This window comes from Bacillus sp. PS95, assembly GCF_037963565.1.
Taxonomy (GTDB): Bacteria; Bacillota; Bacilli; order Bacillales; family Bacillaceae; genus Bacillus; species Bacillus subtilis.
Genome location: NZ_CP150160.1, coordinates 395,687 through 453,357, shown reverse-complemented (window position 1 = coordinate 453,357; position 57,671 = coordinate 395,687). Strand labels below are relative to the sequence as shown.

Genomic DNA, 57,671 nt, shown 5'->3' with positions numbered 1-57,671 from the left:
AAAACGGCCGGCGGCATCACGCTCCCCGCCCGAACACCTCAAACGGATCATATGTGCAGCTATTGCTTGAAGCCCGTCAATCAAGCTCATTCGGTTCAGCTGATTACGGTAAACCAAGACATTGAACAGCTATGCTGCGCACATTGCGCGTTTTTGCGTTACGCGGATAAAACGGAAGAGGTTTCACACTTGATTTGCAGAGATTTTCTGTTACAGACAACCGTCAGTGCCGGTTCGGCTTATTTCGTCGTAAATGCTGAATTAAACCTGCACTGCTGCCAGCCGCAGGCCATTCCGTTTGCGGCACTTGACCATGCCGAACGATTTCAAAAAGGATTCGGCGGAGCCGTCCGCACTTTCGACCAAGCGCTGGAAGATATGCTTCAAGACAGAAAGAAACGCTGCACCTGCACCAAGAAATAACACAACACATACAGCGGAAGGTGGTGTCTGAGTGATGAAGCGAAACAGATGGTGGATCATCCTTCTGCTTTTTCTTGTTTTCCTGCCGAAAACAAGCTTTGCTCACGCCTATATTGTCAAATCTTCACCTGGGGAAAACAGCGAATTAAAAAGCGCCCCTGCGCAGGTGGAAATCGAATTTAATGAACCGGTTGAAGAAGGGTTTCATTACATTAAAGTCTATAATTCAAACGGCGACCGTGTGGATACGGACAAGACTGAAATCAAAAAAGATAATCATCACATCATGACAGTGAAGCTGAAGAAGAATCTGCCTAAAGATGTGTACAGAGCGGAATGGAATGCCGTATCCGCGGATGGACATCCTGTTTCCGGCGCCATTCCGTTCAGTATCGGGAAAGCGGATGGCGGATTCAGCAGCCAAAAAGCAGCCGATTCAGCTCTGAATCCGGGAACAGCAGCAGATCGCGCGATTCTGTATACAGCCTTATCTCTGTTTATCGGAACGGTTTTCTTCCATCTTTTCTGGTATAAAGGGAAATCAGAACAGCTCGTCAAACGGACGAGACGTATCCTGACCGGCTCGATCGCAGCATTGGGGCTGGCGCTTTTGCTTCAGCTTCCGATTCAGACAAAAGCGAACGCAGGCGGCGGCTGGGGCAGCGCATTCCAGCCGGGCTACATCAGAGAAACACTGTTTGAGACAGCAGGCGGCTCCATTTGGATCATACAGGCTGCGCTGTTCGTGCTGCTCGCACTGTCTGTCATCCCTGCGATACGGAAAAACCGCTTTTCATCCTTTGGCTATTGGACAGCGCCGCTCATTTTCTTTTTCGGTCTCCTGCTTGCCAAGGCGTTTACCGGGCATGCTGCTGTCGTTGAAGAAAAAACGGTCGGCATTTTGATGGATTTCCTTCATTTAACTTCCGCTTCCATCTGGGTCGGCGGAATAGCGGCACTCGTTTTGCTACTCTCAAAAGAATGGAGGCAGCCTGACAAAACGCTCGCGTGGGAGACGGTCAGACGGTTCTCCCCATGGGCGCTCACTGCAGTCGGTGTCATTTTGTTTTCAGGCTTGCTTAATGGATTTTTCATCATTCGTTCAATGGATTCTCTGTTCCATACAGCGTACGGCCAAGCTCTTTTAGTGAAAAGCGGGCTGTTTGTTTTCATGCTGGTCTTAGGCGCAATTCATTTTCTGCTTACCAGAAAGCAGCGCCGCACAGGAATCAGCCGAACGTTGAAAGCGGAGTGGGCAATCGGCATCGCTGTATTGATCACAGCGGCCGTGTTTACAAGCCTGCCAAGCCCGCCTGAGCCGGCGCCGGAACCGTTTTACCAAACCAAAGCGATTGAGAACGGACAAAGCGTTTCTCTCAGCATCAGCCCAAACCAGCCCGGAAAAAATGTTTTTGAGCTGCGTGTCACCGACCATAACGGAGATCCCGTGAAAAACATCCAGCAAATCACGTTAACCGTTTATAAAACAGGCCTGTCAGGCAGCGAAAACAAAAGCACCTTTACATTAAAAGAAAAAACAAAAGGCGTCTTCCAAGATCAAAACCTGTCGATTAATGAAAAAGGAAACTGGAAGATCAAAGTCCACGGCCTGACCGGCGACTTTAACGAAATCAATATCATGTTTACAAAGACCAATTAAGGAGTGTTTACGTTGTTGAAAAAAATCGCATTGACACTATCTCCGGCTATTGTCGGCTCCCTCTTATTCTTTACGGCCCCTGCCAGCGCGCACGTTTCTGTAAAACCGGCTGAGTCTGCTGCAGGCTCTTGGGAAACGTATACAATGAAGGTCCCTTCTGAGAAAAATCTGCCGACAACGAAGGTTGTCCTCAAAATGCCGAAGGATGTTGAATTCCAGCAATATGAGCCAATTCCGGGCTGGAAGGTTTCCACTCAAAAACATGATGACAAATCAGTGTCCGTGACGTGGGAAGCGACTGACGGAGGCATTCAGGAAGGCCAGTTCCAGCAGTTTACCTTTGTTGCCAAAAACCCTGACAAAGCGGAGGAAGCTGCTTGGGACGCATACCAATATTACAAAGACGGCAGCATTGTTGAGTGGACAGGTGACGAGGATGCCGATACACCTCATTCCATTACAAACATCACGTCTGCAAAACAAGTGACAGATGAGCACGGCGCCACGAAAACAGAAGACGATTCCGAAAACTCAGGTTCTTCAGCTCTAGACATTACAGCGATTGTGCTGTCTGCGGCTGCCATTATTTTATCTGTAGCAGCACTTGTTAAGAAAAAGCGTGCGTAATAAAAAAGCGATCCAGATGTGATGTCTGGGTCGCTTTTTTTGTTTAACCGCGTCCTGCCTGGAATGAAGGATATTGTGTCATACCGCCGTCCGCGAATAACGTGATGCCTGTGACGTAGCTGGCTTCCTTCGAAGCAAGCCAGGCTGCTACTGCGGCGATCTCCTCCGGTTCGCCGATATATCCCATTGGAATCATGCTTTCTACATCAGCTTTCTGTTTAGGGTCAGCGAATTTTTCAGCATTGATTGGCGTGTTGATCGCACCTGGCCCAATATTATTGACGCGAATGCCCTTCGGCGCGTATTCCAACGCTAATGTTTCTGTCATCAGCTTTATCCCGCCTTTACTTGCCGCATAGTGGACAAATAACGGCCAAGGAATCACTTCGTGCACACTGGACATGTTAATGACATTTCCCTTGATATCGTTTTCTACGAAATATTTTATCGCTTCACGGCTTCCTAAAAAGGCACCCGTTAAGTTCGTGCCGATGACTTTATCCCAATCCTTGAGCGGCATTTCGTGAGATGGTACAGGATTTTCAAGACCGGCATTATTAATCATAATATCGAGTGTGCCGAACTCCTTGATTGCCGTTTGCACGATATTTTTTACATCTTCCTCTTTCGTGACATCTCCTTGGACGACAACAGCTTCACCGCCCGCCTTGATGACCTCTTCTTTTACCTCGTTTGGATCTTGTTTATTACTATAATAGTTGATAACCACTTTTGCCTGCTCCTTGCCGAAGCGAATGGCCATCGCCTTTCCGAGCCCTGAAGCAGCTCCTGTAATAGCGACGACTTTTCCTTTTAAATCCGGATACATATACATCCTCCTCCATTTGTTATGAATTTGTTTTGGCGATTCCTAAGAATACGGCGGCGGCAATAATCAGGATAATCCCGATCGCAATTGCTATAAGCTGGCGTTTCGTTTTCTTTTCACGCAGGATGAAAATACCGCCGAGCGTAGAAATGACAATTCCCATTTGTGAAAGGGAAAAGCTCGTTGCAACGCCGACTCGCGGCTGAGAAATAAACAAAAACATATTTCCGCCTGCCCAGATTAACCCTGGGAGAATATTTCTGATCGCATACTTGTTAAAGGGTTTGTGTCTATAGGTTAAAACTAACCCCCCGACCACCATGCCAATTGCCTGTGGCAGCAGCGCGGACCAGCCGGACACATTGAATAATCTAGCCACGACTACATAAACCAAATAACCAAGAGTCGAAACAAGGAGAATCAAAATGCCCTTTTTCAAATTGCTTGGCTCGCCCTCTTTTTTATCATTCTTATCTTCCAAGGACGTGAGAATGATTCCCACAATGATAAAGATCAAAGCGAGAACGCCAAGCGTAATCGCAATCGGTGTTGACCATTCGCGGAACACGATCACACCGAACAGCGAGGTGGAAACGAGCTGCATTCCTGTGGAAATCGGCATTGTTTTCGACACGCCCATCAATTGAATGCTTTTCAGCTGGTTGGCCTGTCCAAGTGACCAAAATAAGCCGGATACGACTCCAACAATAAAAATGCGAAGGGACAGAACGGGCTGAACAAAAAAGTAAATAACGATAGAAACAATGAGTGCCCCGATCGTCGTTCCCAGTGTCTGGCTGTACGGCCCGCCGCCTAATTTCACATTGAAGAGAACAATGCTCCCCCAAAACAAAGCCGGGAGAAGAGCCAATAATAAATCCATTGTTGGGGAACCTTCTTTCAAAATGTATTTGCTGTTATTTTGGCTGGAATTGTTGTGATTATTCGCCGGAACACAAAAAGAGCTGCCGGAAAATCCGGCAGCTCTCAGGAGCGTGCATTCTTTTATAAACCGATGGACAAATATTTTGTTTCAAGGTACGGCTCGATACCTTCTGAACCGCCTTCACGGCCGATGCCGCTTTCTTTCATTCCGCCGAATGGCGCTTGAACCGCTGACGGTCCGCCGTCATTCCAGCCGATAATGCCATACTCTAGATTCTCGGAAATATAGATGCCGCGGCGGTAGTTTTCTGTGAAGAAGTAAGCAGCCAAGCCATACGGTGTATCGTTGGCAAGCTGAATCGCTTCATCAATATCAGAAAACGTGACGATCGGGGCGACCGGGCCGAATGTTTCCTCATGCATGATGTTCATGGACGTATCGACATCGGTGAGCACTGTCGGATTCACAAAGTAGCACCCTTTGTCATCGTTTCGGTCATATGTGCCCCCAGCAATAACTTTCGCGCCTTTTTCAACCGCATCATCTATTTGGCTGACGATTTTTTCGAAGCCTCGTTTGTTGATAATCGGGCCGACATTGACGCCTTCCTCAAGTCCATTTCCGACTTTCAGCTTAGACACTTGCTCGCTCAGTTTCGCAGCAAATTCATCCTTGATGGATTCATGAACGATCAGGCGGTTGGCACATACGCAGGTTTGGCCGGCGTTTCGGTATTTGGACGCCATCGCCTGTTCAACAGCAAGGTCAATGTCTGCATCTTCATCTACGATCAGCGGGGCGTGTCCGCCGAGTTCCATTGAGACGTGCTTCACGGTGTCCGCGCTGTTTTTCATAAGGATTTTCCCTACAGGTGTTGAGCCTGTGAACGTGATTTTGCGGATTTTCGGACTGCTTGTGAACACATTTCCGATTTCTTCTCCATCGCCGATCACAACCTGAAGAACATCCTTCGGAATGCCCGCTTCATATGCGAGGCGCGCTAGTTCATAAGCAGACAGCGGTGTGTCCGGCGCCGGCTTGATGATAAATGTACAGCCGGCGGCAAGAGCAGGCGCCGCTTTGCGCGTAATCATCGCATTCGGGAAATTCCAGGGCGTGATAGCAGCAACGGGGCCGACCGGCTGGCGTGTGACAACAATTCGTTTACCCGTTGTCGGGGCCGGGACCGTTCTTCCGTACACACGCTTCGCTTCCTCTGCGAACCATTCGATATAGCCTGCGCCGTAAAGTACCTCGCCGACTGCTTCCTGGTATGGTTTTCCGTTTTCCTTTGTAATTAAATCTGCAAGCTCTTCTTTATGTTCAACAATCAGCTCATACCATTTTTTCAAAAGAGACGCTCTTTCGTTCGCTGATGTTTTAGACCACGTTTTAAACGCTTGATGTGAACGTTCAATGGCTTCTTCTACTTCTTTGGCTGATTGCTGAGGAATCGTTTTGATCTCCTCGCCCGTAGCCGGGTTGTAGACCGTTAATTGATCTGGCATATTGAACATTCCTTTCTTTTCATGATTACTTAAAATGATAGCAGACCCAGCCGTTTTCTTTCCAATGATTAAGCTCGCAGGCCAGCCTCCAAGATGCTGAGCCCTTCATTTAAAAGGCTGTCTGAGATGACGAGCGGTGTCAAAAAGCGGATGATATTACCGTTAATTCCCGCTGTCAGCAAAAGTAATCCGTTTTGATTCGCATAGGCCGCGATCGCTGCTGCTTTTGCTTTATCAGGCTCACGCGTGTCTGGATCCTTGACGATTTCGATTGCGGCCATCGCTCCGAGTCTGCGGATGTCACCGATGAACGGGAATTCTTGTTTCCACTCATACGCCTTGTCTTCAATGATTTTGCCAATTTCTTCAGATCGCTCATTCAGTCCTTCTTCTTCGATAATATCCAAGACTGCCAAAGCCGCCGCGCAGCCGAGCGGGCTGCCGGCATACGTGCCGCCCAGCTCCCCTGGCGCTGCCGCATCAAGCATTTCCGCACGCCCGATCACACCGCTTAATGGCAGGCCTGCCGCAAGCGATTTAGAAACCGTGATCAGATCGGGCGCTACATCAAAGTGCTCAATTGCGCAATAAGTGCCAGTTCTGGCAAAGCCGGTTTGGATTTCATCAGCAACAAAAACAATGCCGTGTTCTTTGCAGAATGAAGCGACGTGCTGTACGAACCGTTTCGAAGGGATAATAAACCCGCCTTCTCCCTGCACTGGCTCCATCACGACACACGCCACCGTTTCAGGCGCCACTGAAGCGATAAAGAAATCATTGAATGCTTGAATGACCATATCGTCATAGCTTTCATCACTCATGCCGGCCGGCTTCTGATAATAATAAGGGAACGGCGCTTGATAAACCTCTGGCGCAAAAGGCCCGAAACCGAATTTATAAGGTTTTACCTTGCTTGTCATGCTCATCGTCATATTTGTGCGCCCGTGAAACCCGCGTGTAAACGAGACAACGCCTTGGCGCTTTGTATACTTTCTGGCGATTTTCACAGCGTTTTCGACCGCTTCTGCCCCTGAGTTAAGAAAAATCGCTTTTTTCTCATGGCTGCCCGGTGCAATGCCACACAGTTTTTCGGCTAACTCGATATAAGTCGGGTACATCATGACATTAAAGCCAGGATGAATCAGCTCCTCCGCCTGCCGCTTCACAGCCTCAACCACCTTCGGATGCGAGTGTCCGACATTTAACGTGCCGATGGCGCCTGCAAAATCAATAAATCTCCGGCCGTCCAGATCGTACAGCTCGGCCCCTTCTCCTTTGACCGCCAGACTGCGGTTGCCGTTGCTCACACCTTTTGACACAAATTGATCCCGTTTTTGCTGCCATTGTGCAGTTGTGATGCTTGCTGTTGTTTGACTCATGTGAATATCCCCCTGTCGGTATTTTCTTATCATTCTGACTTCTCTTTGGTATGATGAAAAGTACCAATTATAACTTTTTGATGGTATCAGAAGGAGAAAATACAAATGGATATCACGATTACACTCGATCGTTCAGAACAAGCCGATTATATCTATCAGCAAATTTATCAAAAGCTGAAAAAAGAAATCCTCAGCCGCAATCTGCTGCCGCGCTCGAAGGTTCCCTCCAAGCGGGAGCTGGCTGAAAATCTCAAGGTCAGCGTAAATTCAGTGAATTCAGCCTATCAGCAGCTGCTGGCTGAGGGGTATTTGTACGCCATTGAACGAAAGGGTTTCTTCGTGGAGGAACTAGACATGTTTTCCGAGGAGCACCCTCCATTTGCACTGCCGGATGACCTAAAAGAGATTCACATCGACCAGAGCGATTGGATATCGTTTTCACACATGAGTTCCGATACAGACCATTTTCCGATCAAAAGCTGGTTCCGCTGCGAGCAAAAAGCGGCCTCCCGCTCATACCGCACGCTCGGCGATATGTCACATCCGCAAGGGATATATGAAGTGAGAGCGGCCATTACGAGGCTCATTTCCCTGACGAGGGGTGTAAAATGCAGGCCGGAACAAATGATCATAGGGGCAGGCACACAGGTGCTCATGCAGCTGTTGACTGAGCTTTTACCCAAGGAAGCCGTGTATGCGATGGAGGAGCCTGGCTACAGGCGCATGTATCAGCTTTTGAAGAATGCCGGAAAACAAGTAAAGACGATCATGCTGGATGAAAAAGGCATGTCGATTGCTGAAATCACCAGACAGCAGCCAGATGTGCTGGTGACCACCCCGTCGCATCAGTTTCCGTCCGGAACGATTATGCCTGTATCCAGAAGAATTCAGCTGCTGAACTGGGCAGCCGAGGAGCCGCGCCGATATATCATTGAGGACGATTATGATAGTGAATTCACATATGATGTAGACAGTATTCCGGCGCTGCAAAGCCTCGACCGTTTTCAAAATGTCATCTATATGGGAACCTTTTCAAAGTCCCTTCTCCCCGGCTTGCGGATCAGCTATATGGTGTTGCCGCCTGAGCTGTTGAGGGCATACAAACAGCGGGGCTATGATCTGCAGACTTGCTCATCACTCACACAGCTCACCCTGCAGGAATTTATCGAGTCTGGTGAATATCAGAAGCATATAAAAAAAATGAAGCAGCATTATAAAGAAAAGAGAGAACGCCTGATCACCGCTTTAGAAGCAGAGTTCAGCGGAGAGGTTACCGTAAAAGGGGCAAATGCGGGGCTGCATTTTGTTACCGAATTTGATACCAGGCGCACCGAACAAGACATCCTGTCACATGCTGCCGGGCTGCAGCTTGAAATATTCGGAATGAGCCGATTTAACTTGAAGGAAAACAAGCGGCAAACGGGCAGGCCTGCTCTCATTATCGGCTTTGCACGGCTGAAGGAAGAAGATATTCAGGCGGGTGTGCAGCGGCTTTTCAAAGCGGTTTACGGACATAAAAAAATCCCCGTTACAGGGGATTGATTCACCAGCGGTCCTGGTCTACATTCAGCACGGCTTCAAGCAGGCCCGGAAATGCCTTTTCAAGGTCTTCAGCGCGAAGCGAATAATACCGGCGCTTTCCTTCTATCCGAACTTGAGCGATGCCCGATTCTCTCAAAACTTTAAAATGATGCGACAAAGTCGATTTGGCAACCTGCACATCTGCACAGGTGCTGCACGTTTTTTCTTTTGCTTCAGCTAATTGCTTGACGAGCTCTAAACGAAGCGGATCACTAAGTGCATGAAGAACCTTTGTCAGCTGCAATGTTTCTGTTTCTGGATGGTTTGGAATGTTCATGACACAAATGTATCACACAACAATTAGAATGACAATTTTACTATATAAGGGTTTTTCCTTTACCTCATTTAGAATACATGTTACATTTAGTTCGATGAAATTCGAACAATAAATTCGCATAACAACGGAGGAGATTTAAATGATCGTATTACAAGCTTACATCAAAGTAAAACCAGAAAAACGCGAGGAATTTTTGAGCGAGGCTCAATCACTTGTTCAGCATTCAAGAGCTGAGGAAGGCAACGCGCAATACGACCTATTCGAAAAAGTAGGCGAAGAAAATACATTTGTCATGCTTGAAAAATGGAAAGATGAAGCGGCAATGAAATTCCATAACGAAACTGCGCATTTCCAAGGGTTTGTCGCAAAAGGAAAAGAACTGCTGAGCGCCCCTCTTGATGTTGTCCGCACAGAGCTTAGCGAGTAAAGAAAGGGTGTCCCATATGAATGAAGTGATTAAATCTTTAAAAGACCACCGCTCGATTCGCAGCTACACAGATGAGCCTGTAGCTCAGGAGCAATTGGACCAAATCATTGAAGCGGTGCAATCAGCCCCTTCTTCTATCAACGGACAGCAAGTGACTGTGATCACAGTCCAGGATAAAGAGCGCAAAAAGAAAATCTCCGAGCTGGCAGGCGGCCAGCCATGGATCGATCAAGCTCCTGTTTTCCTGCTGTTCTGCGCAGATTTCAACCGGGCCAAAATTGCGCTTGAAGATCTGCATGATTTCAAAATGGAAATCACAAATGGATTGGAATCTGTTCTTGTCGGCGCAGTAGACGCTGGTATTGCCCTCGGCACAGCAACAGCAGCGGCTGAGTCACTCGGACTTGGCACAGTTCCGATCGGTGCAGTTCGCGGAAACCCTCAAGAGCTGATCGAACTGCTTGAGCTTCCAAAATACGTGTTCCCTTTATCCGGCCTTGTCATTGGGCATCCTGCCGACCGTTCAGCGAAAAAACCGCGCTTGCCGCAGGAAGCTGTCAATCATCAGGAAACTTATTTGAATCAGGATGAGCTGACGTCTCACATTCAGACTTACGACGAACAGATGTCTGAATACATGAATAAACGGACAAACGGAAAAGAAACAAGAAACTGGTCACAGAGCATCGCTTCCTACTATGAGCGCCTGTACTATCCGCACATCCGTGAAATGCTTGAAAAACAAGGATTTAAAGTTGAAAAATAAGCTCTTATTCGGCCTGTCGGATTTTCCGGCAGGCCTTTCATTTACCCGGTTAAAATCCATTGACTTCTATTTTGTTTATTTGGTAAAATTTTTTCATAGTTACTCATTGGTTTTCTGTGAACCAATGGGTTTTCTAATGTTCAAGAAAGAAGGAAGCCATGAGATGCTTGATAAAAAAACAGATATCTTGTTAGCCGCGCGAAAGCTTTTTTCGGAAAAGGATTTTACGTCGGTTTCCATGCAGGCGATCGCAGAAGAATGTAAGATGTCAAAAGCTTCGATATATAAGCTGTTCCAATCTAAAGAAGATCTGCTTTTGGAGCTGCTGTCATTTAACCAGAAGCAAATGGTGGCCGCAGCCTCAAGACTTCAGGAAAATACCGCACTTACACCGGAGGAGCGTTTGACGCAAAAGGTCAAAATGGAACTGGAGGGCTTCAGGCGGAATCAGCAGTTTTTCAATATGCTGACCTACGGAAACCCCAAGCTGCATAATGACCGGGTCAAACAGCATATCCATCAGACCAGATCGACGATTATCTGCTGGCACCGCGATTCGCTGATCCAGGCGTATGGAGAAACCATTCTCCCGTTTGTGTGGGATTTGGTTATCATTCTTCACGGCATGATGCGTGAGTTTTTAATGCTGATCAAAATCGAGGAAAAACCGCTTGAGCTTGACCCGATCGCAGAGTTTATCATCAGCACCCTCAATCAGATTATCAAAAACAGGGAAACCCGCCAGTCTCTTCTTCCGCCCGAAGCCATCGAGCTTTATATTCATTCAGCATCCTCCTACAAGCCAAAGGATAAATCAGTCCTATTATCGGAAAGCCTGAAGGAATTACATAAAGGCATCTCTTCCCTGTCCGCCGCGGACTATGACGTAGATGAACTGACATCCGCAGCCGCCATGCTGGAGGAAGAAGCGAAGAAGGAAGAACCCCGCGCTTTTTTACTCAAATCACTGATTGGCTATCTGGAACAAACCGGTGTTTTAACACAGTCCGTTTCCATGTTAAAAACACTGTTAATTACTTAGAGAAAAGAAGGGATATGTATTGAACACAAGTATTGAACAAAAACCTTTTAACCGTTCTGTCATTGTCGGCATTTTGTTAGCCGGAGCGTTTGTGGCGATTTTGAACCAGACATTGTTGATTACCGCACTTCCCCATATCATGAGGGATTTCAATGTCGATGCCAACCAAGCACAATGGCTGACCACATCATTTATGTTAACCAACGGGATTTTAATTCCGATTACCGCGTTTTTAATTGAGAAATTCACAAGCCGGGCGCTGCTCATCACAGCAATGAGCATTTTCACTGCCGGAACAGTCGTCGGAGCGTTCGCGCCGAACTTCCCGGTTCTGCTGACAGCGCGTATCATTCAAGCGGCTGGAGCCGGCATTATGATGCCGCTCATGCAGACTGTATTCCTGACAATCTTTCCGATTGAAAAGCGCGGCCAGGCTATGGGTATGGTCGGATTGGTCATCTCATTCGCGCCTGCGATCGGACCGACTCTTTCCGGATGGGCTGTCGAAGCTTTCTCTTGGAGATCATTGTTTTATATTATTCTTCCGTTTGCTGTGATTGATTTGATTCTTGCCAGCATCCTGATGAAAAACGTGACGACTTTAAGAAAAACACAGATTGATATTTTATCAGTCATCCTTTCAACATTTGGGTTCGGCGGCCTTCTGTACGGCTTCTCAAGCGTCGGCTCTTATGGCTGGTCCAGTTCAACCGTCTTAATTTCACTGCTGGTGGGTGTCATCGCGCTGCTCTTGTTTATCACAAGACAAATGAAGCTTGAAAAACCGATGCTGGAATTCCGCGTCTTCACGTTTGGCGTTTTCAGTTTAACAACACTGCTGGGAACCCTCGTCTTTGCATTATTGATCGGTACGGAAACCATCCTGCCGCTTTATACACAAAATGTCAGAGACGTCACAGCTTTTGATACAGGGCTTATGCTCCTTCCGGGAGCCGTTGTGATGGGCTTTATGTCGCCGATTATCGGCAGAATTTTTGACCGTGTCGGCGGAAGAGGGCTGGCGATTGCCGGTTTCTGCATCATCTTCCTGACATCTCTGCCGTTTATGCAGCTGACTGACCATACGTCACTCGCTTGGATTGTCGTTTTATACACCGTTCGTCTCTTAGGCACCGCCATGATCATGATGCCGGTGACAACAGCCGGAATCAATGCGCTGCCGCGCCACTTGATTCCGCACGGAACTGCGATGAACAACACGATTCGCCAAGTCGGCGGCTCGATCGGAACCGCACTATTGGTTTCCGTGATGAGCAACCAGGCGGCACATGCAGGCACGACAAATGTGAAGCACGCCGCCCTGCACGGCATGAACGCCGCTTTTATAGTGGCTGCCGTCATTGCACTTGTCGGCTTCCTTCTCTCATTCACATTAAAGAAACCTCAGCGCCCTGCCGAACAGCAGCCGGCACGCTGATTAACAAAAAAAGAGCCCCGCTATTTAGCGGAGGCTCTTTTTGGTTTTACTTTTCTAAACCGTCTTTCACTTCTTTAATCATTTGCGCCATAGACTCAAGTCCGCCTCCTGATAAATACCAAGTAGCAGAATCAAGGTAGATGACATGACCATTTTTCACTGCGTTTACGTTTTTCACATAATCGTTTTCCACGACTTGTTTTGTAGATGATGTTTCTCCGATTGCTGTACCGCGGTCAATAACAAACAAGTAATCAGGGTTTGTTTTTGAAATGTACTCGTAAGAAACGCTTTGTCCGTGAGTAGACGCTTTGATGTTTTTATCAGCCGGTGTCACGCCGAACACGTCATGGATCAGGCCGTATCTTGATTTAGGACCGAATGCGCTGATCTTCCCGTCGTTCGCCATGATGACGAGACCGTTTTTGTTAAGCTTTTCAGCCGTTTTCTTTACATCTGCGATTGAATGATCGATTTTTGAGAGTTCATCCTTCACTTCATCTTCTTTATCAAAGATTTTACCGATTGTTTCAGCGTCTGATTTAAATGATTCCATGTACTTCGCTGTATCTACACCAAGGTAAATCGTCGGCGCAATTTTAGAGAATTCTTTGTAAGACTCAGATTGTCTTGCTGAAATAATGATCAGATCAGGATCTAATTCTGCCACTTTGTCGAAGTCTGGCTCTTTTAAGCTGCCGACATCAGCGTATTTGTCATCCTTGAATTTGGACAGATATTTAGGAAGGACTTGTTTCGGCAGGCCCGCTACTATATCATCAAGTCCTAGTTTATCTAATGTATCTAAGCTTCCAAAGTCAAATACGACAACTTTTTTAGGGTTCTTCGGTACTTTTGTGCCGTTTTTGTCGAGCTGGTGTTTCACTGTGATTTGTTCTTTCTTTGTATCAGAACCTTTGCTGCTTGTGCTTTGGTTTCCGCATGCAGAAATGACAACGGCAGTGACCAAAGCGATGAATAGTAACGCGAACTTTTTCATGCTCCTCACCTCTTCTATATATTAAGAAAAATAAACACCTATTCTTTGATTATCAATCGTCTGAATCGGGATGGTCATATCGTAGATTTCCTCAAGCACTGATGTTTCTATCATTTCTTCAGGCGGTCCTTCTTTAACGATTCGGCCGTTTTTCAAAGCGACGATATAGTCAGAATAGACTGAAGCAAAATTGATATCGTGAATGACGATCACGATCGTTTTTCCAAGCTCCTCTACCAGCCGTTTCAGCAGTTTCATAATTTCAACTGAGTGTTTCATATCCAGATTGTTCAGCGGTTCATCCAGAAAGATATAATCTGTGTCCTGGGCAATGACCATGGCGATAAATGCCCTTTGGCACTGTCCGCCGCTCAGCTGATCCAAGTATTTGTCTTGAATGTCTTCCAGCTTCATATAGCTAAGCGCCTGGTTGATATGAACCCAGTCTTCCTCTGTCAGCCGGCCCTGTGAGTACGGAAACCTGCCAAAACTGACGAGGTCTTTGATCGTGAGCCTGATATTGATTTGGTTCGCCTGCTTCAAAATGCTCATTTTCTTGGCAAGCTCTTTGCTGTCACATGCTCCAATCTCTTGTCCGTCTATGTAAATCTCGCCGGAATCCTTTTTGATCAGGCGGCTCATGATAGACAGCAGCGTACTTTTGCCGGCGCCGTTAGGACCGATAAACGAGGTGATTTTGCCCTTTTGAATCGTGACTGACGTCTCTTCAAGAACAACTTTCCCGCCATATTGTTTGCTTACATTTCTGACCTCTACCATGATTTATTCTCCTTTAACAGCAAGTAGATAAAATAAATCCCGCCGGCAAAATTAATAATGACGCTCAGCGTCGTTGAGAAGGTAAACACTTTCTCAACCACAAACTGCCCTCCGACCAGCGCAATGATGCTGATGAAAACGGAGCCTGCGATTAAGTATGAATGCTTATATGTTTTCAGGAATTCTCTCGCCAGGTTGACGACCAGAAGGCCTAAAAACATAATCGGCCCGACTAGCGCTGTTGAAACAGAAACCAAAATTGCAACCACGATCAGCATCTGCTTCACCACTTTGTCGTAGTCAATGCCCAAATTCACGGCGTGCTCGCGTCCGAGCGACAGCACATCGAAAAATTTTGTAAAACGCCAGACATAAACGCCTGTCAGCAGGAAGATGATGAACGCGAGCCATAACAAATCCGTATTGATATTGTTAAAGCTGGCAAACATCTTGTCCTGCACAACTTGGAACTCGTTCGGATCAATCAGCATCTGCATAAAAGAAGACAGGCTGCTGAACAGCGTGCCAAACACGATTCCGATAAGCAGAAGGAAAAAGATATTTCTCCCCTCACCCTTGAACATGATCTGATACAAAACAAGAGAAAACAGTATCATCAGCAGAACAGAGATGATAAAGTTGATGTTTTTATTCATGATGACCATATTCGCAGAACCGAACAAAAAGATAATGCCAGTCTGAATCAGCATGTAGAGAGAATCAAGGCCCAAAATGCTCGGCGTCAGGATGCGGTTGTTCGTAATCGTTTGAAAGATCATGGTCGAAAACGCAATCGCTCCCCCAGTCAGCACAATGGCAGCGACTTTTTTGATTCGTCTCGGCAGGGTGTAATCCCAATTGCCTAAGTCATAAAACAAAAACAAGCCAATACATACAATGGCTAAACCAACGAGCAAAGCTATTTTCATCTGGTTACGCATAGGCTTTTCTCCTTAACAGCATAAACAGGAAAATGCCGCTGCCGATGATTCCGACCATCAGGCCAATCGAGATTTCATAAGGGAAGATAATGATTCTGCCCAGTATATCGCAAAACAGCACAAACACCGCTCCCAACAGCGCAGTATGCGGCAGGCTGCTCTTCAGATTGTCTCCTCTGTAAATCGATACAATATTCGGGATGATTAAACCGAGAAACGGCAGCATACCGACAGTCAAAATGACAAGGGACGTGATCAGGGACACGATAATGAGCCCGATGTTCACAACCCGTTTGTACTTGAGGCCGAGGTTGACAGAAAAGCTTTCACCCATACCGGCCAATGTGAATTTATCCGCATACACATAGGCAATGATGACGAGCGGAATACTCAGATAAAGAAGCTCGTATCTTCCTTTCACAACTAAAGAGAAGTCTCCCTGCAGCCATGATGACACATTCTGGATCAAGTCATATTTATATGCGATAAATGTCGCGATTGAACTGACGATATTCCCGAGCATTAAACCGACAAGCGGAATAAAGATGGTGTCGTTAAACTTGATTCTTTCAAGGATTTTCATAAACAGAAAATTTCCTGCAAGGGCAAAGACAAACGCGACCAGCATTTTGATTAAAGGACTGGCGGATGTAAACAGCAGCAAGGAAATTAAAATGCCGAGCCTCGCCCAATCCATCGTGCCCGCCGTCGTCGGTGACACGAATTTATTTCTGCTGATCTGCTGCATAATCAAACCGCAGATGCTCATGCTTAATCCCGCAATGACAATGCTGATCAATCGCGGCAAACGGCTTGCAAACAGCGTTGACGCCTCTTGTTTGCTTAAATCGAAGAGATCAAGCGGCGACAGATCTTCTACACCGATAAATACAGATGTGACTGCTAATATGATAAGTAGAATAAATAAGTAACGTAGCTTCATGCTGCCTCCTTACATCCTTACAGCAAAAAGAACGTATCTCCTACTCCGCAAGGACTCAAAACAATATGGCCATATAGTAATTGATTATCATTATCATTTACATATTACCATTTTTATAGGGTTAGTCAATATTCTTTAAAAATATTAACCTAGTCATTTATCAATTTTACTAATCATTCTAACCATTTTCCATCCCAAAACGTTAGGCTGTTTACCATATTTATCTTTATAACGCAGGCATACGGTCAGCAAACCTAACATTATTCCTCGTGAAAAATACAAATGTTCTCCTGAGAAAGAAATTCCCCCTTGATTTACAGTACTGAAAGAGAGATAATAAATACTAAATTTGTGTGAAAATTTTAAACATTAGGAGATGTAAACATGAAGGTCGTTAAATTCGGAGGCAGCTCACTTGCTTCAGGCGCCCAGCTTGACAAGGTGTTTCACATCGTTACCTCAGATCCGGCACGGAAAGCTGTAGTCGTTTCAGCTCCGGGAAAACGCTATGCCGAGGATACGAAAGTGACTGATCTCTTAATCGCATGTGCAGAACAATATTTGGCAACAGGCAGCGCACCTGAACTGGCGGAAGCTGTTGTGGAACGGTACGCTCTCATCGCCAATGAGCTTCAGCTGGGGCAAAGCATTATCGAAAAAATCAGAGATGATCTGTTTACGCTTTTAGAAGGAGACAAAAGCAATCCCGAACAATACCTTGACGCAGTCAAGGCCAGCGGAGAGGATAACAATGCCAAACTGATCGCCGCTTACTTCCGTTATAAAGGCGTCAAAGCGGAATATGTAAACCCGAAGGATGCCGGCCTCTTTGTGACAAATGAACCCGGCAACGCGCAAGTTCTTCCTGAATCCTATCAAAACCTCTATCGTCTTCGGGAACGTGACGGACTCATCATTTTTCCCGGTTTTTTCGGATTCAGCAAGGATGGCGATGTGATCACATTCTCACGGAGCGGTTCTGATATTACCGGTTCGATTCTTGCCAACGGACTACAAGCCGATTTGTACGAAAACTTTACAGACGTGGACGCTGTGTATTCTGTCAATCCGTCCTTCGTTGAGAATCCAAAGGAAATCAGCGAGCTGACATATAGAGAGATGCGGGAGCTGTCCTACGCGGGTTTTTCAGTGTTTCATGATGAAGCGCTCATTCCGGCATTCAGAGCGGGGATTCCTGTTCAGATCAAAAATACGAACAACCCCTCAGCCGAAGGCACCCGCGTCGTCAGCAAGCGGGATAACACAAACGGGCCTGTCGTCGGCATTGCCAGCGACACCGGTTTTTGCAGCATTTATATCAGCAAATATCTCATGAACAGAGAAATCGGTTTTGGCCGCAGAGCCCTTCAAATCCTGGAGGAGCATGGTTTGACGTATGAGCATGTTCCATCGGGAATCGATGACATGACAATCATTTTACGGCAGGGGCAAATGGATGCCGCCACTGAACGCAGCGTCATCAAACGGATCGAAGAGGATTTGCATGCCGATGAAGTCATCGTCGAGCATCATCTCGCCCTGATTATGGTTGTAGGGGAAGCGATGCGCCACAATGTCGGTACAACGGCAAGAGCCGCCAAAGCATTATCAGAGGCACAGGTGAATATCGAAATGATCAATCAGGGGTCTTCTGAAGTGAGCATGATGTTTGGCGTAAAAGAAGCCGAAGAAAGAAAAGCCGTTCAAGCGTTATACCAGGAATTTTTCGCGGGCGTGCTGATCTCTTAATCGTACATAAATAGCGGGCGGCAGCGCCCGCTATTTTTTTATATCACCTTCATATAGCCGAATTCTTCATTTTTTCTCTTGTCCACTATTATCCCTGCCAAATGGATCGGTTCAGCATATCTTATAGTATCCTTCATAGGGAGGTGAAACCTTATGTCAGGATACTCTAACGGCGGCGGTTACGGCGGCATCAGTTCTTTCGCTTTAATCGTTGTATTGTTTATTCTATTAATTATCGTAGGGACTGCGTTTGTTGGCGGCTTCTAAGCTGCTGACCGTCTCTGCGGGACCCTGTCCGCCACAGTTTTGCAGCATTTGCTGAAGCAATCTCGCAAGGAGGTGCACAAAATGTCAGGTTACGGAACTTCTTTCGCTTTGATTGTTGTGTTATTTATCCTCTTGATCATTGTGGGAACTGCATTTGTAGGAGGCTACTAAATAAACGTAATCTCCATGAAGGCGGCACCGCAAGACTATGTCTTGCGGTGTTTTTTTGAAAAGAAAAACCCCTTCTCGCTAATGAGAAGGGGCTTGTTCTTACGTCATTCCTCTTTCTGTCACATGAAAGTCGAGTGCTTCCGCATTAGCAGAAACGCCAGCCGCTGTAAAAATCGCGGCTGCGGCCAAACAAATAACAAACAACTTAGATTTCAATTTCATACAAACCTTCACTCCTTTGTATTTGTTTTCTTGCCTCTTCAACTTGTAGAAAGTAGGAAGCAGACAGTTTAAACCACTTCTGTTCATAGTAATATTTTGCTACTTCTAGGGCTAAATCCTCTATATCAGCGTACATATTTTTATTTTTTAAGTACTGGAAACATCGTTCGATTCCTTCTTCATTGGGCTGATCCAGATATAGGGATTGCAAAAACTCGAATTTTACGGCATAGTCTGCATCGTCTGTTTCTTTAGCATATTCATAGCCCCGCTTGTGATATTCCGAAGCTTTATCATGTTTTCCCTGTTTATAATAAATCAGGGTGATTAAAAAATAGGCTTGCGGGAGAGAATTGACGATCCTGCTGCTTTCAAACGTGGAGACCGCTTTTTCAAAGTAATCAATGGCAGGGTCTAGAAGGTCTTGATTGTAATAGCATAACCCGAGATTGTAGTATGCTCTTCCGACCAGCTGGGCTTTTTGTTCCGCTTGGGCCATATTGAGCGCCAATTTGAAATGGCGTGCGGCTTGTTCGAAATTTCTTTCATCCATCAGGTTGACCCCGAACACGAAATGGCACTGAATGATTCTCACATTATAGGTTTCCTGCTCCACGTAAATTTCATAGGCGTTTTTTATATTAATCAATGAAAAATACGTTTGCTTCATATAATAATAAGCTTCCGCGATTTTAAAATAAAATTCAGCTCGTTCAATATGGTCTGCGACAAAGGAGAGCTTTTTCTCCGCCTGTTTATAGTATGTAATGGCAGAAATAAATTCCCGCTTATCAAATTCATACATCCCGCGAAAAAAATTCACGTAATAGTCGAGCAGCCCTTTGAGATCTGCCTGATTGCTGTCAATGTTTCTTGATAATTCAGACAGGCTTGGCTGGTCTTCTATATTTAATTTCTCTAACGGCTCAAGATAATCCAGCATAAGCTGGTGCCGGAATTCCATTAGTGAATAATAAAGCAGCAAGTTGGAATCATGCTGCATGTGTTTCAGTTCCTGCTGGATTTCAGCTTTTAACACTTCGGCATCCGGCACGCTGAATGTCCGGATATATCTGTACCACTCGTTAATTTTTTGACCGACCGCTGAAGAAGGAATTACCCCACTCTTCATTCCTTCACCCTCTCCCATCAAAAACTGTTTATGTCATATTTTATCATGTTTATAGGCCGTCCCAACCCGAAAAACACGCAATCTTTGTTTTCGGGAGCACGCAATAAACCGAAGCGGTGTGCAAAAAAGGCGGCTCCATCAGATGATGCCGCCGCCCTGTATGCTATTGCTGTTTTGCCGTTAAAGGAAGGCGGATGATGAACTTTGTGCCTTTCCCTTCTTCACTCTTGATTTCTACTGTGCCCTGGTGCATTTCAACAAGCTGCTTGACGATCGAGAGACCGAGTCCGTATTCACCGTATGCCGTATTCGTTCTTGAAATATCTGCTTTATAGAACCGTTCCCAAATATGCTCAATATCCTCTTTTGGAATGCCGATACCCGTGTCTTCAATTTCAATAATCGTCTCTTTATAACCTTCCATTCCGCGCAGCCAAATGTCACCGTTTTTCGTAAATTGGATGCTGTTTTTCGTAATGTTGACGAGAATTTGAATGAACCGGTCATAATCGGCATGTACGATGACGTGATCCTCTACCTGGATCATCAGCTTGTTTTGTTTTTCTTCCGCCTGCTGCTGCAAGTGCTCTTTCACGATTTCAAACACCTCGATCAGAGGAACGTTTAGCTTGTTCAAGGTAATTTGCTGGGATCTGATTTTTTCATAATCCAGATTTTCTTTTACGAGCCGCAGCATGCGCTTCGTTTCCTCACTGATCAGCGAGAAGCATTTATCCTTCTTATCCTCAGGAATCGTATGGCTGTTCAGCCCTTCAACCAAACCGTTGATCGTCGTCAGCGGTGTTTTTAATTCATGTGACACGTCAGCGATAAACTGCCTTCTCCGCTTCTCAAGGCGATCGATTTCATCCCTTGACTGCTTTAGTTTTTTCGCCATGATATTAAAGTCAGACGCCAGTACGCCGATTTCGTCCCCGTAGCTGTTTTCCAAATGGATGTCATAATCGCCGGAAGCCACTTTATCTGTCGCTTCTCTCAGCTTTTGAATCCGTTTGACATGGAATTTGGACAGAAGCCAGCTCACGAGAATCGTAATCACAAGCGTGCTGATCACAGCGTAAAACATATAGAGGTTGACCTGATTGACCATCTGTTCAACACCGCTGATCGGAGAAATCAGCAGAACGGCGCCTTTAAATTCGTTCTGAACAAATATAGGCTGCGCCACAAGTGACACTTCATCATCAAAACGGCCATCTGCCCTGATCATGACAGTCTGCCCTTTTTTTAGCTTATTCCATTCTGACTTCTTCAGCTGTTCCCTTGGTGGGTGATGAAAGCCTTCAGGAAGAAAATAGGGCTGCTGCTCTTCATTAAAGATGATAAACTGCGTCTTTCTTGTGCTTAAAATGTCCTGATAAGGATAGAGCCTGCGCATGTCCACCTGGCCGGCTTGGAATTCATTTGCAATCTGCACCGCATATGACGTCAATTCCTCTACTTTGTTCTGATAGGCAAATTCCTTCACAAAGTGGGAAAACAGAGAAATGATAATGACAAACGCTAAAATCAAAATGCTGATATGGCTTAGCAGCAGCTGATATAAATATTTAATCTTCATCAAATTTATACCCTACTCCCCACACAGTATACAGGAAAGGCTTGTCCTCGCTGGCAAGCTTTTTCCGCAGCCGTTTGATATGAACGTCAACCGTCCGCTCATCTCCATAAAATTGATAGCCCCATACCTGCTCAAGCAGCTGTTCTCTGGAGAACACCTGCCGCGGATTTTGGACAAGGTAATAAAGCAGATCGAATTCCTTCGGCGTGAGATTTTCTACAGGCTCTCCGTTTAATAATACTTCTCTCGTCTTCTTATTAATGGTAAAGCATTCCGTTTCGATCATATCTTCATCAATAACTGCTTTGCCTGTCGCCTTGTATCTTCTGATGACGGCTTTGATGCGGGCAACCAATGTCAGCGGGCTGAACGGCTTTGTGACATAATCGTCCGCCCCCATCTCAAAGCCAATGACCTGATCTGATTCAGTGTCTTTGGCAGTCAGCATGATAATCGGCACCGTGCTTGTCTCTCTTATTTTTCTGCAGATGGTCACGCCGTCCATAGATGGAAGCATGATATCCAAAATGATCAGATCCCAATTTTCTTCCGTAAAACGCTGGTACCCTTCTAACCCGTCATGAACGAATTCCGCTTCAAAACCTTCTTTAAAAAAGAACATCTCCGTCATCGTACATACACTAACATTATCTTCTATCATTAATATTTTCATTATATCCTCCGATTGTTTTGATGCTTTTTTATATAATAGCACCATTTTAAACAGAAGGTTTTGCGTTTCACAATTGTTAGTTTTTATTTCATCAACTAGAAATAGATTGTTCATATTTTTTTCATACCTTTGGACTACTATTAATTTATCAACAAGCAAGCCCGCCCCAGAGGCGGCCTTATCAATCAAAGTACCTATACGGAGGAACATAAATGAACTTTATCAAACGGGCCTTTTGGAATATGAAGGCTAAAAAGGGAAAAACATTATTGCAATTATTTGTGTTTACAGTCATATGTGTCTTTGTTCTATCAGGCCTCACCATCCAGTCGGCAGCACAAAAATCAAGCGAACTGGCCAGACAGGAACTCGGCGGAAGCGTGACACTTCAGGTTGACCGCCAAAAGCAAATGGAAAAACAGCAGGACAGCGGTGAAAAGCGCAGCTTCGAATCCACACCGATCAAAGTGTCTGATGCGAATAAGCTTGCAGCGCTTGATCATGTGAAGAGCTACAATTACACCACATCAGCTTCAGCCAACGCGGGAAACTTTGATGCGATTGAAAGCTCTAGTTCAAGTGATTCCAGCTCCAGCAGTTCAAGCTCAAACGCTAAAAACAGTCAAGGCGGAGGACAAGGTGGACCGCAAATGGTTCAAGCTGATCTTTCTATTGAAGGTGTCATCAGCACAGCGTTAGTCGATGATTTCTCTGACGGAGATTCAAAAATCACAGACGGACGCGCGATTACAAAATCAGATGTCGGCAAAAAAGTAACAGTGATCAACGAAACTTTAGCGGAAGAAAATGATTTGAGCGTTGGCGATTCGATCACAATTGAATCAGCAACGGATGAGGATACAACAGTAAAACTGAAGATCGTCGGTATTTATAAAACAACATCTTCAGGAGATGACCAAGCCCAAAATTTCTCTTTCTTAAACCCTTATAACAAGCTTTATACGCCTTACACAGCAACAGCGGCGCTGAAAGGCGACGACTATAAAAATACGATTGACTCAGCTGTTTACTATATGGACGACGCGAAAAATATGGATGCTTTCGTAAAAGCAGCGAAGAAAACATCAATTGACTTCGATACGTACACACTGAATACAAACGATCAGCTTTACCAGCAAATGGTCGGACCGATTGAAAATGTGGCTTCTTTCTCTAAAAACGTGGTGTATCTTGTATCAGTGGCAGGCGCCGTCATTCTTGGCCTGATTGTCATGATGTCAATCAGGGAGCGCAAATACGAAATGGGCGTGTTAATGGCCATCGGTGAAAAACGATGGAAATTGATTGGACAGTTCTTGACTGAGATTCTGATTGTGGCCGTTATCGCTATCGGCCTTGCATCTGTGACGGGAAATCTCGTCGCAAATCAGCTTGGAAATCAGCTTTTATCCCAGCAAATCAGTTCATCAACCGATTCAACGCAAACCGCAAGCGGACAAATGCCCGGCGGCGGTGGCGGCATGGGCGGCGGAATGTTCGGCCACAGTTCATCAAACGTAGACGTTATCGATTCACTGAACGTCGCGGTTTCTATGAACGACATGCTTATTCTTGGCGGGATCGGCATCCTTATCGCAATCATTGCAACATTGCTGCCGTCAATTTCAGTACTGCGGCTTCATCCGAAAACGATATTGACAAAACAGGAATAGAAAGAGGCGGAACCTATGAGCTTATTACAATTTCAACAAGTCGGCTACTGGTATAAAGACAAAAGCCAGCCATTGTTTCAGGATATTAACATCAGCTTTCAAAAAGGAAAATTCTACACAATCGTCGGAACATCAGGGACGGGGAAAACCACTTTCCTGTCTCTGGCAGGCGGACTTGACGCACCAAAAGAAGGAAACATCCTTTACGACGGAAAAGCGGTTTCTAAAATCGGCTTAACCAATTTCAGAAATCAATATGTATCAATCGTCTTTCAGGCGTACAACCTGCTCCCGTATATGACGGCTTTGCAGAACGTCACAACCGCTATGGAAATCACAGGTTCTAAAGAAAAAAACAAAGAATCATATGCGCTTGACATGCTGCAGAAGGTTGGCATCAACGAAAAACAAGCCCGGCAAAAAGTGCTCACACTGAGCGGCGGACAGCAGCAGCGGGTATCAATTACAAGGGCTTTCTGCTGTGACACGAATCTTATCGTAGCCGATGAACCGACCGGAAACCTTGATGAGGACACATCAAAAGAAATTGTACGGCTCTTTCAGGATCTGGCGCACAAGGAAGATAAATGCGTCATTATGGTGACGCACGATGAACAAATTGCAAAAGTGTCAGACATCAATATCAGACTTTCAAGAGGAAGCTTTACTGTGAAGGAAAACGTCGCAGTCGTATAACAAAACGCGCCTCTGCCAGTGCAGACAGGGGCGCACCCTATATCCCCCTTTTATATAGAAGTGAACATAAAAAGAGCGGCGGCTGCATCCCCCCGCTCTTTTTATCATTTTTTTGCTTCCTCCCCTTTTGATTTCTCTCTTCGTTTCTTTTTCCAAACAGCCACAATAAATAGAAAGAGCGGAAACAATAATTGAAAAGGCAAATGAATATACAGCGGCACCACGTTCAGGCCTTCATTCAGGTGCTCCGAAAAGTTAGTCGCGATCGTTATAGAAAGGATTAAAATGCCCAATCCCATCGGATAAGCCAATTGAGAGGGATTCTTTTCCTTAAAGAGCGTAGATGTCCCAACCACAGTGGCATATAAGTAGAGGCTGACCTTAAAGAAGCCGCCGATGATCAGCGCCAGCATAAAAAAGACATCGAGCCGGTCTAAAAATTCTTCGACCTTGATTGTCTGGATCGTGCTTAAAAGCGGAAACTGGGATCTGAGTGTAAGATCAACATCAAGCACGCTGATATTAATCGCCACGGTGAGCGCCACAACCAATCCGCTAATAGCCATGGCGATCATCCCCATTTTTTTCACATCTTTTCTATCATTCAGGTTAGGGAAAATCATCACAAATAAAACAACTTCACCAAATGGGACGTACATGGTCTGCGTGAAAACAGAGTGAAGGATAGGAGAGATACCGTTTGCCAAAACCGGCTTTAAATTGTGCGGGTCTATAGTCCCTGAGACAATAATCAGCACGAGGCCGATCGCGCCCAGTAAATACATGGCCCCGAAAAGAAGTTCGGCCGCGCGTGCGAGTACTTCAATTCCTTTTCTTACGGCATATATGCTTACTACCATTAATAAAGCATTTACAATAATGATAGGTGTATCATGATAAGCAAACGTCAGCAGCATTTCTCCAAAGTCACGCAACACCCTTGCGGCAATATAGGCAAAGTACAAGATATAGAGAAATGAAAACAGCCAGCTCAGCTTGGTTCCCAGCATATCATCCATATATTCTTTCGGAGAAGAATTCGGATAACATTGATAAATGCCTTGATACAAATAGAAAAGAAACAGTCCGATCGCACAGCCTAATAAAACTGCTATCCAAGCATCCCTGCCCGCCATTGATCCCGGTGTAATCAATAAGGAGCTGCCCAGTTCAAAAATGATAATCATGACAAACAGCTGCCTTATGCTTATTCTGGCTTTTTCCATCTGTCACTTCCCCTTTCTTCAGACCTAATCATCTTTAAACTGGTGTTTGATCGGATTGTTTCGCAATCCCGTCCTTCTGATATACGTCTCGGCCTTCACATCGATGGGCAGTTCCGGCAAATATTCTTTGTCCCAAGTGTCCTTCATTTTCTCCCACTGCTCCGGATACTTTCTATATATCGTGTCACCAAAACCGATAAAATCTATTTTATTCTTCTTAATCTTTTTCACAGTATGGCTGATTTCCTTTTCAAGCTCTTTGTTGAGCGCTTTTTCAATAGCGGCCAGCACCTTGGGATCAGACAATTGGAAAGGGTATTTGACAGCATCTATAATACCTTCAACCGACACTTTCACATGGATGTACGGGCGTCCGTTCCGCATTTTCGGTACCAGCTTTGTATCTTGATGGGTAACCTGCAAGCTGACCGCATCCTTCGTCTTGCCCCAGTCAGCATTAATAAACGTATGCTGGATCTTATTCATAAGCCAGACTGCCCCCACGCTTTCATCATCTTCCAGCCAATACTTTAAATATCCTGCCTTATCAAAAACCGCCAAACCATCTGCCTGAAGAATGGCTTTCGGGTCAGTCGCCTGCGTGTTTTCCATGCTGACTCCTTTTTTATCGTCACCAATCATCATATATCCGGGGATGACCGGTGCCATAGTGTTGGCGGCAAGTGTTTTCAAAACGTCCTGAATATTGATTTTGACCACCCGCCCGTATTGTGCCTCCGTGAAATCGAGTGTTTTATTGACTTTATTTGACGGAATTTTATCAATCGGCGTTAAGATTTTCACAATATTTTCTGCTTTTGTTTTATGGGCAACGACGAATGTTGCTGTTGTCCTGAATTCTGTGTCCCGGTCAAGATTATCTAATACAAAATCCAAACCTTCTTCTTTTGCCAGCTTTTCATTGATCACGACTAGATTGGTATGGGCAAAATAAAGCCGCCGTGATACCTTCATGGAGGCTTTTCTGAGTGCTTCCGTTATATTGTTACCTTCAATCGAATAGACAGATACAGGCGGCCTGTCTCCAGCACCGCCTCCCTGAAGGCCGCCGGCAACATTTCCTGGATTGATAATTTGAAGATGCAGCACGTAGTTGCTGTCGTTTGTCCGATCGATGCCAATCGCCGAGATAATCGCAAGATCCGTCAGCTCCCGCTTATCCCAGCAGCCGGGCAGCACAATGACGCTCAAAAGCATGAGAACGGCTAATAGACATTTACGTACCATTCTGATCCCCTTCTTCCAAATCTTTGTTCACCATTCCTCGTGAAGCGGCCGGCTCTGGGCGTTGATCTTTCCCCTGCCGCACCTTATCTTCCTTGCTGACCGATTCCGGCCTTTTTTCATCGGCCCACCACGGAACCCGGAAAAGCGCGTCCTTTACGCCTTGTGAAGAAAAAGGTGCAAGCGGCGACATATATGGAACGCCGAATGAACGAAGACTGCATAAGTGGACAAACATCATAATGATCCCTAAAATCAGCCCGTAAAAACCCATAACAGCTGAGGCAATAATAAAGATAAACCGAATAAGCCGGGCTGAAATCGCCATTGCAAACGCCGGTGTTGCGAAGCTCGCAATCGCGGTGAGTGCCACGATAATCACCATTGCCGGAGAGACGATACCAGCCTGTACGGCAGCCTGGCCGATTACGAGCGCGCCTACGATTGACACTGCCGAGCCGACAACCCGGGGCAGCCTGACTCCCGCTTCCCTCAGAATCTCAAAAGCAACCTCCATCGTCAGCGCCTCCACAACAGCCGGAAACGGGACAATTTCCCGCTGGGCCGCAATGACCACTAACAGCTGAGTCGGTATCATTTCTTGATGAAACGTCGTGGCTGCCACGTATACAGCCGGAGCCACAAGCGAAATGAAAAAGACTAAAACACGAAGAATTCTTATGCTTGTCGCAATGTCAAAACGCGAATAATAATCCTCAACAGACTGAAAAAACTGGACAAATAAGGCTGGGGCAATAAGCACAAACGGTGTTCCGTCCACAATAATCGCGAATCTTCCTTCTAACAGATTACCCGCTACAACATCAGGGCGTTCTGTATGATACATAGTCGGAAACGTCGTAAAGGTTTCATCTTCAATCAGCTGCTCAATATATCCAGATTCCAAAATACTGTCAATATCTATTTTTTCCAGGCGCTGTTTCACTTCCTTCAGCACCTTTTCATCGCATATTCCTTGAATGTACATGAGAGCGATATCCGTATTCGTAACAGAACCTTTTTTCATTTTTTCAACCCATAAATTCGGATTTTTAATGTATCGCCGGATCATGGAAATATTGGTTTGCAGAGACTCTGTAAACCCTTGGCGCGGGCCGCGGAATGACACCTGGGTGCTCGGCTCTTGGATGGAGCGCTGCTCTCCCCCTTGAGTGCTGCAAATCAAAGCTTCATCATGGCCATCAGCAAAAATGAGCGCATTGCCGAGCATTAACTCGGAAAAAAGCTTGTCCCAGCTCTTTTCCGCTTTCACTCCGCCCAGCGGGAGCGTTTTTTCAAGAATTTGCTGGATCGCATGAGTATTCTGGATAGACTCATCCTGTACCAATGGGTCAATTAACGACTCATGGATCGTGTTATTATCGACCAGCCCAGCAATATAGATAACAGCTAGGTGGACATGATCCTGCTCCCCGATTTTAATCTCGCGAATGATGACGTCAGAGCTGCTTCCGACTTCCTTTTTCGTTTCCGCTATATTCTTTGCCAAGCTTGGAGAAATGAGAACCGGCCTTTCTTTTTCTTGCTGCTGTTCCTGATTCTTTTCTTCTGTATTGCGCTTGTCTTTCGAACTTGTATTGTTCTTTCGCTTAGAAAATAAAGGCATACACAAATACCTTTCCTTGTCGTTTTCTCATATTCTTCCTTTTAAAATTGAGATTATGCATTAGGGTTAGATGCGGTATAACTTCTCCGCCAACGATAGACACTAAAAGCGGAGGATGATGAAGCATGAAGATATTGGGCGTGACCGGAGTCATATTAATTTGTTTATTAGCTATTTCTGTATTGATGGACATGCTTCAAGGATTCAGTTTAACAAAAGCCGTTTATAACAATATGTCCAGCTTTAAGATGACAACATTTGCGGAATGGGTCGTGATTTTATTTTTTGTGTTAGTACTTGTGAGAGAAATGTACGTGATCTATAAATCGAAAAAAAAGAACCCCTAGAGGGGGCGCTTTTTTCAGACAATAAAATTGCCGTCTATTGTATCACTGCTGTGTTTGTTGATTGTCCCTTTAAAAATGCGGTTGCCGATGATTTTGGAGTTGGTTGAGGTGTTTGTTTGAATAGCTGTCGCAGTGCCCGCGGAGAGGTTATTGATGGTGTTTCCTGAGATGATAGAGCCTGCAGAGCCATTGAGATAAATCACAATCGGATTCCCGGCTGTTCTGTTGACTGAAATGGTATTATCAAAAATCTCATGCACACCGGCGCTGATATAGATGGTGACCAAAAGCGGAGATCTCTCTAAGTGGTTGCCGATAATTGAGGTTTTCGCACTTGTGGAGCAATAAATGGGGTAATTTTTGAACTCTTTAAATGTATTGTTTTTGATGATGGCGCCGGCATTGTTTGTGACGGAAACAGAATATGATTCCGGCACTGCTTCAAACGCGTCAGGATTCAGTGTATTCCCTTCAATCACCGCGTTCCCTTGAGCAATCCAAATGCCCCGGCTGAATTTTCTCAGGAGATTATCTTTAATGATCATATTTCCGCCGGAAACGTTCACACCGTCAACGACTTGAATGAGACAGTTATTCAGAAAAGCGATGTCATCTGACAGCACTGCGCGAAGACCGATGCTGCGCCTTGTTTCAGACAGTCCGTTTTGAATTTGGTTTCCGTCTACCTTTACGTCGGAAGACTGGTAAACCAATATCCCTGTGTTTTCAAAGTTGCTGATTTTGTTGTTCGTCACAAGAACGCTCTTTCCCCTGACATCAATTCCAGTTGAAAATCCGGTAATGAGGTTGCCAGCGATCACTGCATCACTGGTCTCTTTTCCTTGTGATACACCGAGTCCGGTTATCCCGACTCTTGGCGCAGCCGCCACGTCTTCAGGGCGTCTCAGAATATTTCCCTTGATCACTGTTTGCGTCCCATATCCGTAGCTGATTGTATTGTCAGAGTGATTTCCTTCTATTAAAATGCCATACCCGTTAAAATTGGTCACAGAACTTGAAACGTTTCCAACAAAGTGGTTATTGCGAATTGATACATTAATCGGTTCCTCATAATCAACATCACCTTCGCCATATCCTTCAATGTCAATTCCGAATTTCGGCGCTGTTCCATTCCCCGTTCCGGCATCTTCAATCAAGCATTCCTCCACCGTGACCATGTCACATCCGGTAATGGAAATGTTATTTCTCCTCGATCGCCGAACCTCACAGCGGCGGATGATAATTTGCTCTGACGTTCGATAATCTTGATTGGTCTTTAATCCCCTTGGGCTGACTATGATCCCATCGCCAGTAAAATCGGATATTTTCACATCATCAATGACAACATTCGAGCATCCTTCAATACATATGCCAAAGCCCCATTCATGGGTTGACCTTATCCCTGCCGAGGCATACGTATGCTCATCCCGTTCGCCGATAATTTGTCCCCCGGAAATGGTTATATTCTCTTGCTTGCCTACATAAAATGCGGAATAACCCCACGAACTATTCGGTATCACTTTCATGATACATTCGGGGTCCATCATTATCTCAAGGTTGCCGGGAACAATGATCCCCGCGTTTCGAAACCTCTGATTAAGATCTCCGCCAAGCGTTGCGTCTATTAAATATGTTCCCTTTGGAAACCAGACAGTATGATAGCCTTTCGAAACAGCTGTACTGAGGCACTGATTAATCCGTTCTGTCGAATCCGTTTTACCATCTCCAGGAACACCGAAATCCGCTGCATTTAATATGAATTCAGCCAATTGCGAGCCTCCTTCTCTATGATTACTATCATGTTACTCACAAAGGCCCGATCTGCTTGTACATTTCTCTAAAATTTTATTAAAAAAATATAAAGAAATAGTTGTGTAAGAAAATCTCACGATAAAGAGTATAAAAATTAGGAGAAAATCACTATTTTTAGGTATTTATAATTTTTCCAATATGGAACTATTTGAAATGAGTATAAATTATATTGACACAAGTATTATATAAGAATATGATTTTTATAATACACTTTTTTTAGAAAGGGTTTGGCTGACATGGCTTCGATTGATAACGAAAGTATCATTAAAAGCGTCCCGCAAAAAGGGTTCTTTGGTCACCCGCGAGGACTATTTACACTATTTTTCACCGAATTTTGGGAGCGTTTCTCTTACTATGGAATGAGAGCAATCTTACTTTACTATTTGTATACAGAGACGGTAAACGGAGGGCTCGGCTTTGATAAGGGCACTGCGGTTGCCATTATGTCGATTTACGGATCACTCGTATACATGTCCACCATTATTGGCGGATGGCTCGCTGACCGGGTATTCGGTACCGCAAACACCGTGTTTTACGGCGGCATATTCATTATGTTCGGCCACATTGCACTCGCCTATCCGGGCAGTTCGATCGCATTCTATATCAGCATGGTGCTTATTATTGTCGGAACAGGCTTATTAAAACCAAACGTTTCAAGCGTGGTTGGGGATCTTTACACGAAAGAAGACCCGCGCCGCGACTCAGGTTTCAGTATTTTCTACATGGGGATTAACCTCGGTGGTTTACTTGCTCCGTTAATTGTCGGAACACTCGGACAGAAGTACAACTATCATCTCGGCTTCGGAGCTGCCGCGGTCGGAATGCTTCTCGGACTTATCGTTTTTGCTTTGACAAGAAAGAAAAACCTCGGGCTTGCAGGTTCCAATGTGCCGAATCCGCTGTCTAAAAAATCTGCGATTGGCACCGGAATCGGTGTTATCATCGTGGCGATCGCAGTGATGATCTCTGTACAAACAGGCGTGCTGACGATCAAGCGTTTTATCGACCTTGTAAGTATTCTCGGTATTTTGATTCCTGTCATTTATTTCATCATCATGTTTACAAGCAAAAAAGCGGACAAAACAGAAAAATCCCGTCTTGCCGCTTACGTTCCTTTGTTTATCGGTGCTGTCATGTTCTGGGCCATTCAGGAACAGGGAGCGACTATTCTTGCGGTATACGCTGATGAACGCATAAGACTTTCATTGGGCGGATTCGAACTTCAGTCATCATGGTTCCAATCATTAAATCCATTGTTTGTCGTCATTTTTGCGCCAATATTCGCATGGCTCTGGATGAAGCTTGGCAAACGCCAGCCGTCTACACCAGTTAAATTCTCAATCGGAATTATTTTAGCCGGATTGTCATTTATCATTATGGTATTCCCTGCTATGCAAGGAAAAGAAGCACTCGTAAGCCCGCTTTGGCTCGTTCTCAGCTTCCTGCTTGTCGTGCTTGGAGAGCTGTGCCTGTCTCCAGTCGGTTTATCCGTGACAACGAAACTGGCACCCGCTGCCTTCTCTGCACAGACAATGAGTATGTGGTTTCTGACGAACGCAGCAGCCCAAGCGATCAATGCCCAAGTAGCCGGATTGTTTGATAAAATTCCTGAAACAATGTACTTCGGCACCATCGGTTTGATTTCTATCGTTCTTGGCGGCATTCTCCTGCTGCTCTCGCCGATGATCAAACGCGCGATGAAAGGGGTCTTATAATTAGAAACAGCCCGCGGATTTTAATCTGCGGGCTGTTTTTTTATTGATCCAGCCATTTGCTGAAGCTTTGATCAAAGACTTCCGGTTCTTCCAGCATTGGCTGATGGCCGCTCCTTTCAAAAATAACCTTATCCACATGGGGATATAAATCGTCAACTGCATCCCATAGCGCAACGGGCGCAACCAAATAATCATATCTCCCTAATCCAATATACACCGGCATACGAACATCAGCTAACCGCTGAATAAGATCAATCCGGGCAAATGTATTGCCCCATAATTCATCAATGATCGGCATATTCGTGAATACACCGTCCCATAAGGCAGCAGCATGCGGCCGCTCTTGATAAAAGCTTTTCGCTTCAGCGCGAATACACATGTGCACGAAGCGTCTTTCAGGATCTTTTTCAATGTCCTGCGGCAAATTCGCGATATCTTTTTTAAAGCGTTTCTTTCTCTCAGGACTGGCTGTTTCCATAAAAAATGATTCGCTTTTTCGCTGTCTTTCTTCTCTGTTATCAGGCGCAGTATTAAAGAGCGCCACCTTCCGGACATGTTCAGGATATGTCCTGGCATACTCTAAAGCCATAAAAGCGTGCCCGGAATGTCCCAGGATGATAACATCCTCAAGCTGAAGAAATGTTCTCATCCTTTCAATATCAGCCAATACGGCATCAAGCCTCGAATCCTCCTCACGAAGCTCCCGTTTAGGCTTAGCAAATCCCCTATGGTCGATAAAGACCCATTGATATTTCTGTTTGATATCTGAGGAAAAAAGGCGCGGATAGTAAACCGCACTCCCGATCACAAGGATGGGTGCGCCCTCGCCCTCAATTCGATAAGCTAAATCAAAGCCGTCCGAGTGACAGATCCCCGCACGTTCCATTTCTCACGCCCCCTTTGTTTTCATTATATAAAAAAAGCCTGACGCATGGCGTCAGGCTATCGATATTACCGTTTTAAATCTTCCAGGGTCTTTTCCCATCTGCCCAGCACCTCTTCAGCGCTGTGAAGCTGTATACGGACACCTGAAGTCAAATCAGCATATTTCGCAACGTCCTCCTTCACTGAAACGATGCGGCAGGAAAAACGGTCTCTATCATATTCAGCATCTTTCAAAGGCGGTAAAGGCGCGCATTCAAGCTTTACATAATAGGCCGCTCCCTTCCACCACGCCGTGAACTGTGCTTTTCCTGTACGAAGGATGTTGGCCGAAGTCATTGTGTTTTTCCACAGAGCGATTCGGATATCAGTTCGGCTCAGCGCGATGATTTCACCTGCACTGATCATAGCGGCATGCGGCCAGCCATCCTCTGATACTGTTTGCAGAACGAAGGCCTCATGCTGCTTCTCATTCAGGCAGCTCCCGTCAAGCAGCTCAAAGAGACAGTCTGACATACAGTTCACGCGGATCAAGCCTTTCGTTCCGGCACCGCCGGAACTTCAATTGCTGTTTCTGTTTCCTTTGGATCAATTTTAAACGCTGGATTGTATTTTTCGGGATTTGTAATGCTTTCCGGTTCACAGGATCTCCATGTAAAAAAGCATGTTTGGCACTGATAAACTTCCCATGCGCCTTCTACAGGCGATTTGCTCATGACTTCTCCCTTTTTTGAGTCGCATCGAGGACATGTATGCATTTCGAACATCCTTTCCTTATTTATTCATTAAGTCCATTAGTTTTTGTTCCCATTCTTTCGTTGTTAGCGGAGAATCAAGCGGCTGTGAATAATGGCCTCTTGTTTCCGGTGCAACCGGTGTAGTGGCGTCAAGAATCATTTTGTGGGTGATTCCTGATGGATTGGATCCCGGATCAAGCGGCAGGACAGATAAGTCCGGAATGATGACCGCATCGTGTTTCGGATGCATTTTGGTCGAAAGCGCCCACATGACCTGCGGAAGGTTGAATGGATCGACATCCTCATCAACGACAATGACCATTTTGCAGTAGCCGAGTCCGTGCGGCGTTGTGAGTGCGCGCATGCCGACCGCTTTCGCAAATCCGCCATAGCGGGTTTTTGTGGAAACAATCGCGATTAAACCGTGTGTGTACATGGCGTTCACTGCCACAATTTCGTTCGGATACGCTTCTTTTAACTGCTGATAAAGCGGCACGCATGTGTTAATGCCGATCATGTAATCGCATTCTGTCCAAGGCATGCCTAAGTATAAATGTTCAAAGATCGGATTGTTTCTATGATAGACGCGTTTAATTTTGATAATCGGCATGCTGCGTCCGCCGGAATAATGGCCTGTGAATTCACCGAACGGCCCTTCATATTCGCGCTCTCCGGCAATAATCTCACCTTCAAGCACCACTTCAGCGCCCCACGGAACATCAAGATCAGACAGCTTTGATTTGACGATGCGATATGGTTCGCCTTGAATCGCACCTGCCATTTCGTATTCTGATTGATCATAGAGAAGCGGAGTCGATGCCGCCGTTGTAATGACCGGCTCACAGCCGAGCGCAATAGTGACCGGAAGATTGATGCCGCGTTCTTCAGCTTGGCGCAGATGGATTGCAATATCGTGCTGCGGGACAGGCTGAATGCCGAGACGGTCTTTTCCTTTGACCTGCATTCTGTAAATGCCGACATTTTGTTTGCCGAAGTTGTCAGGGTCTTCAAGATCACGGGAAATGACACATGCTTTGTCTAAATAGTAGCCTCCATCACCTTGGTTAATTCTGAAAAGAGGCAGTATATCGAACAAATTGATATCTTCTGTGATTTCATTTTCATGAAATGGCGCTGTTTCCTCACGTTTGACCGGCATCGGAAACTGGTCATAACGCTTTGCGAATTCAAAAAACTGTTCTTTTACCGGTGTGTCTTTCGGCATGCCCAGCATCATGGCATGGTTTGGCCAAGAGCCGATGACATTCATCGCAATTCGCGCGTTATGATAGCCGTAAATGTTGTTAAATAAGAGCGCAGGGCTTTTATCGCCAAGATTGCTGGCTGCCCGTGCGGCGGCCCCTAAATCCGGTTCCGGCTTTACCTCTTCATTCACTGTAAGCAGCTGTCCTTCTTTTTCAAGGGCAGCGAGAAATTCTCTGAAATCTTGATAAGCCATGATCAAGCTCCTCCTTTTTGTTTTTCAATCCCATTCCAGCGCTTCGCTTCAGGAAGCCGAATGCCGAATTGGTCCAACGTTCTAAAAACAATATGGTCAACCATTTCCTCTAAGCTTCTCGGCTGATTATAAAATGCCGGCATCGGAGGAAGAATGATGGTGCCCATTTTCGTAAGCGCTAGCATATTTTCGAGATGAATTTGGTTCAAAGGCGTCTCTCTCGTTAAGAGGACGAGTTTTTTTCTCTCCTTGAGCATGACATCCGCCGCACGTGTCAGCAGATTATCCGCCATTCCGGTGCGAATGCTTGCGAGAGATTTCATGCTGCACGGCGCAACAATCATTCCATCGGTATCAAACGACCCGCTTGAAATGGCTGCCGCCTGATCCTTATGTGAGTAGGTGTATGTGGCCAGTTGTTCTACTTCTTGTAAGGTATAGCCTGTTTCGTGTTTGATCGTGACGTTTGCCCAAGGAGACACAACGAGATGGGTTTCCACTCCGGCGGCCTTCAGCCACTGTAGCAGCCTGACCCCGAAAATGGCCCCTGTTGCCCCTGTCATTCCGACAACGAGTTTCACTTTGCCCCCTCCTTTACGCTTGAATTCTGCTTTCATTTCAATCATACTCCTGATATATCCATATGAAAAATATCTATTAAATCTATATTTAATACCTAAAAGGTATGATAAGGAGGCGCTTTCTTTTGGATATTCGCCAGCTTCGATACTTCATTACCATTGCCCAAGAACAGAAAATCACGTCCGCAGCCAAAAAGCTTCACATGGCGCAGCCGCCTTTAAGCAGGCAGCTCAAACAGCTGGAGGACGAACTTGGTGTTGTCCTGTTTGACCGGAACAAGAAAAAACAAATGACTCTTACATATGAAGGAGCTGTTTTTCTAAAAAGAGCAAAAGAGATTCTGCATAGGTTTGAAGATGCAGTCATTGAGGTACAGGAGCTGAAGGAGGAAGTAGCCGGCACACTTGCCGTGGGATCAACGATTTATTGCGCGGCTCTGATGCTTGAAAAAGTGACACAGATCAAAGAGAGATACCCCCATCTCACCTTTAATATTTGGGAAAATGAACCCGCGACACTGTTGGAACTGCTGGAAAGCCGGCAAATCGATGCGGCGGTCACGACAACACTGATCAAAAGTGACACAGTACAATTCAAACAGCTTGATGACATTCCATGTGTGCTCGTGCTTTCAGATGAAGCCGGATATCCGTGCGGAGACACCATTAAGATGGAGGACATTCCTTCATTTCCGCTGATCCTGCTGCGGCCTGTCAACGGAAAAGGCGTCTATAATCAGGTCATGAATGAATTTCACCGTTTGAACCTGGAGCCGCGCATTGTTTGTGAATGCCACGACTCTGCAACTTTGCTCAGCCTCGTGTCATCCGGATTCGGCGCGTCTATTTTGCCCGTCACAATGATTCCCGTTCATATGAGAAATCACGTTCACACCGTTCATATCGAAAATAATCCCTTCATTATGACACCGGCTGTCATGTGGAGAACGGACAGTTATTTGCCTAAACCGGCACAGCAATTTTTGGATTTATTTTAAAAGATTTTGCCTTATGAAAACCAATTACTTGACTCATACTAAAAAAAAGTTATCCTTTAGATTTGTAAGCTATTTTTTTATTTCAATAAAATCAACCAGAAAAGTGGGGAATAAGATGAAAAAAGCATTATTGGCTTTATTCATGGTCGTAAGTATTGCAGCTCTTGCAGCTTGCGGAGCAGGAAATGACAATCAGTCAAAAGATAATGCCAAAGATGGCGATCTTTGGGCTTCAATTAAGAAAAAAGGTGTGCTCACAGTCGGAACGGAAGGAACATATGAGCCGTTCACTTACCACGACAAAGACACTGATAAACTGACTGGCTATGATGTCGAAGTTATCACAGAAGTCGCAAAACGCCTCGGGCTTAAAGTCGACTTTAAGGAAACACAGTGGGACAGCATGTTTGCCGGCCTGAATTCCAAACGGTTTGACGTTGTTGCCAACCAAGTCGGAAAAACAGATCGTGAAAATCAATATGATTTCTCAGATAAATACACAACATCAAGAGCCGTTGTCGTAACGAAAAAAGACAACAACGATATTAAGTCTGAAGCAGATGTAAAAGGAAAAACGTCAGCTCAATCACTGACAAGCAACTACAACAAATTAGCTACAAATGCCGGCGCGAAAGTAGAAGGCGTTGAAGGCATGGCGCAGGCCCTTCAAATGATCCAGCAAGGCCGCGTCGATATGACATACAACGATAAGCTTGCCGTATTGAACTACTTAAAAACATCTGGCAATAAAAACGTGAAAATCGCGTTTGAAACAGGTGATCCTCAGTCAACATATTTCACGTTCCGTAAAGGAAGCGGCGAGGTTGTTGATCAAGTCAACAAAGCATTAAAAGAAATGAAAGAGGACGGGACTCTTTCTAAAATTTCTAAAAAATGGTTCGGCGAAGATGTTTCTAAATAATCTGCCGGCATTGACGCTTGGCACGGCGATCCCGTGGGATCTGGTGCAGCAGTCATTCTGGCCGATACTTTCAGGGGGAATCTACTATACGATTCCCCTTACGATTCTTTCCTTTATATTCGGAATGATCCTGGCGCTGATTACGGCGCTTGCCAGAATGTCGAAAGTGAGACCTTTGAGATGGGTGTTCAGCGTATACGTATCCGCAATACGCGGCACTCCTCTTCTCGTTCAATTGTTCATCATTTTCTATCTGTTCCCGGCCTTTAACGTCACATTAGATCCATTTCCAAGCGCAGTTATCGCCTTTTCATTAAACGTCGGCGCCTATGCATCTGAAATCATTCGAGCATCTATTTTATCCGTGCCGAAAGGGCAATGGGAAGCCGGCTACACAATTGGCATGACACATCAAAAAACGCTGTTCCGCGTCATTTTGCCGCAGGCGTTTCGTGTGTCGATCCCGCCATTATCCAATACCTTTATCAGCCTGATTAAAGATACATCCCTCGCCTCTCAAATTCTGGTCGCTGAGCTGTTCAGAAAAGCCCAGGAAATCGGCGCGCGGAATCTTGATCAAATTTTAGTGATCTATATTGAAGCAGCCTTTATTTATTGGATTATCTGCTTCCTGCTTTCACTCGTCCAGCATGTCATCGAACGGCGTCTTGACCGCTACGTGGCCAAATAAGGAGGTTCCGAGTATGCTTACCGTTAAAGGATTAAACAAATCATTCGGTGAAAATGAAATTTTAAAAAAGATAGATATGAAGATTGAAAAAGGAAAAGTCATCGCCATACTTGGGCCTTCAGGTTCAGGGAAAACGACGCTGCTCCGCTGCCTGAACGCTCTGGAGATCCCGAATCGCGGAGAGCTTGCATTTGATGATTTCTCCATCGATTTCTCCAAAAAGGTGAAACAGGCGGATATCCTAAAGCTTCGCCGAAAATCCGGAATGGTGTTTCAGGCGTATCACCTGTTCCCGCACCGCACAGCCCTCGAAAACGTGATGGAGGGCCCTGTTCAGGTGCAAAAACGGAACAAAGAGGAAGTCAGAAAAGAAGCGATTCAGCTTCTTGATAAAGTCGGATTGAAGGACAAAATGGATTTATATCCATTCCAGCTTTCCGGCGGACAGCAACAGCGCGTCGGCATCGCCCGCGCACTGGCGATTCAGCCTGAGCTCATGCTGTTTGACGAACCGACCTCAGCGCTTGATCCCGAGCTTGTCGGAGAGGTGCTGAAGGTTATCAAGGACTTGGCCAATGAAGGCTGGACCATGGTCGTCGTGACCCACGAAATCAAGTTCGCGCAGGAGGTTGCGGATGAAGTCATCTTCATCGACGGCGGCGTTATCGTGGAGCAAGGACCGCCGGAGCAAATTTTCTCCGCACCAAAAGAAGAACGGACACAGCGGTTCTTGAACCGGATTTTGAACCCGCTGTAATAAGAAAAACAGGGCGCCCGCGCCCTGTTTCAGATTATTGACAAAATCCTAAAACGATTTTCGTTTTAGGATTTTGTGATTTTCAGCGTGATTGAAAACCTTTGAAGTCTAGGAAGGGCGAGCATTGGAGCACAGCGAATATTAAATTCGTGAGCACCGAAGCACAGGCCTGACAACGAATGCAAGGGTTTGCCAACACGCTGAAACAGGGCGCCTGCGGCGGCCCTGTTTTTTTGTTGAGCCCCTTTCGCCTATTCCGCCCTTCTGTCAGATGTGCTACAATGACAATCGACTGATTTTTACGAAAGAAGGGACCTCACGTGAAGCAAGAACTTGTTCTGCGCTGGACATTTTATTTTGCCGGTTTGATCATTTTGGCTTTTGGTGTATCCCTGACGATAGAAGGAAAAGCACTCGGCATTAGTCCGTGGGATGCATTTCATTACAGCCTGTTTCAGCACTTCGGGCTTACCGTCGGCCAGTGGTCCATCATTATTGGAGCGCTCATCGTCGGATTCACGTCATTGTTTACGAGAGCTTGGCCGAAAATTGGGGCCCTCCTGAATATGGTGCTCATTGGTGTATTTATAGATTTTTTCAATTTCATTCTGCCTGCCCCCTCGACCTACACAGGCTCGATCATCGTCTTCTCTCTAGGCGTGGTGCTGATCGGTTACGGCGTCGGTGTTTATGTATCAGCAGGCCTTGGCGCGGGGCCGCGTGATTCACTGATGATGCTGATTACCGAAAAAACCGGCTGGAATGTGCAATGGGTGCGGAACGGCATGGAAATAACCATTTTGTTTGCGGCATGGGGCATGGGGGGGCCGATCGGTTTTGGCACCATTTTGACCGCCATCCTCACCGGACTTATTTTGCGCTTTTCATTGCCCCAGTCAATCCAGCTGCTGAATTATGCTGTGGCAAGGCGGACAGCCGCTGTGAAAGCATCTCCGCCTGTACACTAAAACAAAGCCGCCTTGGCTTTGTTTTTTTATTTTCTCCTCTATATGAGTCTTGTGGAAGTATGATAGGATGGTTTTGACAATCTTTTGCAGACGGAGGATCTAGAATGAAGATTTACGGAATTTATATGGACCGCCCGCTTTCACAGGAAGAAAATGAACGGTTCATGTCTTTCATATCACCTGAAAAACGGGAGAAATGCCGGAGATTTTATCATAAAGAAGATGCTCACCGCACCCTGCTGGGAGATGTGCTCGTTCGCTCAGTCATAAGCAGGCAGTATCAGTTGGACAAATCCGATATCCGCTTTAGCACACAGGAATACGGGAAGCCGTGCATCCCTGATCTTCCCGACGCTCATTTCAACATTTCTCACTCCGGACGCTGGGTCATTTGCGCGTTTGATTCACAGCCGATCGGCATAGATATCGAAAAAACGAAACCGATCAGCCTTGAGATCGCCAAGCGCTTCTTTTCAAAAACAGAGTACAGCGACCTTTTAGCAAAAGACAAGGACGAGCAGACAGACTATTTTTATCATCTATGGTCAATGAAAGAAAGCTTTATCAAACAGGAAGGCAAAGGCTTATCGCTTCCGCTTGATTCTTTTTCAGTGCGCCTGCACCAGGACGGACAAGTATCCATTGAGCTTCCGGACAGCCATTCCCCATGCTATATCAAAACGTATGAGGTCGATCCCGGCTACAAAATGGCTGTATGCGCCGCACACCCTGATTTCCCCGAGGATATCACAATGGTCTCGTACGAAGAGCTTTTATAAATGGCTCATCAACAGCTTGACACCGCGCTCAATATCTTCCGTTTTCACATTGGAAATATTGATTTTTAATAGATTTTCTTTCGGATAATCTGATAAATAATGACGGTCTATCGCCTCAAGGAGAACCCCTTGTTTTTTCAGTCTATGAATCACTCTTGAGGCGGGGAGATCCTGAGGAAGCACCAGATGGGTGTGCATACAGGGTGCCTGCCCGCTGGAGAACGTAAAGCGTCCGCATCCCAGCTGCCTGTGAGTTCGAATGGCTTGATGTAGCCTCAGCGACCGCTCTTTATAAGAATCTCTGATTTTCTCCTTATGCCTGCCGTACATACCGCTTTTCAGGTAAATCTCCAATGCCGCTTGAGAAATCATCGAACAGTCGATGTCGTTCAGCTTTTTGTACGCATAGAACGTGTCAGTCAGTGCTTCGGGCAAAACAGCCGCCCCCACGCGAAGGCCGGGGAACATCATTTTCGAGAAGCTTTTCAAATAGATGACATGTGAGGACAGATCATATGCGTACAGCGGATCTGCCTTTTTATTTTCCTCCAGATCACCGAGGTAATCATCCTCAACGAGGTAGACATCATACGCTTCTGCCAGTCTCACAAGCTCCTGTTTATCACGCTCTGACAATGAGCAGCCAAGCGGGTTATGGAAGCGCGGCATCGTATAAAAAAATTTAATCGATTCTGTTTGAAATAACCGCTCAACCTCGGCTATATCAAGCCCTTCTTCCGTTCGTTTCACCCCGATGGCGGGAATCCCAAGCGTCTCAAGCTGTTCGACCATCAAATGGTAGCCCGGCTGTTCAATGGCGATCTTCTCTTTCCCATTTGGGAACGGCATGGCACAAAGCAAGGATAACGCCTGCTGGACACCTGATGTAATGAAAATATGCCGTTCATCCGCAAATACCTGTTGATTGGCCAAGAGCTTTCGGAGTACGCGGATGAGTGATGGAAGCCCCTTTGGCGTCCCATAAATAAACAAATCGTTTTTGTATGTATCAATCGCTTTGTTGATGCAGTGCTGAAAATCAAGATACGGAAACACATCGGGATCCGGCGCAGATGTGGCAAAGTCAATGGGACCCTGCTGCCCGCTTTTGGCTTTTCCCGTCTTTTTCACAATATAATAGCCGCTTTTCGGAACGGAATAGATAAGGTGGCGTTTTTCCAGCTCCTGCAGCGCGCGGATCACTGTGCTTTTGCTGACTTGGTAGCGGGCGGACAGCTGACGGATAGATGGAAGCCTGTCTCCTTCTTGATAGGCGGTGCTTTGCATCATCTCCTCTATCCTCATTAATAGACTCATATATTTCTCCATGCCTTCTCCCCCTGTTTTGTACCGGTACAGTTCATTGTTTTTCTCATTGTACCGTTCTGACCGCGGCCATACAATAAAGGGAGCGACCGGCGCTGCAATTCAGGTAAAGGAGCCATTCCCATTATGGTTAAACATCAGCAAGCCCCCGCTTATATAGCGGCTATTTTATATTCGTTCATTATCGGTTTATCCTTTCTATTCGTAAAAATCGCACTGCAAACAGCAGAGCCGTTTGATATTTTGGCGCATCGGTTCACCATTGCGTTTGCTGCGGCCACTGTACCGATCTTATTCGGCTGGGTAAAGCTATCAATCCGCGTAAAGGACGTCATTTCCATTTTGCCGCTCGCCCTGCTGTATCCCGCGTTATTTTTCAGCTTTCAGGCATTCGGCCTTGTGTACTCGTCCTCCTCTGAAGCGGGAATTATTCAGGCAGCCATTCCGATTTTCACGATGGTCTTTGCCGCTTATGTTTTAAAGGAACGCCCAACGTGGACGCAAAAGGGATTCACAGTTTTATCCGTTGCCGGCGTCATGTTTATTTTTGTGATGAAAGGCGTTGACGTGGAATCAGCCAGCTTAAAAGGGTCTTTGCTGATCCTTTTGTCCGCTTTGTCTTCAGCGATGTACAATACTGCTGCCAGAAAAATGACGCAGCGGTTCAAGCTGACCGAGCTCACCTACATCATGTCAGCCATCGGCTTTGTCGTCTTCAACGCCATCGCCCTTGTGCGTCACGGATCGGCGGGAACAGTCGGCACTTATTTTCTGCCGTTCCGGGAGCCCGGCTTCGTTCTCGCCATTGTGTATTTGGGCGTGCTGTCTTCACTTGTCACTTCATTTCTGTCTAACTATACGCTGTCGCGAATTGAGGCGTTTAAAATGAGCGCTTTTAATCATGTATCTACCATTGTGACGATGATTGCAGGAGTTGTGATTCTCAACGAAAGCCTGGCCTGGTATCATCTTGCCGGGGCTGTTTGTATTATGATTGGCGTGGTGGGGAGCAATATCAATCTGGAGAAAAAAACAAAGCGCCCTGGTATGCCTGCAAAAAAATGAAAAATTATGCTAGACTGAAAGGAAAAACATGGTTAGAGGTGTAGGTTTACCGTATGATTCAATATGCTAGTGAAAGTATCAATCTTCCAGGAGAAATCACTTTTAAGGATGTAAGAGAAATCTTTTTTTATCAAATCGCAAAAATATCATGCTTTTACTTTCTATTGTTTTGCGCCATATTTGCTGCAGTTAACTTCATTAACGGATGGCCCCGTATCATTTATGGCAGTGACGCGCTTAACTTGTTTATGAACAGTATGTTGATTATCGTGATGTCCGTTCTGTTTACACTGCTGCTCCTCCTTCTTCTATATGTGAAGTTTTCCAGAGCATACAAGAAGAACGAACGGATGAAATCTAAAAGAACATATACTCTGAACCAAGAAGGAATTCGTATATGTTCTAAAAAATATGACCTCATTTTCAATTGGGATGAAATCACAGCTGTTTTCGAATATAAAAATATCTTCAGGGTCAATACATCAAGTGGCCAATATATTGCGATCCCCAAACATTTTTTTCACTCCGAAGAGGAGATGAACAGATTCAAGGGGATTATCCTTAAAAATACCGAAACAAAAAAACTCAAATTTAAAAAGGATCAGCATTGACAGTGCTGATCCTTTTATATTGATTGGTGGGTTTCTTTTGCCTTTTGTTTATCTAAAAACGGCACCAGCTCTATTACAGCCGATAAACCCACAAACACGATGCACACAGCGACAATCAGCAAATAACCATGAGTCATGTCAAAAAACAAACCGCCCGCATACACGCTAAGAGCTCCGGCAACCTGATGGATAAAGAAATTGATGCCTAACAGCGATCCGATCAATCCTGTTTGATAGCTTTCCGAAATTGACGCCGCGGTCAGCGGGATCACGCCTGTGTAACTGAGCCCGAATAACAGGATAAACCCGAAGTACCAAAGGTCGCTGTGATGAATTCCGAGAATGGGAATGAGCAGGCAAATGAGGCTGAGCAGCCGAATGAAAAATAAGATGGATAGCATGACGCTTCTGCTGCCGAGGAGATCGGACAGCCAGCCTGCCAATAATCCGCCAATGATGATAAACGCCCCAAACGCGGCCATCATTCCGTTGATATGAGAGACATGCGCATCCTTCAGTATCGGGACGAGGTGAGCATCAATAATTCCCATTGTAAATCCGCAAGTAAACACGCCGAAGTACAGGATATGAATGAGGCGGGATTGCTTCATCACGTTCCAAAACCCCCGCCAATCATAAGATTTTTTCACAGACTCCGCTTGCGCATGTGGCGGGTGCTTCATCCCAAAGACGAGGAGCGGCAGCAGAACAGCCGCCATGACGATTCCCAAAATCGTATAGGTGCTCTGCCAGCCGGCATGATACGGAGCCGCAGCCCAAATGGGCGAGAGAAGCAGCAGGCCCGCAGAGTTGGCATTGGTCAAAATAGCAAGCGCCAGACCTTTGTGTGTGTCAAACCAACGGCTGATGAAGTACTGGGTCGTCACGCCGACCGCGCAGGAATAGCCGATTCCGCCAAGCACACCGTAAATGGCGGAAAACACATGAACATTCGGTGAATAAGGAAGCACCAAAAAGCTTGCGCTGATGCAGACAGCTCCAAGCGCCATAATTTTTCTGACACTGAAACGGTCGATAAAAAAACCGACAAAAAACTGGACGATGCCGGTTGTGATCATAAAAATGCTGACAGAAACCGAAATCAGCGACCTGTCGGCATGGAAGGCGTCTGCCATTGGCAGCATAAAAAATTGAAAGGAATTTCTGAATGAGTTCATTCCGATGGCGAAAACAAACGTAAACAGCAATACAAACCATTTCATCCTGGGAGACGTGCGCATGTTTCGACCTTCCTTTATTTGAGTATTTCGACTATTATACCATGCAAAAATTGGCATTCAACACAAAAAAAAAACGGAACAGCCGAAGCTGTCCGCTTTTGATCACGGTTGAATGATCGGATGCTGATTCAAGATCGCAAAAATCCGTTCTGCGACTTCTTCCGTTTGTGACAGCAGGAACATGTGCCCGCCGTCAAATTGATGGAATGTGATGTCTTTTGCCCACTTCTTCCACCCTTCCGCATCTCGTATGCACTTTTTATCATCAAGCCCGTTAAAGACATGAACAGGCGACTGGATCTGGGCCAGATCGTAAAGCTCAAATTGTTCAAGAGCCCGGTAATCTGATCGGAAAGAAGGCAGGAAAAAGGACATGACCTCCTTATTTTCAACAAGCTCTGCGGGCATTCCGCCTAATTGGATAATATGATCGAGAAACTGATCATCAGGCAGGTGGGACACTTTCTTCCGCTGAATATGAGGCGGCTGGATTGCAGAAATAATAACCGCCTGCGGAAAGATGCCTTCACGCTCAAGCTTTTGCGCCAGCCTGAAGGTGATCATTCCGCCCATACTGTGTCCGAACAGCACAAATGGCCGATCAGGGCGAAGGTTCAGTTCTTGCTTGTACAAATCCGTCAGCTCTTCGAGATCCTCAATGGCTGACGTTTGATTCGTGCCGTGTCCCGGCGGCTCGGCAGCGAGCATCTCGCACTCCCCCTGCAAAAAAGCATGGAGAGGGCGAAACGACGCCGAATAGCCGCCGGCAAACGGAAAACAGATGAGCTGTGTTTTTTCCGACGCATCAAATGATTTGAAGAGTTGGCTCATTGGCTGTCTCCTCCTTTCATCACTTCATTTATGAAACCGTTACGGTTTGTGTATTAAGAAATTCGAGCAAAATCTCCGCATTCCTATCTAGCGTTTCGCCCTGCAGCATTTCTGCGTGTGTTCCGAAGCCTCTTTTCATACGGTAAGCACCTGTTGTAGCTTCTTCCCATGATGCAAGCCATTCCGGCATGTCAAAATCAGCGCCGGAAGTCAGCAGATCAATATCTGCTTTCACCTGGCCTGTGCTGATCAGATTGACGTAGTATGAGTAAAAGGCATGTGTTTTTTGCTTGAGGCCTTGTTTGACGGCTTCGCTGTTGAGCGCTTCATTGTCCCGATTGACATTCATCAACGCTTCGACATCACTTTCAACCGTGCGTCCGTCCAGATCACTGACACCTTGTTTTTTATAGGAATCGACCATGATGATCCGCTGAACAATACGGCCTTGTTCCTCAAGCTTTTTCGCAGCTTCAAACGCCAGGCTGCATCCCGCTGAATACCCAAACAATGTTAAAGGCCCTTCCGGCTGCAGCTTCTGGATCAAATCCGCATAGCGGTCAAGCCGGTCTTCCTCCTCAATAAAATCAAAGGCGCACAGCTTGTATGACGGCAAGCGGCTGGACAGATTTTGGTACATAAGGCCATAGCCCAAGACCGGCGGGAATGCGAAAATGATCTGCTCCTGATCCTGATTCATTATCGTTACATCCTGCAAGCCATCAGGGCCCCCGTTTTTCAAATACGCTGAAATGCCGGCGATCGTCGGCGCTTCAAACAAAAGCTTTACTGGAAGATCAATCCCGAGCTCTTTCTTGATGCGGGAAGCGGCGGTCATTGCCTTCAAGGAATGCCCTCCGAGCGCAAAGAAATCGTCATGAATGCCAATTTGCTTTCTGCCGAGAACCTCAGACCAGATTTGTGCGATTGTTTCTTCCATCTCGTTCCGCGGTCCGATCCATTCTTCCGCCAGCTGATCCTGATCAGGTTTTGGGAGCAGCCGTTTATTGACTTTCCCGTTCGTCGTTAAAGGAAGCTCATCCAAGAAGGTAAAGGTTTGCGGCACCATGTAAGCAGGAAGCTGTTTTTTCAGGTGCGCCTTCACGTCCTCAACTGAAAGCTGCGTCCGGTTCACGAGGTAGGCATTGATTGATGCATCGCCAGACTCATGGCGGTCCGCCACAACGACCGCATCTTTCACACCTGGGTATTCCTGCAGCTGCTTTTCGATTTCTTCAAGCTCAATCCGGTGTCCGCGTATTTTGACCTGGTCGTCAATACGGCCGGCGTATTCAATCGTTCCATCCGGCAGCCAGCGCGCTAAATCCCCTGTGCGGTAAAGCGTTTCTCCCGGCTTGAACGGGTTCTTGATAAACTTTTCCTTCGTGAGGTCAGCACGATTTACATATCCTTTTGACACGCCCATTCCGCTGATGCACAGTTCACCGATCGCCCCGAATGGCTGGAGCTGGCTTTGCTCGTTCAGAATATAAACACTGGCATTGCTTATCGGCTTTCCGATCGGCAATGAGGAGATGGAATCCGGTATATCATGCACGACGTGAGCAGTCGCAAACACTGTTCCCTCAGTCGGCCCGTAGCAGTTAATCAGCTTGCCCGGCCCCATGACCCGCAGCGCTTTTCTGACATGAGGCACTGAGGCGCGCTCTCCGCCGAATAATATACAGCGTAGTCCCTTCATCCAATCCTCTCCCGCATCCGTGAGAAGATTAAATAGTGCGGTTGTCGCAAACATGACATTGACATTCTCTTGCAGGATCAGAGCTGTGAGCCGTTCTGTATCAAGCAGCGTATGTTCATCTGCGATAATGAGCCGTGCCGCATTCAGCATAGAAGCATAGAAATCAAAGGTAAATGCGTCAAAGGCGTAATTGGAAACAGATAAGAATGTATCTTTCTCAGAGAATGCCATGTAGTCTACATGCTTGACCAATCCTTGAATATTGGCATGAGTGGTGATATTGCCCTTTGGCTTTCCGGTTGTGCCGGACGTGTACATGATATATGCCGGATCATTAGGATCAATCGCGGTTGCAGGATCGCTTGCCTGTTCTTCAAACCGTGTTTGATCATCAATGAAGAGCGTTGTGCCTGTATACGGCAGCTCAGCCGCTTGTTCTTTCATCTCCTGATGCGTCAGAAGACAGGCTGCCGCACTGTCAGCCAGCATATACGAGATTCGGTCCTCTGGCAGCTTCGGATCAACCGGCAGATAGGCTGCTCCCGCCTTTAATACACCGAGAATGCCGATCACCAGTTCAAGTGAGCGCTTCGTGTACAGCGCTACAACAGAGCCTTTGCCCGCACCGTGTTTTTGCAGCCGGCGTGCAAGGCGGTTCGCTTCCTCATCTAATTCGCGATAAGACAGGGTCTGGCCGGAATACGTAAGCGCCGGCGCATCCGGATTGACGTTCACTGCTTCCTTGAACCAATCCGTCAGAGGCTTTGTTTCATGAGCTTGAGCCGGCGGGTTTAAGCCGGTTAGCAAAAATTCTCTCTCCCTGTCGTCAACGAGGTTGATCGTGCTGACAGGCTGATCAGGATTCTGGATGAGCTGCTGAATTGCTGTGAGAAGCTGAGATTTCAAGCGCAGGATAAACGCCTCATCAAACACATTCTCATTATAGGCAAGCTTAATCAGCATCTCATCTCCAGGGGAAGCCATCAGGTTGAGATCATAATTCGACTTCTCAAAAACATGAACATCCACCATATCAAAGCCGTTTTCACTGCTTTCTTCATTTTTCGCATCCTGAAGCGGATAGTTCTCAAAAACAATGATGTGGTCAATCAGTTTCGGCTGATCGGCCTGGCTTTGGATGTCATAAAGCGGCACATATTGGTGCGGCTCAGACTGCAGCGATTGCTCCTGCAGCTGCTTGAGCAAGCCGTTAAATGTGATACCCTCAGACAGCTTCACACGTCTCGGGACAACGTTGATAAACAGCCCGACCATATGTTCAACGCCTTTGATTTCCGCGGGACGCCCTGAAACAACTGTACCGAAGGCCAAATCGCCAGACTGCTGATAGCGGCTGATCAATACGCTCCAGACTGCCTGCAGCGCCGTACTTAAAGTGGTATGCTGCGATTTTGCAAGCTCAGTAAAAGCCTTTGTTTCCGCCTCCGACAGTGAAAAGAGCAGCTCTTTCGGCTCATAGCCGTCCTTCTGTTTCTTCCTTTGCTCCGCAAACGTCGTTTGTCCTTCAAAGTCCTCCAAGTACTCGCGCCAGTAGCGGAGCGATGCTTGTTTATCCTGCTTTTCAAGCCACTTGATGTAGTCTTTATACGGTTTGACGGGCGGCAGGCTGTACGGCTTTTGTTCGCGCAGAGCATTGTATACCTTAAATAGATCCTGTACGACGATGCCGAAGCACCATCCGTCCAAAATAATGTGGTGGTAGCTCCACACCCATTCAAAGCTTTCTTCAGCTTTCTTGAAAATGGCTGCCCGCATCGGAATATCCCGCGTCAAATCAAAACCCCTGATCTTATCCTGTTCTTTGTACTCATTGATTTTGGCTGTTTGCTCGCTGTCCGTTAAGTGTGTCAGATCGATTTCTTCTATTTGGAACTGCCGTTTTTTCAATACGACTTGGACAGGTCTTTTTACTTTTTCGTGAATGAACACGGTACGAAATACATCGTACCGGTCCATGATCACATTCATGCTTTCTTCAAGACATTTGATATTCAAGCTGCCTTTTACTTTCATCGTGATTTGTTCAAGGTAAAAGCTTTGGCCGGGATTCAGGATGGCATGAAAAAGCATCCCTTCCTGCATCGGCGATAGGTAATACATATCTTGAACCTGATCCTTGCTAAATTGACTCATATGTTTCGCTCCCGCCTTCTGTAATTCCCTTGCGTTTTATTTTAAATTCTCCTCAAGCATGTCAAAGATATCTCCCATCTCGTCCATTTCAAGGTCTTCGGCGCTGAAGTCGCTTGGTGTGAATTCCTTGTCTTCTTTTTCCGTGCAATGGCGGATTAGCATCAGGAGGTTTTCTTTAAACCGTTCCATTTGCTCCTCGACTGTAGCTCTTTCAAACTCCTTCTCATTGTAGGAGCAGGAAAGCACAAACCGGCCGTTTCTGATCATGCCGCTGAAGCTTAATGCGTACAGCGCCTCTGATTCTCCGCTTACTTGGCGCCCCATATCGAAAGCGGACGGTTCAAAGAAATCGGTTTTGACTTCACTGTCGAATTGGCCCAAATAGTTGAAGCTGATCTCCGGTGTGAAGCCCTTTGTTTCCGCTGTTTCTGTGAAATAACGAAGAATGCCGTAGCCAACACCTTTGTCGGGAATGCGGCGCAGGTTTTCTTTGACTGTTTTGATCACAGCCGAGGTATCTGCGTCAGATATGTCGAGCACAACAGGGTATTGTGCCGTAAACCAGCCGACCGTTCTGGAGATATTCACATTCGGGATGATGTCCTCCCGGCCGTGTCCCTCAAGGTTAATGCCGATTTTGGCACCCTCTGTCCATTCTTTCATTGTCAAACCGAGCGCGCTGAGAAGAATATCGTTGATTTCAGTTCCATATGGCTGATGAACATCTGTTAAAAGATGCTTAGTGTCTTCTTCCGTTAATTCACATAGGACGGATGATGTATCCTTGACGATCCGCTGCTCTGTTTCACAATCCTTCGGTAAAGGAGAAACCTGTTCAGCGGCAATTTGCGACCAGTATTCAGCCTGCTGTAAAAGATGCGCTGATTGGCTGAATGCCGCCAGTTCTTCCGCCCAATCCTTGAAGGAGTTTGTTTTTTGCGGGAAGACAAGGCTCTCTTCTTTCTCAGCCTGCATGTAGCCTGAAGCAAAGTCTTCAAGCAAAATCCGCCATGACACACCGTCGACCACCAGATGGTGTACAGCAATGAGCAGGTGATCCCCAGCTTCTGTGCGATATTGCTCCGCCTTTAGAAGCGGCCCGTTTTGCAGATCGAGACTGCTCTGCAGCTTGTTCGCGAGAATTTTAATCTGGCTTCTCAGCATCTCTTCATCGGAGCCGTACAGATCCACGATTTCGAAGCTGACCTTGCTCTCACTGATCGGTTGATACGCCTGAACGATGTCCCCGTTTTCCTCACGATAGACCATGCGGAGCGCGTCATGATGCTCGATCAGCGCCTGCAATGTTTTCTCCACCCGTTCAGGATCAAAGCCCTTCGCGGCGTGAAGCATCACCGATTGGTTCCAGTGGTGCTTGTTCGTGAAGTTCTTTTCAAAGAACCAGCGCTGGATCGGCGTCAGGATGACTTCGCCCTCCACCGGGCCTTGATCTGCCTGTTTGCCTTCGGCACGCTCTACATATTGGGTAAGCTCCTCGATCGTCGGGTGCTGGAAGAGATCTTTCATTTCCAGCTTCCAGCCGTGCTGATTCAAGCGGCTCGCCATTTGAATTCCTTTAATGGAATCTCCGCCAAGCGAGAAGAAATTGTCGGTGACACCGACTTCAGACATTCCAAGCACGTCCTGCCAGATGCCGGCAAGCAGCTCTTCCATGTCGGTCGTTGGCGCTTTGTATTCTCCGCTTCCCGCTTCGATGTCCGGCTCAGGCAATGCTTTGCGGTCCACTTTGCCGTTTGCCGTAACCGGAAGCTCGTTCAGCGTCACCCAGAACGCCGGGATCATGTAATCCGGCAGGGTTTCCTTTAGTGCTGATTTCAGTGCTTCTATGTCAGCTGTTTCCGGTGTGACATACGCCGCGATTGCTGTATTGCCACCTTTATCCTTGACAGCTGTCACTGCCGCATCCTGTACCTCAGAAAGCTGGGCGAGTTGGACTTCAATTTCTGAGAGTTCGATCCGGTAGCCGCGGACCTTGACCTGCTGATCGATCCGGCCGATGTATTCGATGCCGCCGCCCGTCCATTTCACCAAATCGCCGGTGCGGTACATGCGCTCACCAGGCACAAACGGATCAGCGACAAACCGCTTCGCGGTTTCGTCTTCTCGATTCAGATAGCCGCGTGCCAGTCCGCGCCCCGCCACGCAAAGCTCTCCGGCTACGCCTTCCGGCTGCACCTGATTGCCCTCGCCGAGAATGTATACTCTCGTATTGGCAATGGCCCTTCCGATGGAAAGCGAGCCTTCCTCCGGATGGATTTCTGCGCTTGTGGCAACGACCGTATTCTCTGTCGGCCCGTAGTTATTGACGAGTGTGTACGGCTTTTTCACTGCGCGCTTCAGCTTGTCTCCTCCAGTAAGCAATACGCGAAGTGATGTGTTCTCAAGCTCCATGAACTGTTCCGCAAGCTGTGTCGGCAGGAACGTGATCGTTACGCCGTTCGTTTCGAAGTAATCGTTCAGGCGGACGATATCGAGTCGGATCGCTTCATCAATGACGTGAAGCTCGGCACCGATCGTCCAGGTCGGGAACATCTCCCAAATGGAAGCGTCGAACCCAAAGCCCGCGTACTTCGCACTGCGGTCCTCCGCTGTCATGCTGAACGCGTCGTGGTGCCAGAAGCACAGGTTCACAAGCGCATGGTGCTCAACCATGACACCCTTCGGCTGTCCGGTCGTTCCAGACGTGTAAATCATGTACGCCAAGTTCTCCGCGGTTACAGCGGTTTCTGGATTTCCCTCGTCGTTTTCATCAAGCGGCAGGCTTAGAATCGTGCGGCTTCCGTCGAGAAGAATGACATCTCCCGTAAAGCTGTCCGGCACTGAAATCCCTTCCTGTTTCAAGAGAAGCTTCGCGCCGCTGTCCTGTAAAATATACTCAATCCGCTGATCCGGGTAGTCAGGATCAATCGGCACAAACGCCGCTCCGGCTTTCAAGACGCCGAGCACCGCGGCGGACATTTCAAGCGACGGCTTCGTGAGAATGCCGACGCGGTCATCCGGGCTGATGCCGCAGTCCATCAGAATCCGCGCGAGACGATTCGCCTTCGCATTCAGCTCGCCGTACGTCCAAGACTGGCCGTTGTATGTGACAGCCGGGCGGTCTTTGTGGCGCTGGACAGTCTCTTCGAATAGCTGATGAACCGTTTTGTCTGTCGGCACAGGCAGCGCTTTGCCCTTCCATGCCTCAAGAAGTGCTTGTTTTTCTGTCTCGGTGACCAGTGACAGGCTGGAAAGCGGCTGGTTCGGGTTATCCGCAACAGCCTTTAGTAGCCGCAGAACGTATTCGCTCCATTTTTCAGCTGTTTCTTTTGCGAACAGATCTGTCGCATATTCGAGCTGCAAGCCAATGCCATTTTCATCAGTAAATCCGCCCAGTGTCAGATCAAACTTAGAAGTTCCCTGATGAGCCTCATAAGGTGAAATGCTCAGATTTTGCAATGTAAGCTGTTCTTTATCAGGGTTTTCTGTCGTCACCATCACATTAAACAATGGGTTTCGGCTCATATCCCGAGGGAGATCAAGCTGATTAACCAGATCTTCAAACGGATACTCCTGATGCTCAAGCGCTGACAGGTTCGTCTGCTTTGCTTGCTCCAAAAGCTCCGCAAATGTTTGCTGTTCTTTCGCTTCCATTCTCAGGGCAAGTGTATTGACGAACATTCCCGGCATGTCCTGAACATCAGCATTCGTCCGGCCGGCAGTAACGGAGCCGATGACGATATCCCGCTGTCCGGAAATTTTGCTTAAAAAGACGTGGAAAACAGCATGGAGCACCATGTGCAAGGTCGTTCCGGTTTCCGCAAGCAGTTTTTCTACCGCCTTTGCCGTCTCACTTCCCGTACGGAAACGGATCGTATCTCCATTAAAGCTTTGCACAGGCGGACGGGCATAATCAAGCGGGAGATCAAGCTCAGGCAGCTCGCCTGAAAGAACTGACATCCAGTACGCCTCATGCTCCTTCATCCGTTCTTTTTGCTCAGCTTCATTTTGCCAAACGGCGAAATCTTTATAATGAAGCGCCGGCTCCGGAAGCTGCTCTCCTTTGTAAAGCAGCGCCAATTCTTTTACAAAGATGCCTCTTGAGACGCCGTCTGCGATGATATGATGCATATCTAAAAGCAACAAATGTTTTTTCGCTTCTATTCGAAGCAAAGCTGCGCGAATGAGCGGTGCGTCGTTTAAGTCGAATGGCCGGATAAATTCCTTAATCTTTTGGTCCGCTTCGTCTTCTTTGGCTTCAAACACATGAAGATCAACCTCCGCCTTCTCAATGATGCGCTGAACAGGCTCACCATTAGCTTCCATAAATGACGTCCGCAATGATTCGTGACGGTTCACGAGCTGATTGAGTGAGTCGCGCAGGCGCGAAATATCAAGCTCTCCTTCCATTAGAAGAACAGATGGCATGTTGTAGCTTATCGTCTGGCGGTCAAGCTGATTGAGCACGTACATCCGTTTCTGTGCGGATGACAATGGATACATATCCTGCTTGTCAGCCGGCTTGAGTACTTGATGACCGCCTGAAACGGCAGACGCCTCCATATAAGCCGCCAGCTGTCGAACAGTCGGCTGCTCGAACAGTGCTTTAAGCGGTACGCTTTTCTCCAATTCCGCCTGAATGTTGGCAATCAGCATCATCCCTTTTAATGAATGGCCGCCTAAATCGAAAAAATTGTCGTCAATGCCGATGGCTTCTATGCCAAGCGTTTTCTGCCAAATGCGGCATAAGCTTTCTTCAAGCGCTGTCTCCGGTACGGCCAAGGCCTTGCCTCCGGATTGTGCCGCGTTCGGCTTCGGCAAAGCGTTTCTGTCGGTTTTTCCGTTTGCCGTCAGCGGAATCGCGTCAACCTGCACAAAGAAAGCAGGAATCATATGAGACGGCAGTGTTAGGGAAAGCTGGTATCGGAGCTCTGCTTTTTCAATAGCTTGATCCGACGTATAATACGCGCAAAGCTCTTGAAGACCGCCCTCGGAAACCGCTAGTACAACCGCTTCTTGAATTCCACTGAGGCTGAGCATGACCGTTTCAATTTCTTTCGGCTCAATGCGGTAGCCGCGGATTTTCACCTGATCATCAGCCCGGCCGATAAATGCAAGCGTACCGTCAGAAAGTCTTCGTACGACATCTCCGGTTTTGTACATGAGGCTTCCCGGCGAATATGGATTTTCTACAAATCTCTCGGCTGTCAGCTGAGGCCTGTTGAGATACCCTCTCGCAAGCCCCTGTCCCGTGATATAGAGCTGTCCGCTCGCTCCCGGCGGCACAAGCTTCAATGCTTCATTTAAGACAAGCGCGCCGGCATTCGCAATCGGCCGTCCGATTGTCGGGCGTTTCGCAAATGCATCCGGCTCAGACAGATCAACCCGCCCGGCGATGGCGCCGATCGTTGCTTCTGTCGGGCCGTAGTGATTGATAAATTCGGTATGTCCATACATCTTACGGAAGGCGAGAACATCAGTCGGGATGATTTTTTCTCCTCCCAAGACGATCAAGCGCAAGGATTCAAAGTTCGCATCTTTTGCAAAACTGGCGGTGTTCACTATTGTATGGAACAGAGACGGTGTCAGTTTGATATAAGTGATCCCATGCTCCTTGATATAGTGCGCTATTTCATCCGGCGCCGTATAGGTTTCCTTCTGGACGATATGGAGCTCGCCCCCGCCCAGAAGTACGGGGAACATGCTCGTATAGCCAAGGTCAAATGCGTAAGATGAAAGCAATACAGTCTTATCATTTTCCGTCAGGCTCGCCTCTTCACTAAACCAAGAGACATAGTTTGTCAGATTGCGATGCTCAATCTGCACGCCCTTCGGCTTTCCGGTCGTACCGGACGTATAAATGACGTATGCAAGATTGCGAGACCCTGAAATGGATGATGGGCGCTCCTTGCTTTCATTTCTCCATTTACCGTCATCAAGGCTGACGATTGTCCCTTCATATTGCCCAATAGCCGTCATGTTTCTTTCATTCACGACCGCAAATTTTGCTCCGCTGTCCTCTAATGAATAACGGATTCGTTCTTCAGGTGTATCAGGATCAATCGGAAGGAAAGCTGCCCCCGCCTTCATGACACCGAGAATCGATACCATGACTTCAGCTGACCGGTCCATAACAATCGCGACGATGTCTTCATTTCCGGCCCCTTGGGCACGAAGATGATGCGCCAGCTGGTTCGCCTGTTCATCAAGCTCGCGATAGGTCAGCAGATTTCCGCCAGCCTTCACCGCAGGATGGTCAGGTGTTTGCTGGGCCTGTTTTTCAAAAAGAGCGGCAAAGGTTGCTTCGGTAATTTGAGTCATATGTCTTTCTTCTAGCAAAGCAGCTGTTTCTGCAGATGAAAGCAGATCTACATCAGACAGCCGAACGTTTGGATTAGCCGCGGCCGCTTTGATGATATTGACAAAGTGGCGGCTCCAGCGGCGGATCGTCTCGTCCTTAAACAAGGCAGTCGCATAGTCAAAGCTTAGGCCGATATCCTCTTCACGCTCGACCGCTTCCAAGGAAAGATCAAATTTCGCAACATGATGAAGCATGGAATACGAGGAAATCTTCAAATCTCCTAATCTTAATGAAGGAATCTCCATATTTTGCATGTTGAACATCACGCTGAACAGCGGACTTCTGCTTGTATCCCTTGTAAGCGGAAGCTTTTCAATCAGCTCCTCAAGCGGATAGCTCTGGTGCTCGAATGCTTGAAGGCTGGCTGTTTTGACCTCTTCAAGAAATTGCGCGAAGGTTTTATCTCCCGCTGGTGCCGTTCTGAGTGCGACCGTGTTGACAAACATACCCGGCACACCTTGCAGATCAGGATGTGTTCTGCCAGCTGTCGGCGAGCCGACAATGATATCATCCTGTGACGCGTACTTGGAAAGGAGTACATTGAACGCCGCCAGCAAAAACATGTACATTGTCGTATCTGTTTCTGCCATGAGCGATTTGATTTGAGCCGTGATTTGCTTATCAAGCCCAAACATCACGCGCTCTCCCGCAAAGCTCCGTTCAGCAGGCCGCTCGAAATCCGCGGGAAGATCCAGTATTGGCAGTTCGCCTTTAAAGACATCGAGCCAATATTCCTCATCTTTTTGATAATTAGTTTGTTCTTTGTGCCAAACTGCGTAATCTTTATAGTGAATTTGTGGCAGTTCCATATCTGCGCCTTGATATATTTTGGCAAGATCACCGATTAGAATGCCTGTTGAACTGCCGTCAGTAATAATATGATGCATATCAATGAGCAGCAGGTGGCGTTTTTCTTCCAGCTGGACAAGCTTCGAACGGACGAGCGGCGCGCGGTTTAATTC

General features: G+C 46.6%; 49 protein-coding genes and 1 pseudogene (2 of these 50 running past the window's edge). 23 read left to right on the top strand and 27 right to left on the bottom strand.

What is annotated here, in order from left to right:
* The 3 genes in view from ycnK to NSQ12_RS02345 are tightly spaced (at most 34 nt apart) and all read left to right on the top strand, a layout consistent with a single transcriptional unit that may run on beyond the window.
* A protein-coding gene (gene ycnK / locus NSQ12_RS02355; protein WP_144500877.1) for a copper uptake transcriptional regulator YcnK crosses the window boundary here: on the top strand, window positions 1-423 show its 3' portion. The gene continues 150 nt to the left of window position 1, outside the view; 423 of the gene's 573 nt are visible here — the last part of the coding sequence; the start codon falls outside the window, past its left edge; its stop codon occupies window positions 421-423.
* A gap of 34 nt (window positions 424-457) precedes the next feature.
* Window positions 458-2,083, top strand: a complete 1,626-nt coding sequence (gene ycnJ / locus NSQ12_RS02350; protein ID WP_217024529.1) for a copper transporter YcnJ — start codon at window positions 458-460, stop codon at window positions 2,081-2,083.
* A 12-nt stretch (window positions 2,084-2,095) separates the two neighbouring features.
* Window positions 2,096-2,710: a DUF1775 domain-containing protein gene (locus NSQ12_RS02345; RefSeq protein WP_144500876.1), complete on the top strand. Its 615-nt coding sequence runs from the start codon at window positions 2,096-2,098 to the stop codon at window positions 2,708-2,710.
* A 43-nt stretch (window positions 2,711-2,753) separates the two neighbouring features.
* Here the strand turns inward: NSQ12_RS02345 and gdh are convergent, their stop codons facing one another.
* From gdh to gabT, 4 genes are all read right to left on the bottom strand, one after another.
* Window positions 2,754-3,539 carry a glucose 1-dehydrogenase gene (gene gdh / locus NSQ12_RS02340; RefSeq protein WP_003246720.1) on the bottom strand — a complete coding sequence of 262 codons (786 nt, stop codon included), beginning with the start codon at window positions 3,537-3,539 and terminating at the stop codon, window positions 2,754-2,756.
* 19 nt (window positions 3,540-3,558) lie between these two features.
* Window positions 3,559-4,422 carry a glucose uptake protein GlcU gene (gene glcU, locus NSQ12_RS02335; protein ID WP_144500875.1) on the bottom strand — a complete coding sequence of 288 codons (864 nt, stop codon included), beginning with the start codon at window positions 4,420-4,422 and terminating at the stop codon, window positions 3,559-3,561.
* Window positions 4,423-4,544: 122 nt separating this feature from the next.
* Window positions 4,545-5,933 carry a succinate-semialdehyde dehydrogenase gene (gabD, locus tag NSQ12_RS02330; protein WP_021481750.1) on the bottom strand — a complete coding sequence of 463 codons (1,389 nt, stop codon included), beginning with the start codon at window positions 5,931-5,933 and terminating at the stop codon, window positions 4,545-4,547.
* Between the two features lie 68 nt (window positions 5,934-6,001).
* A complete protein-coding gene (gabT, locus tag NSQ12_RS02325; RefSeq protein WP_144500874.1) occupies window positions 6,002-7,312 on the bottom strand; it encodes a 4-aminobutyrate--2-oxoglutarate transaminase in 1,311 nt (436 codons plus the stop codon).
* Window positions 7,313-7,417: 105 nt separating this feature from the next.
* Between gabT and gabR the strand changes: the two genes are divergently transcribed.
* Window positions 7,418-8,854, top strand: coding sequence for a transcriptional regulator GabR (gabR, locus tag NSQ12_RS02320; RefSeq protein WP_339175811.1), 1,437 nt, complete (start codon window positions 7,418-7,420; stop codon window positions 8,852-8,854).
* 1 nt (window position 8,855) lies between these two features.
* Here gabR and NSQ12_RS02315 read toward each other — a convergent pair whose 3' ends face one another.
* The gene (locus tag NSQ12_RS02315; RefSeq protein ID WP_003234476.1) at window positions 8,856-9,170 is read right to left on the bottom strand and encodes a metalloregulator ArsR/SmtB family transcription factor; all 315 of its coding nucleotides are present in this window, start codon (window positions 9,168-9,170) and stop codon (window positions 8,856-8,858) included.
* Between the two features lie 139 nt (window positions 9,171-9,309).
* Here NSQ12_RS02315 and NSQ12_RS02310 point away from each other — a divergent pair, with 139 nt between their 5' ends.
* From NSQ12_RS02310 to NSQ12_RS02295, 4 genes are all read left to right on the top strand, one after another.
* Window positions 9,310-9,597, top strand: a complete 288-nt coding sequence (locus NSQ12_RS02310) for a putative quinol monooxygenase (RefSeq protein WP_003234477.1) — start codon at window positions 9,310-9,312, stop codon at window positions 9,595-9,597.
* A 16-nt stretch (window positions 9,598-9,613) separates the two neighbouring features.
* Window positions 9,614-10,363 carry an oxygen-insensitive NADPH nitroreductase gene (nfsA, locus tag NSQ12_RS02305; RefSeq protein WP_339175809.1) on the top strand — a complete coding sequence of 250 codons (750 nt, stop codon included), beginning with the start codon at window positions 9,614-9,616 and terminating at the stop codon, window positions 10,361-10,363.
* A 163-nt stretch (window positions 10,364-10,526) separates the two neighbouring features.
* On the top strand, window positions 10,527-11,405 hold the full coding sequence (locus tag NSQ12_RS02300) for a helix-turn-helix domain-containing protein (protein WP_339175807.1): 879 nt from the start codon (window positions 10,527-10,529) through the stop codon (window positions 11,403-11,405).
* Window positions 11,406-11,424: 19 nt separating this feature from the next.
* Complete coding sequence (locus NSQ12_RS02295; RefSeq protein ID WP_014478836.1) at window positions 11,425-12,843, top strand: MDR family MFS transporter; 1,419 nt, start codon at window positions 11,425-11,427, stop codon at window positions 12,841-12,843.
* A gap of 46 nt (window positions 12,844-12,889) precedes the next feature.
* Here the strand turns inward: NSQ12_RS02295 and yclQ are convergent, their stop codons facing one another.
* From yclQ to yclN, 4 genes are read right to left on the bottom strand one after another with little or no spacing between them, the layout of a single operon-like run.
* On the bottom strand, window positions 12,890-13,843 hold the full coding sequence (gene yclQ, locus NSQ12_RS02290) for a petrobactin ABC transporter substrate-binding protein YclQ (protein ID WP_339175806.1): 954 nt from the start codon (window positions 13,841-13,843) through the stop codon (window positions 12,890-12,892).
* A 21-nt stretch (window positions 13,844-13,864) separates the two neighbouring features.
* Window positions 13,865-14,623: a petrobactin ABC transporter ATP-binding protein YclP gene (gene yclP, locus NSQ12_RS02285; RefSeq protein ID WP_003234487.1), complete on the bottom strand. Its 759-nt coding sequence runs from the start codon at window positions 14,621-14,623 to the stop codon at window positions 13,865-13,867.
* Entirely contained in the window at window positions 14,617-15,564 is a 948-nt protein-coding gene (gene yclO, locus NSQ12_RS02280; RefSeq protein ID WP_003246705.1) for a petrobactin ABC transporter permease YclO, read from the bottom strand. Before yclO ends, yclP begins: the two co-directional genes overlap by 7 nt.
* Entirely contained in the window at window positions 15,557-16,507 is a 951-nt protein-coding gene (gene yclN / locus NSQ12_RS02275; RefSeq protein ID WP_014475804.1) for a petrobactin ABC transporter permease YclN, read from the bottom strand. Before yclN ends, yclO begins: the two co-directional genes overlap by 8 nt.
* 384 nt (window positions 16,508-16,891) lie before the next feature.
* Between yclN and NSQ12_RS02270 the strand changes: the two genes are divergently transcribed.
* The 3 genes from NSQ12_RS02270 to NSQ12_RS02260 all read left to right on the top strand — a co-directional run bounded on the left by NSQ12_RS02270 (window position 16,892) and on the right by NSQ12_RS02260 (window position 18,694).
* Window positions 16,892-18,256 carry an aspartate kinase gene (locus tag NSQ12_RS02270; RefSeq protein ID WP_003234493.1) on the top strand — a complete coding sequence of 455 codons (1,365 nt, stop codon included), beginning with the start codon at window positions 16,892-16,894 and terminating at the stop codon, window positions 18,254-18,256.
* A 153-nt stretch (window positions 18,257-18,409) separates the two neighbouring features.
* Window positions 18,410-18,523 (top strand): YjcZ family sporulation protein, encoded by a 114-nt coding sequence (locus NSQ12_RS02265; protein WP_003234495.1) that lies wholly within the window; start codon window positions 18,410-18,412, stop codon window positions 18,521-18,523.
* 81 nt (window positions 18,524-18,604) lie between these two features.
* Window positions 18,605-18,694, top strand: coding sequence for a YjcZ family sporulation protein (locus NSQ12_RS02260; protein ID WP_015482794.1), 90 nt, complete (start codon window positions 18,605-18,607; stop codon window positions 18,692-18,694).
* A gap of 99 nt (window positions 18,695-18,793) precedes the next feature.
* Here the strand turns inward: NSQ12_RS02260 and phrC are convergent, their stop codons facing one another.
* The 4 genes from phrC to yclJ form a co-directional block, all read right to left on the bottom strand.
* Window positions 18,794-18,916: a phosphatase RapC inhibitor PhrC gene (gene phrC, locus NSQ12_RS02255; protein ID WP_003224994.1), complete on the bottom strand. Its 123-nt coding sequence runs from the start codon at window positions 18,914-18,916 to the stop codon at window positions 18,794-18,796.
* Window positions 18,900-20,048 (bottom strand): response regulator aspartate phosphatase RapC, encoded by a 1,149-nt coding sequence (gene rapC / locus NSQ12_RS02250; protein WP_003246686.1) that lies wholly within the window; start codon window positions 20,046-20,048, stop codon window positions 18,900-18,902. Before rapC ends, phrC begins: the two co-directional genes overlap by 17 nt.
* Before the next feature lie 163 nt (window positions 20,049-20,211).
* On the bottom strand, window positions 20,212-21,633 hold the full coding sequence (yclK, locus tag NSQ12_RS02245; protein ID WP_339175803.1) for a two-component system sensor histidine kinase YclK: 1,422 nt from the start codon (window positions 21,631-21,633) through the stop codon (window positions 20,212-20,214).
* Window positions 21,620-22,303, bottom strand: coding sequence for a two-component system response regulator YclJ (yclJ, locus tag NSQ12_RS02240; RefSeq protein ID WP_003246532.1), 684 nt, complete (start codon window positions 22,301-22,303; stop codon window positions 21,620-21,622). Before yclJ ends, yclK begins: the two co-directional genes overlap by 14 nt.
* 212 nt (window positions 22,304-22,515) lie before the next feature.
* On the opposite strand from yclJ, the gene NSQ12_RS02235 reads away from it, so the two are divergent.
* Both NSQ12_RS02235 and NSQ12_RS02230 read left to right on the top strand, forming a co-directional pair.
* Window positions 22,516-23,976, top strand: coding sequence for an ABC transporter permease (locus NSQ12_RS02235; protein ID WP_015382763.1), 1,461 nt, complete (start codon window positions 22,516-22,518; stop codon window positions 23,974-23,976).
* Between the two features lie 15 nt (window positions 23,977-23,991).
* Complete coding sequence (locus NSQ12_RS02230; RefSeq protein ID WP_128480737.1) at window positions 23,992-24,672, top strand: ABC transporter ATP-binding protein; 681 nt, start codon at window positions 23,992-23,994, stop codon at window positions 24,670-24,672.
* Between the two features lie 104 nt (window positions 24,673-24,776).
* On the opposite strand, the gene gerKB is transcribed toward NSQ12_RS02230, so the two are convergent.
* From gerKB to gerKA, 3 genes are read right to left on the bottom strand one after another with little or no spacing between them, the layout of a single operon-like run.
* Window positions 24,777-25,898 carry a spore germination protein GerKB gene (gene gerKB / locus NSQ12_RS02225; protein WP_015715242.1) on the bottom strand — a complete coding sequence of 374 codons (1,122 nt, stop codon included), beginning with the start codon at window positions 25,896-25,898 and terminating at the stop codon, window positions 24,777-24,779.
* 24 nt (window positions 25,899-25,922) lie between these two features.
* Window positions 25,923-27,146: a spore germination protein GerKC gene (gene gerKC, locus NSQ12_RS02220; protein ID WP_003246578.1), complete on the bottom strand. Its 1,224-nt coding sequence runs from the start codon at window positions 27,144-27,146 to the stop codon at window positions 25,923-25,925.
* Window positions 27,136-28,770 carry a spore germination protein GerKA gene (gene gerKA / locus NSQ12_RS02215; RefSeq protein WP_080528919.1) on the bottom strand — a complete coding sequence of 545 codons (1,635 nt, stop codon included), beginning with the start codon at window positions 28,768-28,770 and terminating at the stop codon, window positions 27,136-27,138. Before gerKA ends, gerKC begins: the two co-directional genes overlap by 11 nt.
* A 125-nt stretch (window positions 28,771-28,895) precedes the next feature.
* Here gerKA and NSQ12_RS02210 point away from each other — a divergent pair, with 125 nt between their 5' ends.
* Window positions 28,896-29,117 carry a hypothetical protein gene (locus NSQ12_RS02210; RefSeq protein ID WP_015252828.1) on the top strand — a complete coding sequence of 74 codons (222 nt, stop codon included), beginning with the start codon at window positions 28,896-28,898 and terminating at the stop codon, window positions 29,115-29,117.
* A 14-nt stretch (window positions 29,118-29,131) separates the two neighbouring features.
* Here NSQ12_RS02210 and NSQ12_RS02205 read toward each other — a convergent pair whose 3' ends face one another.
* On the bottom strand, window positions 29,132-30,886 hold the full coding sequence (locus NSQ12_RS02205) for a right-handed parallel beta-helix repeat-containing protein (RefSeq protein ID WP_131227111.1): 1,755 nt from the start codon (window positions 30,884-30,886) through the stop codon (window positions 29,132-29,134).
* A gap of 279 nt (window positions 30,887-31,165) precedes the next feature.
* Between NSQ12_RS02205 and NSQ12_RS02200 the strand changes: the two genes are divergently transcribed.
* The gene (locus NSQ12_RS02200) at window positions 31,166-32,644 is read left to right on the top strand and encodes a peptide MFS transporter (RefSeq protein ID WP_339175798.1); all 1,479 of its coding nucleotides are present in this window, start codon (window positions 31,166-31,168) and stop codon (window positions 32,642-32,644) included.
* Between the two features lie 40 nt (window positions 32,645-32,684).
* Here the strand turns inward: NSQ12_RS02200 and NSQ12_RS02195 are convergent, their stop codons facing one another.
* The 5 genes from NSQ12_RS02195 to NSQ12_RS02175 all read right to left on the bottom strand — a co-directional run bounded on the left by NSQ12_RS02195 (window position 32,685) and on the right by NSQ12_RS02175 (window position 36,339).
* Window positions 32,685-33,530 (bottom strand): alpha/beta hydrolase, encoded by an 846-nt coding sequence (locus tag NSQ12_RS02195; protein WP_339175796.1) that lies wholly within the window; start codon window positions 33,528-33,530, stop codon window positions 32,685-32,687.
* 65 nt (window positions 33,531-33,595) lie between these two features.
* On the bottom strand, window positions 33,596-34,060 hold the full coding sequence (locus tag NSQ12_RS02190; RefSeq protein WP_080477806.1) for a pyridoxamine 5'-phosphate oxidase family protein: 465 nt from the start codon (window positions 34,058-34,060) through the stop codon (window positions 33,596-33,598).
* Window positions 34,057-34,284 (bottom strand): phenolic acid decarboxylase subunit BsdD, encoded by a 228-nt coding sequence (gene bsdD, locus NSQ12_RS02185; protein ID WP_010886405.1) that lies wholly within the window; start codon window positions 34,282-34,284, stop codon window positions 34,057-34,059. The genes NSQ12_RS02190 and bsdD overlap by 4 nt, the downstream gene beginning before the upstream one ends.
* A gap of 16 nt (window positions 34,285-34,300) precedes the next feature.
* A complete protein-coding gene (bsdC, locus tag NSQ12_RS02180) occupies window positions 34,301-35,722 on the bottom strand; it encodes a phenolic acid decarboxylase BsdC (RefSeq protein WP_003234529.1) in 1,422 nt (473 codons plus the stop codon).
* A 2-nt stretch (window positions 35,723-35,724) separates the two neighbouring features.
* Complete coding sequence (locus NSQ12_RS02175; protein ID WP_015715236.1) at window positions 35,725-36,339, bottom strand: non-oxidative hydroxyarylic acid decarboxylases subunit B; 615 nt, start codon at window positions 36,337-36,339, stop codon at window positions 35,725-35,727.
* A gap of 89 nt (window positions 36,340-36,428) precedes the next feature.
* Here NSQ12_RS02175 and bsdA point away from each other — a divergent pair, with 89 nt between their 5' ends.
* The 6 genes from bsdA to NSQ12_RS02145 all read left to right on the top strand — a co-directional run bounded on the left by bsdA (window position 36,429) and on the right by NSQ12_RS02145 (window position 41,418).
* The gene (bsdA, locus tag NSQ12_RS02170) at window positions 36,429-37,301 is read left to right on the top strand and encodes a transcriptional regulator BsdA (RefSeq protein WP_003234533.1); all 873 of its coding nucleotides are present in this window, start codon (window positions 36,429-36,431) and stop codon (window positions 37,299-37,301) included.
* Window positions 37,302-37,416: 115 nt separating this feature from the next.
* Window positions 37,417-38,223 carry a cystine ABC transporter substrate-binding lipoprotein TcyA gene (tcyA, locus tag NSQ12_RS02165; RefSeq protein ID WP_114523693.1) on the top strand — a complete coding sequence of 269 codons (807 nt, stop codon included), beginning with the start codon at window positions 37,417-37,419 and terminating at the stop codon, window positions 38,221-38,223.
* Window positions 38,210-38,914: a cystine ABC transporter permease TcyB gene (tcyB, locus tag NSQ12_RS02160; RefSeq protein ID WP_003234541.1), complete on the top strand. Its 705-nt coding sequence runs from the start codon at window positions 38,210-38,212 to the stop codon at window positions 38,912-38,914. Before tcyA ends, tcyB begins: the two co-directional genes overlap by 14 nt.
* Window positions 38,915-38,927: 13 nt before the next feature.
* A complete protein-coding gene (tcyC, locus tag NSQ12_RS02155) occupies window positions 38,928-39,671 on the top strand; it encodes a cystine ABC transporter ATP-binding protein TcyC (protein WP_003246629.1) in 744 nt (247 codons plus the stop codon).
* 320 nt (window positions 39,672-39,991) lie between these two features.
* Window positions 39,992-40,639: a YitT family protein gene (locus tag NSQ12_RS02150; protein ID WP_014475783.1), complete on the top strand. Its 648-nt coding sequence runs from the start codon at window positions 39,992-39,994 to the stop codon at window positions 40,637-40,639.
* Between the two features lie 104 nt (window positions 40,640-40,743).
* Window positions 40,744-41,418 (top strand): 4'-phosphopantetheinyl transferase, encoded by a 675-nt coding sequence (locus NSQ12_RS02145; RefSeq protein ID WP_003234549.1) that lies wholly within the window; start codon window positions 40,744-40,746, stop codon window positions 41,416-41,418.
* On the opposite strand, the gene NSQ12_RS02140 is transcribed toward NSQ12_RS02145, so the two are convergent.
* Window positions 41,413-42,747 carry a PLP-dependent aminotransferase family protein gene (locus NSQ12_RS02140; RefSeq protein WP_339175789.1) on the bottom strand — a complete coding sequence of 445 codons (1,335 nt, stop codon included), beginning with the start codon at window positions 42,745-42,747 and terminating at the stop codon, window positions 41,413-41,415. The genes NSQ12_RS02145 and NSQ12_RS02140 overlap by 6 nt on opposite strands.
* A 123-nt stretch (window positions 42,748-42,870) precedes the next feature.
* Between NSQ12_RS02140 and NSQ12_RS02135 the strand changes: the two genes are divergently transcribed.
* Both NSQ12_RS02135 and NSQ12_RS02130 read left to right on the top strand, forming a co-directional pair.
* Window positions 42,871-43,809, top strand: a complete 939-nt coding sequence (locus NSQ12_RS02135) for a DMT family transporter (protein WP_339175787.1) — start codon at window positions 42,871-42,873, stop codon at window positions 43,807-43,809.
* Window positions 43,810-43,862: 53 nt separating this feature from the next.
* Window positions 43,863-44,420 (top strand): YcxB family protein, encoded by a 558-nt coding sequence (locus tag NSQ12_RS02130; protein ID WP_286317449.1) that lies wholly within the window; start codon window positions 43,863-43,865, stop codon window positions 44,418-44,420.
* Between the two features lie 14 nt (window positions 44,421-44,434).
* On the opposite strand, the gene NSQ12_RS02125 is transcribed toward NSQ12_RS02130, so the two are convergent.
* From NSQ12_RS02125 to srfAB, 4 genes and pseudogenes are all read right to left on the bottom strand, one after another.
* On the bottom strand, window positions 44,435-45,661 hold the full coding sequence (locus tag NSQ12_RS02125) for an MFS transporter (RefSeq protein ID WP_339175784.1): 1,227 nt from the start codon (window positions 45,659-45,661) through the stop codon (window positions 44,435-44,437).
* A gap of 102 nt (window positions 45,662-45,763) precedes the next feature.
* Window positions 45,764-46,492 carry a surfactin biosynthesis thioesterase SrfAD gene (srfAD, locus tag NSQ12_RS02120; protein ID WP_003234568.1) on the bottom strand — a complete coding sequence of 243 codons (729 nt, stop codon included), beginning with the start codon at window positions 46,490-46,492 and terminating at the stop codon, window positions 45,764-45,766.
* 28 nt (window positions 46,493-46,520) lie between these two features.
* Complete coding sequence (gene srfAC, locus NSQ12_RS02115) at window positions 46,521-50,348, bottom strand: surfactin non-ribosomal peptide synthetase SrfAC (protein ID WP_339175782.1); 3,828 nt, start codon at window positions 50,346-50,348, stop codon at window positions 46,521-46,523.
* Window positions 50,349-50,384: 36 nt separating this feature from the next.
* A pseudogene (srfAB, locus tag NSQ12_RS02110) lies at window positions 50,385-57,671 on the bottom strand (surfactin non-ribosomal peptide synthetase SrfAB) (its annotated part continues 243 nt past the right edge of the window); the annotation flags it as partial.

Bases quoted from the DNA above. Each gene is read 5' to 3' on its own strand.
- ycnJ (WP_217024529.1), top strand. From the start codon at position 458: ATGAAGCGAAACAGATGGTGGATCATCCTTCTGCTTTTTCTTGTTTTC.
- gdh (WP_003246720.1), bottom strand. From the start codon at position 3,539: ATGTATCCGGATTTAAAAGGAAAAGTCGTCGCTATTACAGGAGCTGCT.
- glcU (WP_144500875.1), bottom strand. From the start codon at position 4,422: ATGGATTTATTATTGGCTCTTCTCCCGGCTTTGTTTTGGGGGAGCATT.
- gabD (WP_021481750.1), bottom strand. From the start codon at position 5,933: ATGCCAGATCAATTAACGGTCTACAACCCGGCTACGGGCGAGGAGATC.
- gabT (WP_144500874.1), bottom strand. From the start codon at position 7,312: ATGAGTCAAACAACAGCAAGCATCACAACTGCACAATGGCAGCAAAAA.
- gabR (WP_339175811.1), top strand. From the start codon at position 7,418: ATGGATATCACGATTACACTCGATCGTTCAGAACAAGCCGATTATATC.
- NSQ12_RS02315 (WP_003234476.1), bottom strand. From the start codon at position 9,170: ATGAACATTCCAAACCATCCAGAAACAGAAACATTGCAGCTGACAAAG.
- NSQ12_RS02310 (WP_003234477.1), top strand. From the start codon at position 9,310: ATGATCGTATTACAAGCTTACATCAAAGTAAAACCAGAAAAACGCGAG.
- nfsA (WP_339175809.1), top strand. From the start codon at position 9,614: ATGAATGAAGTGATTAAATCTTTAAAAGACCACCGCTCGATTCGCAGC.
- NSQ12_RS02300 (WP_339175807.1), top strand. From the start codon at position 10,527: ATGCTTGATAAAAAAACAGATATCTTGTTAGCCGCGCGAAAGCTTTTT.
- yclQ (WP_339175806.1), bottom strand. From the start codon at position 13,843: ATGAAAAAGTTCGCGTTACTATTCATCGCTTTGGTCACTGCCGTTGTC.
- yclP (WP_003234487.1), bottom strand. From the start codon at position 14,623: ATGGTAGAGGTCAGAAATGTAAGCAAACAATATGGCGGGAAAGTTGTT.
- yclO (WP_003246705.1), bottom strand. From the start codon at position 15,564: ATGCGTAACCAGATGAAAATAGCTTTGCTCGTTGGTTTAGCCATTGTA.
- yclN (WP_014475804.1), bottom strand. From the start codon at position 16,507: ATGAAGCTACGTTACTTATTTATTCTACTTATCATATTAGCAGTCACA.
- NSQ12_RS02270 (WP_003234493.1), top strand. From the start codon at position 16,892: ATGAAGGTCGTTAAATTCGGAGGCAGCTCACTTGCTTCAGGCGCCCAG.
- NSQ12_RS02265 (WP_003234495.1), top strand. From the start codon at position 18,410: ATGTCAGGATACTCTAACGGCGGCGGTTACGGCGGCATCAGTTCTTTC.
- NSQ12_RS02260 (WP_015482794.1), top strand. From the start codon at position 18,605: ATGTCAGGTTACGGAACTTCTTTCGCTTTGATTGTTGTGTTATTTATC.
- phrC (WP_003224994.1), bottom strand. From the start codon at position 18,916: ATGAAATTGAAATCTAAGTTGTTTGTTATTTGTTTGGCCGCAGCCGCG.
- rapC (WP_003246686.1), bottom strand. From the start codon at position 20,048: ATGAAGAGTGGGGTAATTCCTTCTTCAGCGGTCGGTCAAAAAATTAAC.
- yclJ (WP_003246532.1), bottom strand. From the start codon at position 22,303: ATGAAAATATTAATGATAGAAGATAATGTTAGTGTATGTACGATGACG.
- NSQ12_RS02235 (WP_015382763.1), top strand. From the start codon at position 22,516: ATGAACTTTATCAAACGGGCCTTTTGGAATATGAAGGCTAAAAAGGGA.
- NSQ12_RS02230 (WP_128480737.1), top strand. From the start codon at position 23,992: ATGAGCTTATTACAATTTCAACAAGTCGGCTACTGGTATAAAGACAAA.
- gerKB (WP_015715242.1), bottom strand. From the start codon at position 25,898: ATGGAAAAAGCCAGAATAAGCATAAGGCAGCTGTTTGTCATGATTATC.
- gerKC (WP_003246578.1), bottom strand. From the start codon at position 27,146: ATGGTACGTAAATGTCTATTAGCCGTTCTCATGCTTTTGAGCGTCATT.
- gerKA (WP_080528919.1), bottom strand. From the start codon at position 28,770: ATGCCTTTATTTTCTAAGCGAAAGAACAATACAAGTTCGAAAGACAAG.
- NSQ12_RS02210 (WP_015252828.1), top strand. From the start codon at position 28,896: ATGAAGATATTGGGCGTGACCGGAGTCATATTAATTTGTTTATTAGCT.
- NSQ12_RS02200 (WP_339175798.1), top strand. From the start codon at position 31,166: ATGGCTTCGATTGATAACGAAAGTATCATTAAAAGCGTCCCGCAAAAA.
- NSQ12_RS02195 (WP_339175796.1), bottom strand. From the start codon at position 33,530: ATGGAACGTGCGGGGATCTGTCACTCGGACGGCTTTGATTTAGCTTAT.
- bsdD (WP_010886405.1), bottom strand. From the start codon at position 34,284: ATGCATACATGTCCTCGATGCGACTCAAAAAAGGGAGAAGTCATGAGC.
- bsdC (WP_003234529.1), bottom strand. From the start codon at position 35,722: ATGGCTTATCAAGATTTCAGAGAATTTCTCGCTGCCCTTGAAAAAGAA.
- NSQ12_RS02175 (WP_015715236.1), bottom strand. From the start codon at position 36,339: ATGAAAGCAGAATTCAAGCGTAAAGGAGGGGGCAAAGTGAAACTCGTT.
- tcyA (WP_114523693.1), top strand. From the start codon at position 37,417: ATGAAAAAAGCATTATTGGCTTTATTCATGGTCGTAAGTATTGCAGCT.
- tcyB (WP_003234541.1), top strand. From the start codon at position 38,210: ATGTTTCTAAATAATCTGCCGGCATTGACGCTTGGCACGGCGATCCCG.
- tcyC (WP_003246629.1), top strand. From the start codon at position 38,928: ATGCTTACCGTTAAAGGATTAAACAAATCATTCGGTGAAAATGAAATT.
- NSQ12_RS02145 (WP_003234549.1), top strand. From the start codon at position 40,744: ATGAAGATTTACGGAATTTATATGGACCGCCCGCTTTCACAGGAAGAA.
- NSQ12_RS02140 (WP_339175789.1), bottom strand. From the start codon at position 42,747: ATGGAGAAATATATGAGTCTATTAATGAGGATAGAGGAGATGATGCAA.
- NSQ12_RS02135 (WP_339175787.1), top strand. From the start codon at position 42,871: ATGGTTAAACATCAGCAAGCCCCCGCTTATATAGCGGCTATTTTATAT.
- NSQ12_RS02130 (WP_286317449.1), top strand. From the start codon at position 43,863: ATGATTCAATATGCTAGTGAAAGTATCAATCTTCCAGGAGAAATCACT.
- NSQ12_RS02125 (WP_339175784.1), bottom strand. From the start codon at position 45,661: ATGCGCACGTCTCCCAGGATGAAATGGTTTGTATTGCTGTTTACGTTT.
- srfAD (WP_003234568.1), bottom strand. From the start codon at position 46,492: ATGAGCCAACTCTTCAAATCATTTGATGCGTCGGAAAAAACACAGCTC.
- srfAC (WP_339175782.1), bottom strand. From the start codon at position 50,348: ATGAGTCAATTTAGCAAGGATCAGGTTCAAGATATGTATTACCTATCG.